Here is a 57,671-nt window from a genome sequence, read left to right on the forward strand (position 1 = left end):
GCCGCCGGCCTTCTCAACCATCACGCGCGCCAACAGGCGACCAATACGACCAAACCCGTAAAGCACCACATCTTGAGGCTCGCCCGTGCTCGCGCCCGGCTGATAACCATCAATAATTTCATGAAGCTCTTTACGCAGGAAAGCTTCAACGTCACCGCCACCCTGGCGCTTAAACATCACCGCCAGCTTACCGACATCGACATGCGCAGGCCCAAGATTGAGCGCAATCATGCCTTTTAGGATGGGATACGTATCGTCGACAAACAGCTCAGTCCCTTCCAGCTTGCGCACGAAGCGATGGTCTTTAAGAATGCGAATGACCGACCGCTTAATCAACGAACGTCCGAACATGGTGGCAACAACATTATTTTGACGATAGAGCTGACCCACCATTGGGATCATCTGTTCCGCCAAAGCCTCGTTACCCTGCCATTCTTGAAAAACGTTTTCGAGAGCTTGCTGACTCACGTGCGGCCTCATTAATGTAGTGAAAAAGTGTAAAAACAATAAGTAAAAAACAATTTTCGTGCTGCATTATCCTAGCCAAGCGCCGTCGTCGCAATGAAAGGATGGTCGCACAGCGTGTAGGCGTATTACAGAATCGTCGATTTGACTACAAGCTTGCCGCGCAAGCCTCCAACGATTAGCAGCTGTCGATCAGCGACAGCACTCTAACTGAAACGGGTGATCGTGTATGATCTGCTTTCCGTTTCAGCGCAAAACGATATCTTGATTATGCCGACTTTTTCTCTGCTCGAACCGCCCCAGCCCGAAGGGACTCGCGATACGCTCTACTGGACATCGCCGCCGGGCAGCGCGACTGCGCTGGCACTTTCCCGCGTTGCAACCCAGGCGCCTTTATTGGTCATCACGCCCAATACGGCCAGCGCGCAGCGCCTTGAGCAAGATCTGTATTTCTACAGCGACGTACCGGTGCTGCCCTTCCCAGATTGGGAAACGCTGCCCTACGACAGCTTTTCACCCCATCAAGACATTGTCTCGGCACGACTACGCACGCTTCGTCAACTGCAAGATGGCGTACGCGGCATTGTACTGGTGCCAATCAACACGCTGATGCAGCGCCTGCCACCGGTTGAATATATTGCCGGGCGAGTGATGACCTTAAAAACCGGCGAGCGATTGGACCGTGAGATCTTTCGCGAATCATTATCGCGAGCGGGCTACCGTGCGGTAGAAACGGTTTATGAACCCGGCGAATACGCCATGCGCGGCGCGCTGATCGATCTGTTTGCCATGGGCATGGATGAACCAATCCGTATCGACTTGTTTGATGATGAAATCGATACGCTGCGCCACTTTGATCCAGGCAGCCAGCGCTCTACGGATAAACTTGAGTCACTCGAGCTATTACCCGCCCATGAGTACTCGCTTAGCCGTAGTGCCATTGCCTGTTTCCGCGAAAAATTTGAAACGCTGTTTGACGTCGACCCACGCCAATGCCCGCTTTATAACGATGCATTAAAAGGTATTCCGTCACCGGGCCTTGAGCACTATTTACCGCTATTTTTTGAACATACCGCCTCGTTATTCGATCACCTGACGAATGACACGCGGGTGGCCTTGCTGCCCGGGGTTTTCCAAGCTGCCGAGCAGCATTGGCAGGCAATAGATGCCCGCTTCGTCAACTTAGGCGTGGACAATACGCGCCCGCTTCTGCCTCCGCACCGGGCATTTTTTCCAGTCAGCGACGTCTTTTCGGCCATCAAATCGTATCCGCGCATTGAGCTGACCGAAGACAGCCATCAGCGCCATGCGCAGCTGCCTGAAGCCGCACCGCTTCCCACGCTGTCGATCAACTCGCGGGCCAAAAAACCGTTGGGCGATCTGTCCGCGTTTTTAAGCTCACACCCTAAAACACGCGCGCTGTTTGTAGCGGAATCCCGCGGCCGGCGCGAGGCATTAGAAGAGATACTGGCACCGCTGAAGCTATCGCTGCCCCACACCGAAAGCTTCCATGCGTTTCTAGCTGGCAGCGAACAGTATGCGATTACCGAAGGTTTAGTCGACAGCGGCCTCTGGCTTAACAGCCCTAGCTTGGCGGTTATCAGCGAAACCGAGTTATTTGGCGAAGTCGTACGGCAAAGTCGACGTCGTGAAAAAGTCACCGATGACAACGAGCTGGCAGTACGCCACCTATCAGAGCTGCGTGAGGGCGCGCCGGTGGTTCACCAGGCCCATGGCGTGGGCCGCTATTTAGGCCTTGAGACCCTTGAGGCAGGCGGTCAGGCAAATGAGTTCCTTGCGCTTTCCTATGCAGATGGCGCCAAGCTGTATGTGCCCGTCGACAGCCTACACATGATCTCCCGCTACAGCGGCGCCGACGACGAACTGGCGCCTCTGCATAAGCTGGGCTCAGATCAATGGGAAAAAGCACGCCGTAAAGCCGCCGAGAAAATTCGTGATACCGCCGCTGAACTGCTGGACGTTTACGCACGCAGGGAAGCTCAGCAGGGCGTGGTCTACGAAGCCCCCGGGGAAGACTACCTACGTTTCTCAGCCAACTTCCCGTTTGAGGAGACACCCGATCAGCATGCGGCCATTGAGGCGGTGATTAGCGACATGACATCGCCACAGCCGATGGACCGTGTGGTATGCGGCGACGTAGGCTTCGGCAAAACAGAAGTCGCCATGCGCGCGGCGTTTCTAGCCGTGCAGTCCGGCCGTCAGGTCGTCGTACTGGTGCCGACCACTCTGCTAGCACGCCAGCATTTTGAGAACTTCCGCGATCGCTTTGCCGATACCGCCGTCAATATTGGCCTGATCTCACGTTTCACCAGCGCCAAAGAAGTTTCACAAACGATGGAAAGCATTAAAAACGGCCAAACAGATATTGTGATCGGTACTCACAAGCTGCTCTCAAAAAGCGTTGAGCTACCTAAAATGGGCCTGCTCATTATCGACGAGGAACATCGCTTTGGGGTTGCCCAGAAAGAGAAGCTGAAAACATTACGCGCTGAGATCGACATATTAACCCTGACCGCCACGCCTATTCCGCGCACGCTAAATATGGCCATGAGCGGCATCCGCGATCTATCGATCATCGCCACCCCGCCGGCGCGCCGTCTTTCGGTCAAAACCTTCGTACAGCAGCATGACGACAGCGTGATTAAAGAAGCCCTGCTGCGTGAAATATTGCGCGGCGGCCAGGTCTACGTGCTGCATAACGAAGTCAAAACGATCGAAAACACTGCAGAAAAAATTCGCGAATTGATACCCGAAGCGCGCGTTGGCGTTGCCCATGGCCAGCTGCCTGAGCGCAGCCTAGAACGCATCATGTCGGACTTCTACCACCGTCGATTTAACGTACTGGTGTGTTCTACCATTATTGAGACGGGCATTGATGTGCCTAGCGCCAACACCATCATCATTGAGCGCGCTGACAAGTTTGGCCTAGCCCAACTACACCAGCTGCGTGGGCGAGTTGGCCGCAGCCACCATCAAGCCTATGCCTATCTTTTGACCCCGACGCCAAAAGCCATGACGCGCGATGCGATAAAACGCCTTGAGGCTATCAGCGCTTCGGATGATTTAGGGGCGGGCTTTACGCTGGCTAGCCACGATATGGAAATTCGCGGGGCAGGCGAACTGCTGGGTGATGAGCAGAGCGGCCAAATGGAAACCATTGGCTATACGCTTTATATGGAAATGCTTGATCGAGCAGTAAAGGCAATTCGTGCCGGCAAAACCCCCAATATCGACACCCCTTTCAATACCGGTGTCGAAATTAGCCTTAACCTGCCCGCCCTCATCCCCAGCGATTACATTCACGATGTGCAGCAGCGGCTAGTGATGTATAAGCGGATTGCCAATACGCAGAGCGATGGCGAGCTTAAAGAACTGCAGGTTGAGCTTATTGACCGCTTTGGCTTGCTGCCCGCGCCTTTGAAAAACCTTATTCGCCAAACCAAGCTACGCCATCGCGCTGAGCAGCTAGGTATCAGCCGAATAGAAGCCGGCGAAAGCCGAGGTCGGGTGCTATTTGAGAGCAGCACCCAGGTCGATCCAATGACGCTGGTGACCCTTATTCAACGCTCACCAAAACACTACCGCTTGGACGGCGCGGACACGTTAAGATTTGAATTACCAATGGAAAGTGTTGATAAGCGCTTTCAGCAGCTAGAAAACTTACTCAGCACGCTTAATCAAAAAGTAGCGGCGGCGTGAACCTTGGGGCAAACTTGTCAGTAGCTATGCCCTACTGGTCACCAAAACGCGCATTAGCAGTAAATTAACATATTAGGAATGACTATGAACATTCGACATACTTTCAATCTCTGGGGCCCCACCAGCTTGGCCGTGCTGTTAGCGGCTAGCCTGGCGACCCCTGCTTTTGCGCAATCTGCTGACGAGCAGGTAGACAGCCAGCAAGCGCAAGAAATCAACCTCGATGCCGTCGACAGCGCATCACAGGTTGCTAGCCGAGACGAGCTGCCCCGCGGCCACTTCCGCCTACCTGAAACCGGCGACATCGTCGGAGAACGTTATACGGTAGTCGTCGAAGACCCTAGCCAGACACTCGTTGATGTTGCTCGACGCCACAATATTGGCTATGAAGAAATTCGCATGGCCAATCCTGACGTCAGCCTATGGGTTCCTGGCGCAGGTACCGAGGTCGTTATTCCGGCGCAGTATATTCTACCCCCAGCCCCCCGCGAAGGCGTTGTGGTTAACCTATCTGAGCTGCGTCTTTACTATTACCCTGCCGACAATCCTGGCATCGTTGAAACCTACCCGATCAGTGTCGGCCGGGATGAGTTTGCAACTCCAATTGGCATCACTCGCACAACCGTTAAGGTTAAAGACCCGGCATGGGCACCGCCGGCTTCAATGCGCCGTGAGGCGGCCGAACGTGGCGATCCAGCGCCTTCGATTGTCCCCGCAGGCCCTGACAACCCCCTTGGCGAGCACGCTATCCTTCTGGCAATGCCTAGCTACTTAATTCACGGCACCAACAAGCCAGACGGCGTAGGCATGCGCGTTAGCCGTGGCTGCATTCGCATGTACCCTGAAGATATCGCGTCCCTGTATGAGCGCTTACCGAGCGGTACTCAGGTCAACCTGATGGATGCGCCCTTTAAAGCAGGCTGGGGAGCCGACGGCACACTGTTCGTGCAGTCCTTCCCTCAGCTTGAAGAAAATGTTGGTGATTTCGAGCCGATGCGCAACGCAATTGACCGTGTTACGGCGCTAACTGAAGATCAAGTCGAGATCGACCCAGAGCAGATAGAGCGTGCCGTTGACGCACCAGACGGCCAATTTATTGCCCTCTTTGGCCCCGGAGCACCTGAAATAAAACCCGAGCCTGTCGAACTTATCGACGAAATTGAGCTCACGGCAGCATCTAGCAGCGAAGAAAAAGCTTGATGCGCTGATAGCACAGCAACAAAAAACCCCGCCGAGGCGGGGTTTTTTTGTGTAGCTGTGTGCAAAGCTTCTTACATTACAATCTACACATACAGCAACCGCTGAAAGAGTCTATTGACTCCCCAACAGCCCAGGCAGAATTACTTCTGCATGGAACGCTGGAACATACGGTTCATTTCTTCACGGTTCTGCTCAGACATCTGCAGAGCAGCCTGCGCATCGCGCTGGGCTTGGTTTGCAGTGTTCATAGCCTGTGAAGCCATGCTGCGTGCTTCTGCAGCGTCAGCTTGTGCAGACTCAGCAGTCATGCGAACTTCTTCCAGAGCGCTGGTAGAAGCACAACCAGCTAGGATTGCCAGAGAAGCGGCAGCAGCAGTCATTTTCAGAGTATTTTTCAGAGTCATAATGTTCTCCTTGAGTCGTCCTTGGGTACTACATTAAGGGTATGACAAAGGTAAGGCTAAGCTCTTAGCTTAAATTTGTCTACCTGCGGTGCAGGTTCTTTTAAATGACTTGTGCTGTTAAGCACGCAAGTCAAACGCTGTTTTATAATAGTCCACAGCGCTTGTCTATAGCCACATATTTAAAAACCTCGAACTTCCTTACAACGGCGCTAGCTTAACGGATCACTACACGGGTGCCAACACCCACTAGCTCTGCGAGGCGATCAATTTGCTCGTTGGTAACGGCAACACACCCCTGAGTCCAGTTATAGCGCCCGTGAATATCGGGATCCGCGCCGCCCAATCCATGAATACCAATAGCGCCACCAAGCGCCGTATTCTGGGATGGATGACCGTAACGGCGGTAGTATTCGAAGTAGTCTTCATAATCAGTTTGGGAGTAAATCCCGCTTTCCAATGCCATGCGTGCATGGGCCGGCGTTGGATAATCAATGGCCATAAAAGTGCGCCATTGGCTTTCGTAATTAAAACGATTGATACGAAACTCGCCCAAAGGGGTCACACTATCGCCACGTACACGCTGCGTTTTTGCCCCGGCCCGCCCTAGCGATATCGGCGCAAAGCGCTCTAATAAGGCATTGCCACGAAATACGCTTAGCGTGGACTCCCGGTCATCTATCAACACCCATAGTTCGTTGCTGTGCCTAGGCACATGAGCACGAGTGAGCATCGTCTCAACAAGATCTGGGACGCCTGATGGGCTAGGCGAATTCACAGCAGCGCTCGCAACGGCGGGAAAACTCAGCGCCATAGCGAGAAAACGACGGCGATTGACAGGCATCATGGTAGCTCTCGAAACACGTTAGCCTGTGGTTGACCCACAAGGCTCATCTGGTGGCTGTTATACATTATTCCCACATTCGCCGTTAGTATTTTCGTCATACGCGCAATACAGCTAACGCACAGTGAATAAACACGCTCATCAAAGCGTTACTGCAATGAGCGCTTTTGGTTATTTTAGTAGACCTACCATTCCAAGCTAGTTTCCCGCAGAGCGCCTATTTCTCGCTTAGCCGCCTGGAGATTATCCAACAGCTGTTCTCGTAACCCCACCGGATTAGCCACTGCAATCATCGCGGGGCTGTGCGTCATACGCCGTGCGGCGCCATCGTCACTGTGCAAGCGCTCAAGCTGGGCCACGAGCCAGTGCAACCAACTCTCAGGATGGGCTTTTAGATCGCGCAGGCGTTGCAGCTCTGCTAAATTCACACCATCTTCTGCTAGCAGAATACGCCAAGCATGCTCTGACAACCGTGCATGCTCAGTGACTTCACGCAACAGCGACTCTAAAGCCAGCTCAAAGAGCGCCAACGCGCCCTCCTCCTGGGCCATCTGTCTCGCCGTGGCATGTTCGTCATCCCCGGCTGATAACGTGGCTAGCAGCTCAGCCTGATAGAGCAGTTGATTGGTTCGGGACTGCGCACTCACTTACGCTTATCCTCCACGTGCCATTTGCCGGCATCAAACGTGGCTTTCCAGCCAGTGGCCTTACCTTCTTCATCCGTCATCACAAACTGCTCTTTACTCTTGCGAGAGTAACGAATCTGAGCCGGGCGGCCGTCAGGATCTTCACTAGGCGCCTTGAGAATAAAGTGATATTTCTCTGGTAGCTCATCAGCATGCGCTTTTAATTCTTTGACTAACGGCGGCCGCGTTTCGCGATTTTTAGGGAATTTGCTGGCCGCTAGAAAGAGACCGCTAGCCCCATCGCGCAGCACGTAATGGTCGTCAACTTTCTGGCAAGCAAGCTCCAGCATCGGAATCGGATCCATCTTGGGCGGCGCCACTTCGCCACTTTTCAATAGCTTGCGCGTATTTTTGCATTCGTCATTGGTACAGCCAAAATACTTACCAAACCGGCCTGATTTGAGCTGCATATCAGAGCCGCATTTATCGCACTCAATCAGCGGGCCATCGTAGCCCTTAATCTTAAATTTGCCGCTCTCGACTTCGTAACCATCGCAGTCTGGGCTATTGCCACAGATGTGCAGCTTGCGCGTCTCATCGATTAGATAACTGTCCATTGCCGTGCCACACTTGTGACAACGATTCTTCGCCCGCAGCGCGTTGGTTTCAGCGTCTTCTCCCGCGTCTTCGGCAACGGCTTCCTCACCCGGAATAAGATCGATGGTCGTTTTGCAGCGCTCCTTAGGCGGCAGATTGTAGCCGCTACAGCCGAGAAAAACCCCCGTTGAGGCGGTACGAATCTGCATGTGGCGGCCACATTTCGGGCAGTCTATGTCTGTCGGCACCGGCTGATTGGGCCGCATACCCTCATCGCTCTCTGCTTTAACAAGCTCTTCACGGAATTCACCGTAGAAGTCATCCAGCAATCCTTGCCAGTTGCGCTCACCTTCGGCAACCTCATCCAAGCCATCTTCCATACGAGCAGTGAACGAGAAATCCATCAAATCCGGAAACGATTCTTTTAGCCGTTCGGTGACAATATCACCCAGCTTTTCGGCATAAAAACGCCGGCTTTCTAATTTCACATAGCCGCGGTCTTGAATCGTAGAAATAATAGAGGCGTAGGTTGAAGGCCGACCAATACCCTGCTTTTCCAGCTCTTTAACCAGGCTTGCTTCGGTGTAGCGTGGTGCGGGCTTAGTAAAGTGCTGCAACGGATCAAGCGCCTCCAACGCCATAGGCGTGGCCTGCGGCAAGTCAGGCAGGGTCTGGTCTTCATTTTTACCGCCGGGCTTCATCACCCGCGTATAGCCATCAAATTTGAGCACGCGGCCTTTGGCACGCAGCTCATAGCCATCGACTTCAACGCTCAGCGTGCTTGAAAGATACTGAGCAGGCGTCATCTGACAAGCCACAAACTGGCGCCAAATCAATTCATAAAGACGCTCTGCATCGCGTTCCATGCTTGCTAAGTCGGTTGCTTTGCGCTCAACGCTTGAAGGACGAATGGCTTCGTGAGCCTCTTGAGCACTTTCTTTACTGCTATAACGATTAGGCGCCTCCGGCAGGTAGCGCTCACCAAACTCTTCACTAATGTACTCACGCACGCTTTCCACTGCGTCTTTCGACAAATTGGTGGAATCAGTACGCATGTAGGTGATGTAGCCAGCTTCGTAAAGACGCTGAGCCATGGTCATGGTTTTCTTAACAGAGAACCCTAACCGCCCGCTCGCCGCTTGCTGCAGCGTGGAGGTAATAAAGGGAGCCGTGGGCTTTGAACTGGTGGGTTTATCCTCACGCGAGGTAATCGCCAGCTTGGCTTTTCTAAGCTGCTCAATACGCGCCAGCGTATCTTTTTCAGACGTAGGCCTAAACGCTTTGCCGTCCTGACGCACCAGCGCGAAGCGCACTAGTTCACCCTCTGGTGAGGCTAAGTCAGCGTGAACATCCCAAAATTCTTCAGGAATAAACGCACGAATTTCACGCTCACGCTCAACAATTAAGCGCACAGCTACCGACTGCACTCGGCCCGCTGATAGCCCACGCGCCACTTTCGCCCATAGCAGCGGCGAGAGCATAAAGCCCACCACGCGATCGAGAAAGCGTCGCGCCTGCTGTGCTTCTACACGGGGTATGTTGAGCACGCCAGGTGATTTGAAGGCGTCTTGAATGGCGTTTTTGGTGATCTCGTTAAACACCACGCGCTTGTAGCGATCGTTATCGCCACCGATGGTCTCGCGCAGATGCCAGGCAATGGCCTCCCCTTCGCGATCCAAATCCGTTGCGAGGTAGACAGCATCAGCCTTCTCAGCCAACTTTTTCAGCTCGGCAACGACTTTTTCTTTTCCGGGCAGCACTTCGTAATGAGCTTCCCAGCCGTTATTAGGATCGATGCCCATACGCCGAATTAGCTGGTCTTGGCTTTTGCGCTTTTTATGCTCAACTTTTTCTTCCGCCGACATCTTGCGTGTCGCTGCGGCCTGGCGAGCGCGCTCCTTAGGGTCGGAGGCTGTCTTGCCTGAGCCGCTGGTCGGCAGGTCTCGGATGTGACCCACGCTCGACTTCACGATGAAATCGCTGCCGAGATATTTGTTTATCGTCTTCGCTTTAGCCGGCGACTCGACGATGACCAGTGACTTGCCCATAGTGCTCCACTTTCCTAATGCACGGGCTGACTCTAGCGCGTGCTCTGAATTCGGTGCCGTATCGCCGGGAAACAGTCCATTAAGAAGATACGGATGAAAAAATGCGCCTACCCTACCCCAGCCCTTAGCTAAGCGCCAGTAGCAACTAGATAGCGATGTGAATCCTTAGATTTTAGATAAAGAGTAGCTAGACACTAGACTGCCCCCGGCGTTACGGCAACCCAAAAAGTGCTGAAACAAACAAAGCGCCCCCACCAAATAGGCGGGGGCGCTTTGAGCTAAACGACTGATTTAGCGCTTGGGCGGTGTCTTTTTACCCGCGCCACTCGCTGGCTTCGTGGTTGATTTGCTCACTGCCTTCTTCTCGGCAGCGGCTGACGGCTTAACCGATTGCAGTTTAGCGGGTGCACGCTCAGCGGCTTTTGGCGCTGGCGTTGCAGCGGCTGATGCCGCCGACTTACTCAACTGATCGCTACCCGCTGCCTCAGCATTCTCCGATGACGGCTTAGTCAGCGCTGGCTTAGTCGGCACTGGCTTTGGCGTAGCGGGCTTTGGCGTGGTGGGCTTAGCAGCGGGCTTGGGCTTAGCAATCGCCTTGGTGGGCGCTTTTGCCGGGGCGGCGGCGGGCTTGGCTGGCCTTGCTTTATCAAATAGCGTTTTAATCTGAGCAAAACGCTCTGCTGCACGCTCTGAAAGCTCGCCGCTGGCGGCGAAAACATGCTCCAGCTGCTTCACATGGCCATCAATATCCGCATTACTTTGTCCATTGAGCAGCTCTGGCAACACGTTTAACGCCTGCTCACGGTCAAGCTTCAATATGAAGAACTGCTCACGCACCAAACGCTTAAACTCACTGAGCTTAATACCCGGCTCAAGCTCAGATCGCGAGGCGCGCAGCCGCTTGAAATTACGCTCATCGGTTGCGGGTGCGCCGCCGAGCACATAAATAAGCGAGCGCATGACCGCTTCATGGGCGCCACCTTGGGCAATTTTTTCACGAATCTCTTCCTGGCGCTGCTTAACAAAGCGACGATGCTCAGGTTCTGCACCCGGACGGCGACGATGTATGTGGGCATCGCCATGAAGACCCACAGCCGCCTGTAAAAACGGCTGACCATAGATGTCCATGAACATTTTTTCAGTATTGGCGTCGCGTAAATCGCGCATGCTGTTTAGGCTCGCCACAAGCTGATCTGAGCCCATGACCTCAAGTGATTTAAACAGGTTGTCTTGAGAGACAGAGTGACGATTTTTGCGCACTGCCTCTGCCATTACCGGCAGCGGCACTGACAATGGATTACGGTCAGAAAGCAGCTTATAGCCTAAACGAATGGGGTGCATGCGGCGTATCCAGCGCGCGGCCTCCGGCGTCATGGTAGCTTTGAGCCAGGGCTGAAGGAACCGGCGATACATGCCCAAATTAATTTCGGAGACACGTGCAACCGTTGCAAAACGGCGGTCGTCCTCCGGCTTATGCATCACGTCTCGATCAAGCTCTGTAAAATTACGAGGCGTGAACTCCAGTAAATAATCGCGCTCAATTAACTCTGGATCATTACGATCATCGACATGCGTCACCGTGGTTTCATACAGCCCCGGTGGCATCACATCGATATAATCCATATTGGCCGTAAATTCGGTATGCTCTTTACGCGAAACGCTGCCTGATACAAAAATCCCTAGATGGCCGGTAGTGTCATGCTGGCAGTAGACAATAGTCTGCTCATTGGCAATAAGATCGTCTTCGTCTTCATAAAGATCGCGAATCCAGCCCAGGGCTTGAGGCGGCGGCGTTATATCATCGCCTTTTGAGCAGAACACGACGACCGGTGAGCGGACATTACGCAGATCAATGCGGCGGCCGTCCTGGGTAACTAGCTGTGCGGTCGAGAGCCGATTACCGACAAAAAGGTTATCGACGATGTATTGAATTTCTTCACCACCCAGCACAACGTGGCCACCCCACCAGCGTTCAAAATCAAGGTAGCGACCCGCTTCGGTGTCGATGTTGTCGTAAAGATGATATTGCTTTTTCCAGTAGGTATTGGCTGGATTGAGGCGCTCAAAATTCTGCACCAGCCAGGCACCGTCAAACAGACCGCCACCGATATCGCTCGTTAACGCAGTAATCCAACTTCCGCCCGACATCCCACCGGTATAACGCATGGGTGCCTTACCGTGCTCGCCAGCCCAGTAGGAAAGCGGCGCGCCGGCGATCAATATAGGGCCAAACACATCAGGCTCTAAGGCAGCCCCCATCATGAGCTGCCAACCCGCCTGGCAGTTGCCAACAACCATGGGTCTTTCGGTGGTTTCTGGATGCAGCTCTATAACGTGACGCAAGAAGGCGATTTCAGCCTCAACCACATCCTCAACGGTCTGACCCGGCTCAGGGAACGGCAAAAAACCAATGAAATAACAAGGGTGGCCAGCTTTAAGCGCGACGCCTAGCTCGCTGTCAGGCTTAAAACCACCGATGCCTGGCCCATGCCCTGCACGCGGGTCTACGACGACAAAAGGACGTTTTTGTAGATCAATCTCGGTACCTTCATGGGGCAATACGCGCAGTAGCTCATAGTTAGTTGGCCGCGGCAGCGTGCGCCCGTCCATTAACACTTCGGTATCAAAGCCCAGCACATTGGGCTTTGTTTGCTCCATATGCTCAAGGTATTGATTGCCGCGTTCGCGCATGACGTCTAAATACAAAACGCTGCGCTCAACGCTATCGCGCCAGTAATCAAAGGCCGCACGCCCAAATCCAAACGGATCAAACAAAGGCGTAAGCGTGGAACTAGAAAGCAAAGGATTTGCCAGAAAATTCATAGGTTCCCCCCATTGGGTAGATGCACAGGCATCAGACCCGAAAGCAATGATGCTGCAACGCAACATAGTTTAGGACACTCCCTGCATAACGTCGATCTTTAGTCCAAAATAAATGCCGGCACTACTTGTTACGGCTATTTTCCCGGTCTCTTTTTCCGAGATTATCCAATACCGTTCCGTGGCCATGGTGACGCGGCACCTGCACCCTTAACACGCTAGACCGGAGGCCGGTTAGACACGCACTTACAGTAGCGCCTATCGGTGTCCTGTTGACGACGAGATATGTTACATTAGTGCCCATTAGGCTAAAGAATTATCCAGCGAGTTACGCATCAACTGGCAGGCTGAGTGAGAGGTGAGCGCCCCCTCCTTTACCATGCCTACCGCACAATAGAGAGGCTCTGTCCCTATGAGCAAGATTCCCTCGCAGCGCGTGTCTAGCGGTGAAAAATTCCGCAATGAGCATGGCATGTCGGTAATCAAGGATGGCATGAAGCAGCGCAAGGAGCAGGCAGAATCCCCGACTCTTGAGCGCAAGCCAAAGTGGCTACGTGCCCAGATTCCGGGTGGCGAGCGCTTTGAAGCAGTTAAGAAAAACGTCGCCACGCACCGGCTCAGCACGGTATGTGCAGAATCACACTGCCCCAATATGGGCGAGTGCTGGAGCAACGGCACGGCCACCATCATGCTAATGGGCTCCGTCTGCACCCGCGCATGCCGCTTCTGCGCAGTAGACACTGGCAACCCACAAGGGTGGCTGGATCTTGAAGAGCCTGACAACACGGCTAAGTCAGTCGAGCTGATGGGGCTGCGCTATATTGTACTCACCTCGGTAGATCGTGATGATCTCGACGATGGCGGTGCAACGCATTACGCCAACTGCGTACGCGCCATTAAAGCGCGTACGCCAGACGTTGTCGTTGAGGCGCTAACACCCGATTTTGATGGCGAACTCACGGCGATTGAGCGGGTCGTTGATTCCGGGCTGCAGGTATTTGCCCAAAACGTTGAAACCGTTGAGCGCCTAACCGGACGCGTACGTGACCGGCGTGCAGGCTATCGTAAAACCCTTGATGTGCTTGCTCATGCCAAGCGCTACCGCCCGGACATCATCACCAAAACCAGCATAATGCTGGGATTAGGTGAAACCGATGAAGAAATCTTACAAACGTTTGACGACTTGCGTGAAATAGGTGTCGACATTGTGACGCTTGGGCAATATCTGCGCCCAACCAAGAACCACTTGCCGGTAGAGCGCTGGGTAACACCAGAAGAATTTGACCGCTACCGTGAGATTGGTCTTGGAAAGGGCTTTATGGAAGTTCCTTCCGGCCCGCTCGTGCGCTCTAGCTATCGCGCTGACCGCGTGTTCGAAAAGAATAATCTAGGCCTTGCCTCACCAGCGGCCATTCCCGGCCAGCATCAAGAGCCCGACCCTAATCGTATTCCTACGTTCAATGTAGGCTAGGCATAAAAAAGCCGCTGTACTGAAAGCTCATCTATAGGCTCTCGGTACGGCGGCAATTTATAGCATTAGGAAATCATGCCCCTAGAAAACAACTGATTTAGAAACTTAGCGTGCTGGCAACGACTCAACGGGCAATAATCGACGCTTTAACTGTGCCGCTAGCGCTTGCGCCAACTGCTCGCCTACACAGTGATCGTCAGGTAATGCCACAAAATCTGCCAATTTCGCCATCGGCATGCCGGCATAACCGCACGGATTAATGCGTAAAAAAGGCGATAAATCGCCGTCCACGTTTAACGCTACGCCATGAAAACTGGCGCCCCGCCGAATACGCAGCCCAAGCGAGGCCATTTTTGCCTCACCTGCTTTCCCGGAAACATAAACACCTGGAGCGTCAGGTTTTGCATAAGCGTTAAGCCCGTAGCTGCCCAGCACCTCGATCACCGCGCGTTCCAGCGCGGTCACCAAGTCACGAACGCCGATTTTACCCCTGCGCACATCTAAAAGCGGATAAAGCACCACTTGGCCAGGCCCATGGTAAGTCACCTGGCCACCGCGATCAGTCTGCACAACAGGAATATCGCCGGGCATTAGCAAATGCTCCGGCTTACCTGCCTGACCCTGAGTAAATACAGGGTCGTGCTCAACTAGCCAGAATTGATCCGGCGTGTTCTCGTCTCGGGTATCCGTCAGCGAGCGCATCGCCTCCCATATCGGAAGATACGGCTGGCGACCTAATCTATGCAGTTCAATCGGCGCCGAGTCGTACACGACTACACCACCATGTGGACGCGACCGGTGGCCTTTAGCGCATCAAACAGTGCTTTAATTTGCTGCTCACCCGTCGCCGTAATTACCACACGCACTGACTGGAAACGACCGTTTCGACTGTCAACCACCTGCATCGTGGTCGCATCGAAATCAGCTGCGTACTGTACAATGACTTGGCAGACGCTGGCCGCAAAATCTTCCGCGGCGTCTCCTACGATTTTTAACGAATAATCACAGGGAAAGGTGATCTTAGGCGGTTCCTGTACCGCCGGCTGGCGCAAATCGCGGACTCCCTGAGGAACACCTTTTTTCATAGCAAACCTTTCATCGTCAATATACGTTTTGGCTAATCAGCGAACATACCAACGTCAGACTAGTCGGTAAAGTTACTGATCAAGCCGCTAAAGAAGCGCTGAACCTGATCAAACAGACGCTTAAACAGCCCACCCTCTTCAACATTTTCCAAAGCGACTAAACGCCGCTCGCCTACGATTTCATCACCCAGGTGCACTTCTAGCGTACCCACCTCGTCACCAATCGCAATCGGCGCTTTCAGGTCAGGATCAAGATTCAGGCGAGCGCGAAGTTCTTCATTACGATTGCGCGGCAGAGTCATGAAAACTTCTTCATCAACGCCGACCCGCAGTTCGTTAATATCACCACCCCAAACGCGCGGAGTAGCAAGCACAGCGCCCCGCTCGTAAAGCTTCATCGTTTCAAAGAAGCGGAAGCCGTAGCTAAGCAGCTTTTGCGTTTCCTGAGCACGCGCCTCGTCAGAATTGGTGCCCATGACAACAGAAATCAAACGCATGTCTTCACGCTTTGCTGAAGATACTAAGCAGAAACCCGCTTCGGTTGTCCAACCGGTCTTAAGACCATCGACCGAGGTATCACGCCACAGCAAGCGATTGCGGTTGGGCTGATCAATGCCGCCAAAGGCAAAGGAACGGTGCGAGTAGATTTCATAATGGTCAGGATAATCATTGATGATATGACGTGATAAGCGCGCCAGATCATGGGCAGTTGAGTAATGATTTTCAGCAGGCAAACCGGTGGCGTTCTGGAAGTTAGTGTCGTTCATACCCAAACGCGTGGCGTGCTGATTCATCAGGTCGGCAAAAGGCGCTTCGCCACCGGCCAAATGCTCGGCCATGGCCACACTAGCATCGTTGCCTGAAACGATAATGATACCGTGGAGCAGGTTATCGACAGAGACTTGGTCGCCTACTTCAATAAACATTTTCGAGCCGCCGGTGCGCCAAGCGTTCTCGCTGACATTCACCATGTCGGTCAGATTAATAGTGCCGCGATTAAGCTCACGCTCAACCAAGTAAGCGGTCATCAGCTTAGTCAGGCTCGCAGGGGGAAGACGTTCATCCGAGTTATGCTCGGCCAATATGCGCCCGCTATTGGCATCCATGAGTATCCACGAACTTGCCGCTAGCTGTGGTGCCGCCGGAATAATTGTTTGCGGCTGAGGAATGACCTGGGCAGCGGCAGGCAAAGTAACAGTCGCCATGGCAGCAAAAAGGCACAGCCGTGCAGAGCGGCCAATGGATGTAAACACGTTCATAACGTCAGTCTCACTTACTTGAAAGCTTACTTGGAAAAAAACAGCGGCGCGTAAGTCGCGCCGCCAGAAATAGATAGGCAATTAATTATCGCACAACAAACACCTGAGGGAAGCCCGCTTGACGTAACGCTTCACGTGCTTGAGATTCTTGCGCAGGTGCAATAGGCCCTACCTGCACACGATACATATCCGCGTCGTTCATTATACGCACTGAGTGCGGTTGTTCACCCTCCAATCGTTGCTGTAACTGCTGTGCACCTTCAGGACTACCTAATGCGGCAATCTGTAGATACATAGCATCACTGCTAGCACCGACGGCCGCAGGTGCTTGAGCAACAGGCGCTTGAGCAACAGTTGCTTGCACAGGAGCGGCTGGCACGGGCGCAGCGTGCTGCATAGCAACGCTAGGTGAAGGACGAGTCGCGGGCACCTGGCTCACGGCTTGAGCACGTACTGGGGCTGAACCACCACGTTCAGCGACCCAGCGCTCGGAATCAATAGCCTCAACTTTTACAGGCCCCGTACCATTATCGAGAAACCCTAGCCGAGCCGCTGCCGCGTAAGAAAGATCGATTTCACGATCACTGTGGAACGGGCCACGGTCGTTGACCCTGACAATAATCGACTGGCCGCTATCGAGGCTTGTTACGCGCGCATAGGTAGGCAATGGCAAAGAACGGTGAGCTGCCGACATTTTATACATGTCGTAGATCTCTCCGTTTGAGGTGGCATAGCCATGAAATTTTTCACCATACCACGACGCCGTACCGCGTCTTTCATAGCCTGTCGCATCGGGCAACACATGGTACGTTTTCCCCCACACTTCATAGGTGGAACGGTTGCCACCCGCTGAGGGCTGCTCAATACGCGGCTCTGCATCAGGTACTTTGGTAACATCCGGCGGTTCAATCGGATAAGCATCGCCCGTTAACGCATAGCGCCCTCCCGCCGTGTTGACAGCCGTTGGCGCTGGCGCCGTAGCAGCAGCTTGATTGGCGGAGCTGGGCGTATCAGTGCGCTGAACGTTGTTACTCGCGCAGCCGCCAACCATTGCCAGTATGGCGAGCAAGCCGCCCGCCCGTAAAGGCACTGTTAGCTGCGTTTTCGCTAATCGTAACGCTGATAAATGAGCCTTCATTCCTCGTCCTCATATCGCTCAGCAATCGCTTCTGATAGCTCAGCCACGGCCATTGCATACAGGTGACTATGGTTATAGCGGGTAATAACATAAAAATTATACTCGCCAAGCCGGTAGTGCGTTTCACCATCAGCGAACTCAAGGGCCAGCGGTATCACCGGCAAGTCGCTGTCTAACGGCGCGTTAGGCTCGATGCCGTGAGCGGAGAGCTCTGCAACACTCACCGTAGGCGCTGAGGTTTGGTTGAACGAGAGTTCATCCAGTAGCTCGACGGGCAATACGTCGGGGCCACTGGCCAAGTGATAGATAGGCGCGTCCTGCTTCCAGCCATGTACGGCGAAGTAGTTAGCGACGCTGCCTATAGCATCGACCGGATTCTCCCAAAGATCACGGATTCCATCACCATCAAAATCAACGGCGTAGGCTTGATAACTAGTAGGAATAAACTGCGGATAGCCCATAGCCCCCGCGTAAGACCCCTGTAACTCAGCGGGATCAACATGCTGCTCATACGCTATGCGTAAGAAGGCGGCCAGCTCTCCACGAAAAAATGCCCCCCTTGTGGGGTGATAAAACGCCAGCGTCGTAAGCGAATCTAGCACGCGGTGCTGACCTTTATGGCGCCCGTAATAAGTTTCAACGCCGATAATGGCGGTGATAACTTCAGCGGGAACGCCGTAGGTGCTTTCGGCACGCGCTAAGGTATCAGCATGGGCTTCAATAAATTCAGCGCCCTCTTGAATCCGCTGCTCGGTCATAAAAATATTGCGGTACTCGTACCAGCGCAGGCGACGCTCCGCCGCCCCTTCCATGGCATCTAGCACGCTTTGCGTGTAGCTCGCTTGGCCGAGCGCTTCCGTCACCCACGCTTCTGGCATGCCGTCTGCGACGAGTTCATCGACCAGCGCTTGACTATCGGCATTGTACTGCGGAGCAACCTGCTGTTGAGAAGCCTGCGTAAGCTCATCGGCTAACGCCGCGGGCGTCACCCAGCACATCAGTGCTGCTAAAAAATAGCGGCTCGTCTTGCCGTGAATTCCGTTCATTTTTCTACTCCTGAACCTTTCATTCCTGAGGCCTCCATTCCCGAGCAAAGCGCGCGCGAACAGCACAAGTGGAGACCTGCACATTATCTTTAGCGCGACAGCAGCCGACGGTGGGCATGTATAGACATGAGAATACCGAAACCCGCTAACAAGGTCACGCTTGAGGTACCACCATAACTCACCAGCGGTAGCGGCACGCCTACCACGGGCAGAATTCCGCTCACCATGCCCATGTTGACAAACACATAGATAAAAAACGTCAGTATGATGCTGCCTGCGACCAGGCGACCAAAGGTGTCCTGAGCCGAAGTTGCCATCCATAAACCGCGGCTCACGATCAGCAGATACAGACACAGCAGCACTAACATTCCCACCAAACCAAACTCTTCGCCTAGTACGGCAATGATGAAATCCGTATGCCGCTCGGGTAAAAACTCTAGCTGCGACTGAGTGCCTTGAAGCCACCCCTTGCCCCATACCCCACCGCTGCCAATGGCAGTCGTGGATTGAATAATATTCCAACCAGAGCCTAGCGGGTCGCTTTCAGGGTTTAAGAATGTCAGCACCCGCTGACGCTGGTAATTATGCATATTCGCCCACAGCACCGGAACGCCTGCAGCGCCCAGCGCCGTAATAAATCCTATTAACCGCCATGACAGACCTGCTAGCAGCACCACAATAAGCGCCGCGCTGGCGACTAATAGCGAGGTTCCCAGGTCTGGCTGGATTGCCGTAAGCACTACCGGCACCCCAATAATCACACCACATACGATGATATCGCGAAGGCGCGGCGGTAGCTCACAGCGATTCAGGTAGGCTGCCACCATCAAGGGGGCCGCTAGCTTCATCATCTCTGAGGGCTGAAAACGAATCACGCCGGGAATTTCCAGCCAACGTTTGGCCCCCATCCCCACATCGCCAACTAAATCAACCGCCAATAGCATTGCCACACCGACCCCGTAGCCAAGCGGCGCCCAGCGTAGAAAGGTCGACGGAGAGAACTGCGCAATAATCACCATCACCGTCAGCGCTAGGCAAAAACGCACGCCTTGCGCAATGACTGAATCAATAGACTGGCCAGAAGCGCTGTAAAGAACCACTAAACCACCGCCCATCAGGACGAGCAGCAGCCCCAGCAGCCAGGGGTCGAGATGGATTCGTTCCCAGATACTTTTACGCCGTGAAATCCCGCTATCCGGCGGACGGACGGGGTAGCCACGCATTGATCGAGTTATAAAATGCCACGGCATGGCTTAGTTTCCCTCCACATTGGCATTATCGTCCGCTAGCGCTTCGCGTACTTCTTCCACGTCAGGTGCGTCGTCCTCTAGCAGCCAAGCATCGGTCATTGCCCGCGCCAGGTGGGCAGCATGCGTACTACCGCCGCCGGCATTCTCAACAATAACGGAAACTGCAATTTGCGGATCATCTAGCGGTGCAAACCCCACAAATAGCGCGTGGTCACGTAGCCGCTCTGCTAACTCATCTGCGTTGTAGCGCTGGTCCTGGCCTAGCGAAAATACTTGCGCGGTACCTGACTTACCGCCCATGCGATACTCAAGCCCCACCCCGGTGCGGCGAGCGGTTCCTTCGCTACCGCTTAACACTTTTTCCATACCGCTGAAAACGCGATCCCACCAGCTATCATTAGCCAACGTAATATCATCCAAGGTACCCGGAAGATCTTGGGGAACAGGCGTATCGCCAATTTTGCGCGCTAGCCGTGGTCGCACCCAGTGGCCACGGTTGGCCAGCGTCGCGGTGGCGCTGGCAAGCTGCAAAGGCGTCACCTGCCAGTACCCCTGACCGATACCGACCGACAGCGTTTCACCCGGGTACCAGGGCTGGTTAAAGCGCCCACGCTTCCAATCCCGTGAGGGCATCAAAGCGCCGCTTTCGCCCTGAACGTCGTACGCTACGCGCTGACCGAAGCCAAAGTTACTCATTCGGTCATGCAGGCTATCGATACCCAGGTCATGGGCAAGAGTATAGAAGTAAGTGTTATTCGATACCGCTAACGCTCGCTCTAAATCTACCCGCCCGTGCCCCCAGCGCAGCCAGTTACGGTAGCGGCGCGTATCGTTTGGCAATTGATAGTAACCAGGGTCGTTAATCGTACTGTCGGGCGTAATGACACCCTCGGAAAGCCCGGCCAGCGCTAAAAAGGGCTTAATCGTAGAGCCGGGTGGATAGTGGCCGCGTATGGCGCGGTTAAACAAAGGCAGATCCAGATCTTCCTGCAGGGCGCGATAAGAAGCCACATCGATGCCAGTAACAAATTGGTTACTATCAAACCCCGGCGTGGACACCATCGCCAGAATCTCGCCCGTTGCAGGCGCGATGGCGACGATGGAGCCGCGGCGGCCATCAAGCAGCTCGTAGGCGAGCATTTGAAGCGATTTATCCAACGTTAAGGTCAGATTTTCGCCTGGCACAGGGTCGGTTCGCCCCAGCTCCCTTAAGACTCGACCGCGCGCGTTGGTTTCTACTTTACGCAAGCCCGCTTGGCCGTGAAGCTCTTCTTCGTAAAAGCGTTCAATGCCCGTTTTGCCGATAAAATGCGTGCCCGCGTAGCGGCCGGCATCCAGCGTCTCCATTTCTTCAGCGTTAATACGCCCGACATAGCCCAATGCATGGGCCATGATTTCAGCGTTGGGATAAAAACGCAGCGGCTGAGCTTCCACTTCCACGCCAGGCAATCGATGGCGATTAACCGCCAAGCGCGCAATTTGCTCTTCGCTAAGATCGCTGGTCAATAGCGCGGGCTGATAAGGTCGCTGGCGCTGGCGTGAGCGAACATTAAATGCCTCAATCTCTTCTTCAGGCAATTCAAGTAAGTCGACTAAAAGCGCCAGCGTTTCATCTAAATTATCGACCCGCTCACGCACCAACGTTAAATTATAGGTTGGACGATTTTCTGCCAGCAGAACGCCATTACGGTCGTAAATCAACCCTCGGTTAGGCGGCAATGGCTCCACGCGTACACGGTTATTTTCAGAGCGCGTGCTGTACAAATCATGTTGAACGATTTGTAAGTAGACCAATCGGCTCGTTAATAGGCAGGCAAGTAACAGTACGACTAAAATAGCGATCAGCGCCCTGACTCGAAAAATACGCAGCTCTTGCTCGGAGTTTTTAAGCGTGTTGGGGCGCTTGAGCATGGCAAAAATGACTCTCAAATCGAATAATGAGCGCCGCCAGTCGAGAACAGAGGTTACCCACCATTCAATCCTTAGCGGTGATAGGGATGGCCCACTAGCAGTGTCCAAGCGCGATAGAGCTGCTCAGCCAGCATAATACGAACCAAAGGATGAGGTAGCGTTAAAGGAGAAAGCGACCAGGCTTTTTCCGCCATCGCCGAAAGCGAAGGCTCAAGGCCATCGGGCCCACCGACCAGCAGAACAATATCGCGCCCGGTCATGCGCCAATCGCCGGCTTCTTGGGCTAATTGCTCGGTGGTCCATGGCTTTCCCTTCACTTCCAAAGCCACAACGTACTCATCACCGCGCAGCTTATCGCGAATCCGCTGCGCCTCTTGAGCACGCGCTTTGGCAATATCAGCATTTTTGCCTCGCTGACCAAGAGCAATTTCTTCAATTTCGAGATAAAAATCTCGCGGCAGCCGTTTGCGGTAGGTTTCCACGCCTTCTTCTACCCAGGCGGGCATTTTGTTACCTACGGCTAACAGCCGAATCTTCATGACATATTGGCCCGCTCGCGGAAGCGCTCAAGCGTTTCGTCAATGGCGCCAGAGTCACTCGGCAAATCAGCCCACAGGCGCTCTAAGTCATATAAAAGACGCGCTTCGGGCATCATGACGTGCACCACGATGTCGCCTAGGTCGACAAGCACCCAGTCAGCGTTATCGCCACCCTCAACACCCAGAGGCCTAAGTCCGGCCGCTTTGGCTTTTTCAACCACGTTTTGGGCAATAGCCGCCACATGCCGAGTAGATGTACCACTGGCAATCAGCATGAGGTCAGTAACCTCGGTTAATTTGGAAACATCCAAGTGCGTAATGTCACGTGCTTTCAGCTCTTCTAGCGCGTCAACCGCTAGGCTTTTCAATGTATCGATGTGCATGACTCCTAAAGACAACCTCGTTCAGTAACCGGTCAATAAAGCCGGCCATTGTAACGGCTTCTTTGCTGACTGCCAGCGCTATATCTCACTGCTGATAAAGTCCGTGGTGCTTAATGGCTTGTTCAACGGGCTCCGGCACCAAATAACGCACGCTTTTACCCTGATATAAACACTCGCGAATGCGCGTGGCGGAAATTGCCAACAATGAAGGCAACTCCAGGCCTAAATATCCCCCACAGGGGCGGTGCATTAATTCTTCTACGCTATCGACTCCGCGCTGCTCGACCAGTTCCGTTAATGCTGCAGGCAGCGCATCACTGTAGCCCGGCCGCGCGATGACCACTAAGTGAGCTAGCGCAAATATGCGCTCAGGCTGATGCCACTGCCCAAGTCGCAGGAAGGCATCATAGCCAATGGCCATCACTAAGCGGGCCTGCTCGCCATAATGGCTGCGCAGCTCGGCCAGCGTATCGACACTGTAGGAAGGTCCGTCACGCTGCAGCTCACGGTCATCGGCGACAATCCCTGGGGTGTCGTCGATACCTGCCTGTAACAGCGCCAAACGCTGCTGGGCAGACACCTGCGGCCGCCCGCGCAGCGGGGGCTGCTGCGCTGGAATCATATGCAATTGATCAAGCGCCAGCGCCTCGTGCAGCTCCACCGCACTGCGCAAATGGCCCAGATGAACAGGGTCAAACGTACCGCCCAGCATGCCGACACGAAGCTCATGACTGCTCATTTCATTCCCTTATTCTTCCACTCAATCACTGCCGCACCTGGCCGTCACCAAACACCACATACTTACGCGTTGTGAGCCCTTCTAATCCTACTGGGCCGCGGGCATGAAGCTTATCGGTTGAAATACCAATCTCAGCGCCTAAGCCGTACTCAAAACCGTCGGCGAAACGCGTAGATGCATTGACGATCACGGAGCTAGAATCAACTTCCGCCATAAAACGTCGTGCGAGCGAGTAATCTTGAGTGACAATTGCATCGGTATGATGGGAGCCGTAAAACTCAATGTGCGCAATGGCTTCATCAATGCCGTCCACGATTTTGATAGCCAGAATGGGCGCTAAATACTCCGCCGACCAGTCGGCATCTGTCGCGGCAATGGCTTGGGGAAGTAACGCCAGCGTGCGCTGGCAGCCACGCAGTTCAACGCTATGCTCGCCATAAGCGCGCGCTAGCTCAGGCAACAGCAGGTCTGCAATCGGCGCATCCACCAGCAGTGTTTCCATCGTGTTACAGGTGCCATAACGATGTGTTTTGGCATTGACGGCAATCGCTAGCGCCTTAGCGGGATCCGCCGTTGTATCAATGTACACATGGCATACGCCGTCCAAATGTTTGATCACCGGCACACGCGCCTCACGGGAAATACGCTCAATAAGTGATTTCCCTCCCCGCGGAATAATGACATCTACATACTCGGGCATGCTGATCATTTCACCGACGGCCGCGCGATCAGTGGTTGCCACCACCTGCACGCTTCCGGCGGGCAATCCAACATCCGCAAGCCCTGCTTGAATACAGGCACTGATGGCAGCATTGGATTCACTAGCCTCAGACCCGCCGCGTAAGATGCAGGCATTGCCCGATTTCAAGCACAGGCTTGCAGCTTCCAGCGTCACGTTAGGACGTGACTCATAAATAATACCGATAACGCCTAGCGGCACGCGCATTTTACCCACCTGAATACCGCTGGGGCGGTACCGCATATCGTCAATTTCACCCACTGGGTCAGGTAACGCGGCCACATGATGAAGGCCTTCAATCATGCTACTTACACGCACATCATCCAGCGCTAAACGATCCAGCAGCGCGCTCTCTAAGCCGTTTTCGCGACCGTGCTGTAAATCCGCCGCATTGGCGTCTAAAATGCGTTCGCGCGCGGCCTTTAAGCGCTCGGCAATGGCGCATAAAGCACGATTTTTCAAGCCAGTATCCGCTCGTCGCAGCTCACTGGCAGCGTGCCGAGCCGCCTGCCCCAGTGCCTGCATGTAGGCGGGCACATCACCGCTAGAAAGGTATTGAAGGGCCCCGCTTTGGAACGGTGTTGAAACGCTCATGCTGTCTCCGCGCGTCGTCGCGCATACTCGGTTATAAGTGCCCTAAACACTGGCTAGGGCCGTCAACTAATACTGCTGCTTCAAGGCCGGCAAGGATGCTCGCATTGCCGTTTGTCACGCTGATAAAGATGTTACGCCTTTTGGACGTTATGCTAAGGGTGACTAAGGCGCTAATGTATACAGCGTACGCTTACCATCCTGCGCTCACCCATTTGCCTAAGCGCGCCAGGTTATTCAGGACGACAGCTTACTCAGGACGAATAATAAGCCACCATGCAAAGCAAGTACAAAATCGGTCTATTAAGAGCCAATCTATTCGCCGCCGCCGCCGCATTAGCGCTGTGGACACCCGCCCCATTCAACGTTGCTAGCATAGTACTTTGGCTTTCCATTGGCTGGCTGTGTATCACTGCGCTAATGCTCGACTTTAGCCACCGCCGCTCACGAAGGTTGCCATGGCAAATAGTGCCAGGGATGCTTTTAATGGGGTTAATAGTCACAGCACCAGAGCAGCACAGCATTTTAATTTGGGCATGGGCTGCCATGCTGATGTTACCGCAACGTATGTGGATCGCCGCCTTTAATCTAAGCGCCGCGCTGATCAGCACCGCAATGGTGGCACCTCAGTTGGGCACCCCCACATTTATATTTTTATTAGCTAGCCTGCTAACACTCAGCTTGATCGCCCTGTCGCGAGCACAGCAGCTTATCGATATGAACGGGGCCATCCGCCAACGCTTACGCTTGATTCCAGGTCTAAACCTATGGGCTGAGGAACAGCTGCTTCGTGATATACCGCGCGAGCAACGGCGCTGTAAACGCGAGGGGACGCACGCCGAAATATTTATCTTGCACGTGAAACGCCACCAGCTTTGGCCCACTGCACAAAAACTGTGCCAGCTGACTCACGTGTTCGAAAACGTCTACTACATTAACAGCACTACGCTTGTCACGTTACTGCTTGCGCGCTCTGAGCAAGAGACAGCCCACCGGCGCCGCACACTGCTAACTGCGTTACCAGATATCACCACAAGCGAACATTTTGTATTAGCAGATATCGATGCCGCGACTCTCACGCTATCGCAAATGAGCAAGCCATCGATAGCGCGGGAGGCAACATGACACGGCACCGCATCCCAAGGCGCTTAATGACGCAAGCCTACGGTTTAAGCATTGTGCTGATGGCGGGATATGCGCTATGGCTTTATGCCATGGGAGAATATCGTGATCTATTGATTCCTACCTTTACATCATTGCTGCTCATATCGGCACTTTTGATGCACATGGGGCAAAAGCTAACGGCCCACCTACCCCGCATGATTTTATTCTGCAGTGTCTACGCCGTGGTGCTTGGCGCATTTTACTATCAGCCGCAGGTGTCGCCTATTTGGCTAGGCCTGCCTGTGATCGCCGCATATTTGCTATTGCCGTTGTCGGCTGCGATCCTTATCAATATCGTTTTAGGGCCGCTATGGTGGCTATTGCCCGCCGTGGCTAATGGGTCATCTTCGACCGTGGTGGGCTACGTCGCATTAACGCTGCTTCTCGCTTTACCGCGCTGGGAGCATGCCCGCCGTCGAGCTCTTCTACGCGCCACTGACCCCAACGACAGCGACTGTAACGCTTATCATATTGATACGCTTAAAGAGCGCCTGAATAGTGAATACCAGCGCGCAGAGATGCTCAATAAGCCGTTAGCCCTGTTAGTATTGCATCTTCCCCAGCTAGACATGGCCGAGGAGCAGTTTGGCCATCGCGCCAAAACAGCACTGCTAGGCGCCCTGTGCAGTGAGGTTAACAGCCGCTGTCGCGACCATGATGTGCTGGGACGTACCAGCAATGCTACTTTCTGGCTTGTGCTGCCCGATACCAGCGAAAGCGGTGCGTTATTGGTGCGCGAACGCTTGCAGCGGGCACTTTCACAGTGTGTCTTGGTCGAAACGGGTCAACTTGAAGTGCGTATTGCCGCCTGTATGCCTGCTCGTACAGAAAGTTTTGAACGCTACTTAAACCGCCTAGATGCACGCGGCGCTGCCCTCGCGCACGCTTAGCCTCCATTGACTTATTATTCATAAATTTAGCTGGAGAGGCTTGTGTCCTTCGCTGATACGCTACAGTCATTAACGCTATCCCCACCGCTGTTACTTTGCTTAGTAGTGGTTATTGCGCTTGTCGAGTCTCTGGCGCTAGTGGGCCTGCTCGTACCCGGCGTTATGTTAATAACCACGATGGCTTCATTAGCAGGCCATCAGGATATTGCTCTTGCATGGTTGATAGGTGCAGCCTTTATCGGCGCCATTTTAGGCGATGGCATTAGCTTTTCACTGGGCTTTAGGCATCGCGAGCAGGTGATCCAGCGCTGGCCACTGTCACAGCATCCTGAATGGCTAGACCGGGGGACGCGTTTTTTTGAGCGCTATGGCGTGTCTTCCGTTTTTATTGGCCGTTTTGTGGGGCCAGTAAGGCCTATTATCCCACTAGTAGCGGGCATGATGCGTATGCCGCCGCGCACGTTCATATGGGCTAACATAACCTCGGCAGCGCTTTGGGCGCCCGCCTATATACTGCCCGGCTACTTGCTTGGCCGCACTTGGCAGCACCATCTAAATCTACCGCCCGGCTTAGAAGCAGGCTTATTGATACTTGCGTTTATTATTATTGTATTAGCGATTATTTTCTCCTGGGGCCGGCACCAGGCGTCGCGCCACGGTCGGCTTTATCGCACCATTGCCGGAAGCATTCGTCGTATCCCACTCTTACGACGCCCGTGGCTCGCGATGAGCCAAACGGGCGATGTCCCGTTAGCGTCATTACTGTTACTAGTGATCGCGCTAGGTAGTTTGTCTGGCTGGACGTTGCTGGTTATCAATCATCACGGCCCGCTGGAAATGGATTTACTCGTTCAGCGCATGTTCGTTTGGCTGCATAGCGATCCTACCTACATGATCGCGAATATTTTTGCTCGAATCGGCGATACCTACGGCATTATCGCATTAACGCTGCCCTGGGCAATTTGGATGCTGGTACGCCACAGATGGGATGCTCTGTTACATTGGTGTGGCGCATTAGGTGGCGTAGCACTCCTTAACACATTGATTAAGGAGCTGTTTGCTCGCCCTCGCCCAGGCACGCCTGACTACCTCATTGGCTCGTTTTCTTACCCCAGTGCCCACACGTCAACGACCGTGGTGCTATTAGGCCTGGCGGCCGCTTTCATTGCTGCCGAACTGCCGCGACAAAAGCGTTTTTGGGCTTACTGGGTAGCGCTTTCTTTTGCGCTGCCAATGGCGCTTTCACGGCTGGTGATTGGCGTACACTGGTTTAGCGATCTTGTTGGCGGGGCATTATTAGGCTTAGTGGTGTGTGCACTGACGTTGCTTCACTGGCAGCAGCAGCCGCGAGCTAGTTTACGTCCCTGCCCATGGCTGCTGCTATGCATCGCATCATTAGTGCTTATCAGCGCCCGCGTAGGACTGCTGCCGCCGGTTTAGCGGCTAACTATTAGCTAACCTAACGCCAGCCATAGTCCCACGCCAATCATCAGCGTACCGGCTATGCGATTTAGCAAACGCACGTTGCCGCTTTTTCCCAGCACATTGCGCAACGTTTTGCCGCCGGTGGCATAGACCAGCATGCTCGCAAACTCGATAGTCAAAATCACTGCGATCAGAAGACTGAGCTGACCTAAAAGGGGGCGCTCACCGTCCAGAAATGGCGGCAGTAACACCATAAAAAAGGCCCAGCCTTTGGGATTGGCGACGGCCGTGACAAAGCCTTGCATAGCCAACTGAAGACGGCTGGCCGGTGGCCCAGCATTTAGCTCGCTAGGGATCGCCATACGCCCGCGCGAGCGCCACATCATGATGCCTAAATAAACGAGATAAGCGCCACCCACCCATTTAAACAGCACAAATAATTCAGGCTGACGCAGCATGAGCGCGGCAACGCCCGCACCGGCGGCGGCGGCAACTAAGCCCACGCCCACCAGCTCCCCGATCATCATCCATAGCGTCCGCTTAACGCCCTGGGTCATCCCAAGCACCATGGCGAGCGTCATGCACATCCCTGGCGTTAGTGAAACAAATAGAAACGTTGGCACAAAAACTGAAAGTGTCGCCCAAGACATCATCTATCAATCTTCCTGTGCAGAAGGAGGAGTCGCCGCACTGCCCGCTTCGCCCCAGCGAGGGACCAGCGTATGTTCAATGCCCAGCTGGTTAAGAATACGCGCTACGATAAAATCAATAAGATCATCAATGCTTTGAGGGCGATGATAAAATCCTGGCGCAGCAGGCAAAATGACCACCCCCAGGCGGCTCAACGCCAGCATGTGCTCAAGATGAATAGGCGACAGCGGGCTTTCGCGCGGCACCAGCACCAGCGTGCGACGCTCTTTAATGGCGACATCCGCCGCTCGCTCAATCAGGTTATTGCTGGCCCCGGTTGCGATAGCTGACAGCGACCCAGTAGAGCACGGGCAAACGACCATGGCCGAGGGCGCGCCTGACCCTGATGCCACGGGTGCCATCCAGTCTTCACGCCCAAAGCAGCGAATTTGCCCAGCCTGCGCGCCACTGCGTTCAGTTAGCGCTTCCACTAACCGCTGTGGCTGCGCGGGGAGTGAAAAAGACGTTTCAGTTGCGATCACCATGTGGGCTGCTTTTGACACCATGACCCACACTTCATGCCCGGCGGCGACCAATACATCAATCAGGCGTAAACCGTATTGCGCTCCCGAAGCCCCCGTCAGCGCCACAGTGATAGGCTTTTTGAACGATATACTGCTTGTGTTTGTCACGCTTGACTCTCCTTGGCGACTGTTAGCGCGGCAAGCAGGCGCTCATGAACACCTTCAAAACCACCGTTGGACATAACCACAACGCGATCTAGCGGTGACGCCTGACTAATCACGGCCTCTACTAGCGCCGTAATCTGGCTAAATAGCTGCCCACGGCCATCTTGTTCGGCGACAAGCTTCTCCATCGACCAGTCCAGCCCGCTCGGTTGAAACCAAAACACAGCATCAGCGTCAGCAACGCTTTCAAGCAAACGCTCGCGTAGCGCGCCTAGGCGCATGGTGTTTGAGCGTGGCTCAATAACCGCCAGTAAGCGTCCTTTGGTAGTGGCGGCGCGTAGCCCTTTGAGCGTCGCGGCAATCGCCGTAGGGTGATGGGCAAAGTCGTCAATCACCTGAATGCCATTGATTTCACCGCGCACTTCCTGGCGCCGCTTGGGCGTTTCAAAGCGCGCCAACGCGGCGCAACCCCGGGCTAAATCAACCCCGCACAGGTGCGCAGCTGCTAGCGCGGCAAGCGCATTACGCGCGTTATGTTCTCCCGTTAGCGGCCACTCAACGACAGCGTCTTCATCCTGGCCATGCTCATCCGCACAATGGATGACCTGAAAGCGGCTGGCATCAGCACGTTCCAGGCGCAGCTGCCACTGGCTATTATCTTGATCGCCAAAGCGCTCGACCGGCGTCCAGACACCCTGCTCCAAAACGCGGTCAAGGGCGGGCTGCTCGTCGGCAACCAGCAAATGGCCCTGACTGGGCACGGTACGAATCAAGTGATGGAACTGGCGCTCAATGGCAGCCAAATCGGGAAAGATATCGGCATGATCAAATTCAAGATTATTGAGAATTGCGATGTTCGGGCGATAGTGAACAAACTTGGATCGCTTATCGAAGAAGGCCGTGTCATATTCATCGGCCTCGACCACAAACGGCGCCCGTGGATCGCCTAGCCGTGCCGATACGCCAAAGTTGCGCGGCACGCCGCCAATTAAGAAGCCCGGCGCTAAACCGGCACTTTCTAACAGCCACGCAACAATGCTCGCCGTCGTGGTCTTGCCATGGGTGCCGGCAACGGCAATAACGCGCCGTCCTGGCAGAACGTGCTCCGCTAACCATTGCGCACCCGAGGTATACGGCAAGCCGCTATTGAGTAGTGCTTCGACCTCTGTATTACCGCGTGATAGCGCATTACCTACGATGACAAGATCGGGAGCTGGCGATAAATGCTCTGCTGCATAGCCCTCCATCAAGGTAATCCCAGCATCAGTCAACTGAGTACTCATGGGCGGATAAACATTCTTATCAGAGCCGCTAACTTGATGACCCAACTCGCGCGCCAGTAGCGCTAGGCTGCCCATAAAGGTGCCGCAGATACCAATAATATGAAGGTGCATGCCTCTCGCCCCGTTAATCGCCAATAAATGATTCCAACTAGTTAACTGCCCATAAATGCATTACAAAACAGTCAAAATAGGCGTAAAAATAGCTAAATAGCCTAGCATGCTGGTGCAATTTGCTCATCACCTCATCGCTATAAACCGCGATTAACGCCAGGCAAACCTCTTCAAGTGACAAATCTCTTCAGTTGTTGCAGGATGCGGCCACTCTTTATGCGTTTTATCGCCAATTTATTGACCCACTTGCCACGCTGTTATCAGCCAAGGAGCCCTATATGCGCATTCTTATTCGCTACTTTTTCCGTGGTCTTCGCGTCGTACTCGCCCCCGTCATGATCATGTCGGAAAAGCTCACTACGCCGACGTCAATTGAGCGCACCCCTGAAGATCAGGCTCGCGTTGATCTAGCGTGCCAGGGCCTTGCACTGTATCAATTTCGCACCTGCCCTTTTTGCATAAAAGTACGTAAAGAGATTGCGCGCCTGGGATTGAATATCGAGCTACGCGACACTCAGCTTGACCCCGCTCACAAGCAGGCGCTCTTCGAAGGCGGCGGCCAAAGTAAAGTGCCGTGTTTAAAGATCACTCATGACGATGGGCGTGAGGAATGGATGTACGAGTCAGATACTATTAATAGCTGGCTGCATCAGCAGTTCGGCTAAGCGACACAAGTAGGCCCGGCGACGCTGGGCCTTAGATTTAAAACTCTATTTTCTGCGCCTCGATATCAAACGTTACATCAATATCAATGCTTTCGTTCGGATCAGGCGGATCACCTAACTGAACTTGAAGCGCCAGCATCCCTTGGATGGTGCCCGCTACATGCAAGGCTTGGCCATCGCGCTCGTAGTGCGTCAGAGAGACCGTCACGTCACCGCCGTCAGAAGTATATAAAGGCGGAGACGTCGATGTGCCAATAAGCTGAAGAACGTCGGCTCTCATCAGCTGACCATCACGCACGGTTAGGCTAATAGACAGCGCCTCTTGCGCATCCCAGCGCTCAGGGTCGATAAAACCGGTGATCTCGATGTTAATGTCGTCACCAAATTCGACGAACGAGGCATTTGAGTCATCACCTTGGCTTAATACAAACCATTCTTGTGAATCGCCCTCAAGCGTTCCTGCAATGTCCGGTGACTGATGCGGCGATTGATCAGAGGCCAAGCTACCGACGGGTAACCACCCGGCTATTACGGCGATGCCAATTTGTTTCCACATGGAGAGTCCCTCCCTGATGTATGCGCTATTTTACGTACAATACTTTTGCCAAGTCAGTAGGCGATTGTACGCTGTTCTTAGCGCTGTCATTTAGTAGACGAATGATGCGTGTCATTATTTCGATTGTATGAGGCTATGGGTATTCACTATGTTGTTAGCATAGCTTACGAGCTGACCGTGTCTGTTTTACTGGTGTTTTCTGAACTTAGCGTATCGATTGATACAAGAAAACATCAGTAAGATTAATAATAAACAATGAATAAAGGGAACGAATATGACGTTCAAGAAGACTCTGCTAGCCTCTGTTATCGGTGCAGTGGTTGCCGGTACGACGCTGCTGCCGATGACGGCTAGCGCTGAAACGCTGCGTATTGGCTACTCTGCTGATCCTGAAACCCTCGATATCCATGAGCAATTGTCTGGCGGCATGCTGCGCCTCTCACATCTGACTTTTGATCCACTTGTACGCTGGACGAAAGACTTTCAATTCGAGCCTCGCCTAGCCAGTGAGTGGGAACAGGTTGACGACACCACCATGCGCATGACGTTGCGTGAAGGCGTCACCTTCCACTCGGGGAACCCCTTCACTGCTAAAGACGTGGTTTGGACCATTGAGCGTTTAAAAGAAAGCCCGGACTACCGCGCCATTTTTGAGCCGGTAGCGAGCGCCGAAGCCATTGACGACTATACCGTTGAGATCGTTACTACCGAGCCTTACCCGCTGCTGCTTAACCTTGCCACCTATATATTCCCAATGGATAGCGAGTACTACAGCGGTGAAACCGACGATGGCAAAGACAAAGCTGAAATAGTTAAAGCCGGTAACTCCTTCGCGTCACGCAACATATCCGGCACAGGCCCGTTCATTGTTACCGATCGCCGCCAGGGCGTACGGGTTGATTTTGAGCGCTTTGACGACTACTGGGACACTGAAAGCGAAGGCAACGTTTCAAGCATCGTGTTAACCCCTATTGCTGAAAATGCCTCGCGCGTTGCTGCCCTGCTTTCAGGCGGTGTCGACTTCATTGATGCCGTACCGCCCAACGACTTAGATCGCGTGCGGGAAGCTAACGGCGTTGATTTGGTTGAGATTGACGGTACACGCATTATTGGTTTCCAAATGAACGAAGAGCGTGTGGAAGCCTTCCAGGACGTTCGTGTCCGTCAAGCCGTTGATTTAGCTATTAATCAGGAAGGTATTGCCGATCGTTTGATGCGCGGCTTCGCCACCCCGGCCGGCCAGTTCTCACCGATGGGCTACTCAGGTCACAATCCGGATTTAGTGCCGCGCTATGACATTGAACGTGCCAAAGAGCTAATGGCCGAAGCGGGCTATGAAGATGGCTTCAGCGTTGAAATGATCGCGCCTAACAACCGCTATGTGAACGATGCTCAGATCGCTCAAGCGGTATCCAACATGCTGGCGCAAATTAATATTAACGTTAACCTGCGCACCATGCCGCTTGCCCAGTATTGGCCGGAGTACGATACGCGCGAATCAGATATGGCGATGCTTGGCTGGCACTCGGATACCGAAGACACCGCTAACTTCTTCCAGTACCTCTCCTTCTGCATTGATGATGAATCTGGCGTTGGCCAATACAACTACGGCAACTATTGCAACGAAGAAATCGATGCATTGGTCACCGCGGCTGACAGCGAAATCGACCTAGAAAAACGCAATGAAATGCTCCGCGAAGCTGAGGCCATGCTGTATGAAGATGCCGGTTTCATCATGCTGCATTGGCAGGATCTTGCCTACGCCGCCGCAGAAGGCATCGACATTGAGCCAGTGGTCAACGCCATTGACTTCCCTTACCTAGGTGACCTGGTCATTAATCGCAGCGATGATTAATCAATCAATCGCGAGTTAGTGACACTGCGTTAAGCAAGTCACTGCAGCGTTAATTGCAAAAAAGCTAATCGCGAGAATGCTTCGCTCCTTAAGCGTTTAAGGAGCGAAGCCTCTTAATTGGCGGTCAATAATGTTGCATAACGTGTCCCAACCCCCTTTGTTGAACCCATTATATAGGTGGCGTACGCCATGATTGCCTTTCTAATCAAGCGGCTGATGCACGCGGTTTTGGTGATGTTTGTCATCAGCGTGCTGGCCTTCGCCATTCAGGACAACCTGGGTGACCCCGTACAACAAATGGTGGGCCAGTCGGTACCTGAAAGCGAGCGAGAGGCTATTCGCGAGCGCTTAGGCCTAAACGACTCCTTCCTGGTGCAGTACGTGCGATTCGCCAAAAACGCAGTGCAAGGCGATTTTGGCGATTCGTACTTTTACCGTGAGCCTGCACTGCAGGTCATTGGCCGCCACTTACCGGCCACGTTAGAGCTGGTGTTTGCAGCCACGCTAATTATCATGCTGTTCTCGGTGCCCATTGGCGTTTACAGCGCGATAAAGCCCCGCTCACCGATTTCACGTCTGTTCATGGGCGTCTCGATTATCGGCATTTCGATACCGGTGTTTCTTACCGCGATCGTCCTTATTCAGATTTTTGCCATTGGCGTTACCGTCACCCTGTTTCCAGAAAGCACGGGCTGGGGCGCATGGCTTAACAACTTCTTTTCCACTGAAGGCAACATGCCCTCCTTTGGCCGCGGCTATGACTTGGTCAATGTCGTAGGCAATTGGGACACCAACTTAGCCACCTGGAATGGCCTGCAGCATTTGGTACTCCCCGCCGTTTCACTGGCCTCTATCATGCTGCCGCTGTTCATTCGTTTGATCCGCGCTGAAATGATGGAAGTACTCCAGTCAGAGTACGTTAAGTATGCGCGCGCTAAGGGCATTTCTATGCGCCGCGTCTACTTCGTTCACGCGTTAAAGAACACCATGCTGCCCGTTATTACCGTTGGCGGCGTGCAAATCGGCACCATGGTGGCTTATACCATTCTGACAGAGACCGTTTTCCAATGGCCGGGCATGGGTCTGATGTTTTTAGACGCTATTAATCGTGCCGATATTCCGCTGATTGTGACCTACCTGATGATTGTCGGCGTCATATTTGTGATCACCAACACCATCGTGGATTTGATTTACGGCTTCGTGAATCCCACTGTTAAACTGACAGGGAAGCCCGCATGACAATGACCACTAAATCATCACCGGCCCAGTCTTCATCGACTAAGTCCTCCCCCCCCGGCCGCTGGGAGCGTCTACGCGACTCTTATTTATGGTACAGCTTTAAACGCGACCGCACGGCGCAGCTATGCCTAGCCGTGTTTATCTGCATGGTAGTTGCCGCTTTTGCCGCGCCGCTATTGGCGCCGACTGATCCTTATAACCTGGCTCAGATCGACATCATGGCTTCAGAAATGCCGCCCTTCTGGATTGACGGCGCAGACGACCGTTTTGCCCTGGGCACCGATGCCCAGGGTCGCGACCTTTGGTCGATTGTACTTTATGGCACACGCGTCTCTTTACTGATCGGTTTTGGCGCCGTGATTCTGCAAGCCCTGATTGGTATCACCTTTGGCTTGATGGCGGGCTACCTTGGCGGCCGAGTCGATACTCTGCTGATGCGCCTTGCCGACATTCAACTATCGTTTTCGACCTTAATGGTCGCCATCGTGGTCGGTGCCGTGGTCAAGGCGACGATGGGCAGCGCGTTCTATAGCCAATACGCGGTGATGATGCTGATTTTAATTATCGGCCTAGCCGAGTGGCCACAGTATGCCCGCACAGTAAGGGCCTCTGTACTAGCAGAGAAAAACAAAGAGTATGTGGACGCCGCTCGCGTCATGGGCCTGCGCAGCAAGCGAATTATGTTTCGCCATGTACTGCCCAACACTATGTCGCCTATCTTTGTTATCTCAACAGTCCAGATTGCCAACGCGATTATCTCTGAAGCGGCGCTGTCGTTTTTGGGGCTGGGAATGCCGGAAACGCACCCATCGCTAGGATCACTGATCAAATCTGGCTTTGACTACATTCAGTCGGGCTCCTGGTGGATCACCCTGATTCCGGGCCTGGTGCTCGTTGTACTGGTGCTGTCGATCAATCTACTCGGCGATTGGCTGCGTGATGTCATGAACCCACGACTCTATAAAGGCTGAGGACACCATGGCACTACTTGAAGTCAACAACCTCGATGTTCGCTTCGCGCTTCGCCAGGGCGACGTACATGCCTTGCGGGATATTAATTTCAGCCTTGAGCGCGGCGAGCGCCTGGGCATTGTCGGTGAATCCGGCGCGGGCAAGTCGGTCGCTGCGTTTTCGCTGCTCAACTTAATTGCTAAACCGGGCTTTATTGCGGGCGGCACCGTTAATTTTGACGGCCAGGTGCTTAATGGCATGTCGGAACGCGGCCTGCGCAAAGTACGCGGCAACCGCATCTCGATGATTTTCCAAGATCCAATGATGACGCTCAACCCCGTGCTGTCTATTGGCGAGCAGATGATCGAGTGTTTAAAAGCCCACCGCCGTATTTCTTCCAAAGATGCCCGCGCGATTGCACTCGACAAACTGCGCCAGGTGCAAATCCCCTCACCGGATACACGCTTGGATCAGTATCCGCATGAGCTTTCAGGCGGCATGCGCCAGCGTATTATTATTGCGATTGCCCTGCTGCTTGATCCAGACATTATCATCGCCGATGAGCCGACCACGGCGCTTGATGTGACGATACAAGCTGAGATCATGGCCCTGCTGCTGGAACTCTGCGAACAGCATAACGTGGGGCTTATCCTGATCACCCACGACCTTGGCGTGGTCAGCCAGGTCACCCAGCGCATGCTGGTCATGTACGCTGGTCGCGTGATAGAGCAAGGGCCAACGCGGGAAATTATTAACGATCCGCAGCATCCCTATACGCAAGGCTTAATCAACGCCCTGCCGCAGATGGCAACGCCCGGCGAAAGGCTCAATCAGATTCGCGGCAGCATGCCGTCACTTTCTAATCTTCCCAGCGGCTGCGCGTTTCATCCGCGCTGCGATTTTATCAATCGCGCGGATGGCCAGCCTCGCCCGGCCTGCACGCAGCAAGTGCCCGAATTTGTCGAATCAGGCAACTGCCGTGTTGCGTGTCATATGGTGGCTGAAATGCTTGAAGACCGCCGCTTGAAGGAGGAAACCTCATGAGTTCACAGCCTGAGGCTATAGCGGATAATCCGACCACGATTCCTACCCCACGTCAGAACGAACAGAGCGCTGATTCGCTGCTGCAGATTCGCGATCTCAAAAAGCGCTTTTCGCTCTCGGGTGACTTTCTAGAGCAGCTGCGCTTCAAAGGCGGCAAGCTGATTCGCCACCAAGAATACGTGCATGCGATCAACGGCGTGAATCTAGATATCAAACGCGGCGAAGCGCTCTGTGTCGTGGGCGAGTCAGGCTGCGGCAAGTCCACCGTCGCGCGTACGGTCATGGGGCTATTGGCACCGTCAGAAGGTGAAATTTGCTACGACGGCAAGCGTATTGACAATCTAAGCTCGCGCCAGCTGTTGCCGTACCGCAAGCGTATGCAAATGATTTTCCAGAACCCCTACGCGTCGCTGAACCCGCGCATGACCATTCAGCAAACGTTGGAAGAGCCGCTGCGCCTGCATCATCCTGATTGGAAACGTCCGCAGGTTCTCGATAAGGTTGAGCAGGTAATGCGCTCAGTGGGCATTGACCCAGACTGGGGCAAACGTTTTGGGCACGAGTTCTCCGGTGGTCAGCGCCAACGTATCGCTATCGCGCGCGCCTTGGCCGTTGACCCTGAGTTTATCGTGGCTGATGAGCCTATTTCCGCACTCGATGTTTCCATCCAGGCCCAGGTGCTTAACCTGCTGATGGAAGCTCAGCAAGAGCGCAATCTCACCTATCTCTTCATTACCCACGACCTTGCGGTCGTCGAACACTTTGGCACCCGTGTGGCGGTGATGTACCTAGGCACGGTCTGCGAGATAGCCACCACGGCGACGCTGTTTGAAAAACCACGGCATCCCTACACCCAGGCGCTACTCTCAGCCATTCCGCGCCTGAAAGATGATCGCCCGCAGCACATTCGCTTAACCGGTGAAGTGCCCACCCCGGTGAACTTACCCAGCGGATGCGTATTTCATGGCCGCTGCCCGTATGTTAACGCGCGCTGTAAGCAAGAAATCCCCCTGTTGCAAACCCAGGATGACGGAACGCGCGTAGCGTGCCACGCTGTTGAAGAGGGGCGCCTATGAAATGGGCGGCATACATCCAGCGAAGAAAGGCATGGAGAGGTAAAGCATGGAAATTCGCTGGCTAGAAGATTTTATTGCCCTGGCCAGAACTCGGCACTTCTCACGCGCAGCAGATGATCAGCACGTTACGCAGCCCACCTTCTCCCGCCGTATTAAATTACTTGAGGAGGAGATGGGCGTAACGCTGATTAACCGTCAAACGCTGCCGCTTTCGCTCACCCCCGCCGGGGAGGAGTTTTTAACCCTGTGTGAGCAGGTAACCGAGCGCGTGCGGCTAACCCGTGTGCGTGTACGCGAAATCAATGCCGGCCAGCAGCGGCGTATTATGGTCGCGGCACCACAGAGCCTGCTGCCCCATTTTCTGCCTGAATGGCTAGCGTCTACGGGGTGGCAGGATCGCGTGCAGCCCTATCTGCGCGCGACGGGCTGGGCGGCCAGCGACTACTTTCAAGCCTTAGCACGCGCCGAGTGTGACCTTGCTATTTGCTACTGGCCGATTGGGCGCTGCGACCTTGATATTGATACTAGCGCCTGCAACTACCGAGTCATCGGCCACGAAAGGCTGATTCCAGTGACGGGGTTAAATGCCGAAGGAGCCCCCTGCGCGCTGCTGCCTGGCTCACGTGACCAGCCGGCGCCCTGGCTGGCTTACCCTAAGCGCGGGCTGCTTGGGTCTGCGGTTAAAGCACATTTGGCCAGGTTGCCACAGAGCACCTATTTAACCGCGCAGAGTGAAAACCTTTACGCCGCGGGCATAAAAGAGCTGGTGCTATTGGGCTACGGCATGAGCTGGCTACCTGAGCGCAACGTAGCGTTAGAGCTTACTCAAGGGACCCTGGTGCGAGCGAGCGACAGTCGCTGGGATGTGCCTATGGAACTGCGCCTATATCGGCATAAAAGCCATCACCACGCTGAACTTGACGGGTTCTGGAGCGAGCTCGCACCGCCCCGCGCGTAATGATGCCGTCTTTGAGAAAACTTACTTGAGAAAGGGCACTGCTTGCATGTCAACGACTCTATTTAATCTGCAGCGCGAACATTTAATACATCTGCAAAATGCTTACGCGACAATACTGGCCGAGCATCAATTGGATAGCCTGGCCATTTACAGCGGTCACGCTAGCGACCATTTTGCAGATGACCACGCTGCCTCGTTTCAAACCTACGGCCATTTTATGCACTGGGTGGGCCTAGCTGACGTTCAGCATAGCTGGCTGATTATTCAACCCGAAAAACGACCCCAGCTTTATCTTTATGCCCCGGCTGACTTTTGGCACCTGCCCACGCATCTGCCTGAAGAGCCCTGGGTTGCCGAATTCGATATTCATTTATGCGGCGATAAAGTTGCCCCGCCACTGGCTGGCAAAGCTGCCATTATTGGTGATATTGAACGCCTCCCCGCTAGCACCCTGCAATCGTTAAACGCCGAACGCCAGCCAACAAAAATCGTCCAGGCCCTGGATGAGCTGCGACTATTCAAAACGCGGTATGAAATTGCCTGTCTGCGCGAAGCAAACCGTGTAGCCATAGCGGGGCATCAAGCCGCACAGGCCGCCTTTATTGGCGCCTCAGGTGAGTTGGATATTCAGTTGGCTTACTTAGCGGCGAGTCGTCAGCGGGAATCAAGCGTCCCTTACCAGAACATTATTGGTTTAAATCAACATGCCGGTGTTCTGCACTACCAGCATTACGATCTCAAAGCACCTAAACAACGCTATAGTTTATTGGTGGATGCAGGCAGACGCTTTCGTGGCTACTGCGCGGATATTACCCGTGCATACGCCGGCCCCGATGCACCCGCGGCCTTTGGCGAGCTAGTCACGGCAATGCATGGCTTAAAAGATGAGTTAGTCAAAGGCGTAGCGCCCGGCGTTAGCTTTGTGGCGCTCCACGAGCAAATGCATCATCACTTAGCTGAAATACTCATCGCCCACGAACTCTTCAAGGGCACTGCCGAGCAAGCCGTTGCTGAAGGCGTCACACGAGCATTCTGCCCTCACGGGCTAGGCCATTCGCTGGGTCTTCAGGTGCACGATGTAGCCGGATTACGCCACCCCGACGGAACACCAGCGCCAGCGCCCGAAAACCACCCGGCTCTGCGCTTAACGCGCACGCTGCGCCCCGGCATGGTGGTTACCATCGAGCCAGGCCTGTATTTTATCGACATGCTGCTTGACCCGCTGCGTAACTCTTCACTACCCATTAACTGGCCACTGGTAGACCAACTCTCGCCCTGTGGCGGTATTCGCATTGAGGATAATGTGGCGGTGACGGAAAGCGGTTTTGACAATCTAACGCTCTGAAAGCGTGTTGCCAACATTTATAACATCTTATTAACGTTTAGAAAGTCTTATCAATGTATAGAATGCACATCGCCCGGCACAAGGCCGGGCGATGATTTACTAACACTTTATATGACACGTGGTGCCACATAGAGCCTAAGTCACATAAAATTTATGTCTATATAAAATCAGGCTATATAGAACTTAGAAGCGGTAAGTCACACCGCCGCCAATAGTGACAGGCTCGATATCAATTTCGCCAACTTGGCCAGCGCCATTTGCGTTGATATCAGCACTAACGTCAGCATAGCTAACATAGCCGTTAAGCAGAATATTCTGAGTGATCGCAAGGTCAACGCCTGCTTGGCCAATCACACCATAGCTTTCATCAACGTTGAAGCCGCTCGGCTCGCCAGAGAAGCGCGTGTAGTTGAGACCAGCACCTACATAAGGCTGAACGCGTGAATCTAAGCCACCCATCGGGTAGTAATTCACAAGCAGGTTAATAGGCAGGCGGTCAATGCTACCAACGCCACCGGCAGATGCCGTATTAAGCTCGTGCTCAAATTTCTCAGAGCTGTTTAGCTCCAGGCCTACTTTATCGGTAAGGAGATAACCAGCACCGAAAGTAAAGCCGCTTTCGCTCTGCACATTAAGTGAATCACCCGCTACGTTACCATTACCTGAACCTGTATTGGTCTTGGCAACACCGCCACGAACGAATACGTCGCCAGCGTTATAAGCGAGAGCCGCTTGGCTTGCCAGTGCGAAACTAGCAGTGATTACAGCGGCGGAAATCAGTTTCATATTGCTCATCAGATTTATCCTCTCTATGCAGCGCTAGTTCCCTTGCGCCTTGGTATTACGGTGCCGATTATCCGGCTTTCCTGTACAGTATATAGTATACGAACAGTGTTTCCAAATTGCATGTAAAATATTGTTATAAGAAATCAAAGTCTGATAGTTTTTCCCACGCATAAAAAAAGTCCCCCGAAGGGGACTAGGTGGAGCACGCCAGCTCACTCTGTGTATCGCTAGGTTGTCTAGCGATGTAGATGATGAAGGGAGAGCAACACATTAATCGCCACGTCACTCTGTTCAATCATCCTTTGCCATATATATTGCGATTCGCATGCCAAATAAAATAAAATCATTATATTTTAGATGCTTATACAAAAATAAGGCGCGACCTAATACTTGAAGCAAAAAAAACCGCACCAGGCCAAAGCATTAATCGGGTGCGGTGCATCATCGTAGCGCAGAGTAGTCAGTTGGCCTTGGGGTTTGCCCTCACGTACACTTGTTTGAATATTTCCCAACACGTTTTCGATAAGCCGAGGCCCTTCCCATGGCGTTTGAATCCACTTCTTCCTATATCGCAACCGACGCGCTTAAGCAGGCGGTAAATGCTGCCGTTGTGTTGGAACGCCCGCTTTTAATCAAAGGCGAGCCAGGTACTGGTAAAACTCTGCTGGCCGAAGAGCTGGCCGAGTCGCTCGGCACCAAGCTGATCACTTGGCACATTAAGTCCAGCACCAAAGCCGCCCAAGGGCTTTACGAGTACGATGCGGTTAGCCGCTTGAGAGATTCCCAGCTGGGCGTCAAAGGCGTAGAAAATGTGGCTAACTACATCAAGCCCGGCAAGCTTTGGGATGCCTTCACGGCGAATGAGCGCGTTGTGCTGCTGATCGACGAAATCGACAAAGCGGATATTGAGTTCCCCAACGATTTACTTCAAGAGCTGGATCGTATGGAGTTTCACGTTTATGAAACCGGTGAAACTATCCGCGCCGAGAAGCGCCCAATTATCATCATTACGTCAAATAATGAAAAAGAGCTGCCCGATGCTTTTCTACGCCGCTGCTTTTTCCATTACATTGAATTCCCCGACCGAGAGACCATGCAGGCGATTGTCGATGTTCACTTTCCAGATATCGCTCCCCGAATGTTCAGCGAGGCGTTAGAGGTATTCTTCGATTTGCGCAACGCCCCTGGTTTGAAGAAAAAACCGTCAACCTCGGAACTGGTGGATTGGCTAAAACTGCTCATGGCGGATGAGCTTGCTCAGGAAGCGCTGTATAACCGCGATCCGGCCAAAGCACTGCCACCGATGGCCGGTGCGCTGGTTAAAAATGAACAGGACACCCATCTGCTTGAGCGCTTAGCCTTTATGATGCGTCGCCAAAAAGGCGCGGGCCGCTAAGCCATGTTTATTGGTCTCTTTGAAACCCTCAAACGTGCGGGCGTTCCAGTGTCGCTACGTGAGCTGCTGGACCTTAACACGGTAGTAGAACGCGGCGTTGTATTTGCTGATATCAACGCGTTCTATCAAGTAGCGCGCACCGTTATGGTTAAAGACGAGCGCCACTTTGACCGCTTTGATCGCGCATTCGGCGCGTGGTTTAAAGGCCTGGAAGATATGGATGCCGCCATTGAGGCATTGATTCCTGATGATTGGCTAAGGCGCGAATTTGAGAAGCAATTAACCGACGAAGAGAAAGCCAACATCGAATCTCTAGGCGGCCTTGAAGCGCTTATTGAAACGTTCAAAAAGCGCCTGGAGGAGCAAAAAGAGCGTCATGCTGGGGGGAATAAGTGGATAGGCACTGGTGGCACCAGCCCGTTTGGTGCCTATGGCTATAATCCGGAAGGTATCCGGATTGGCCAGGAAGGCTCGCGCCATCGCCGCGCCATTAAAGTATGGGATGAGCGCCGCTTTCGTGACTACGATGACCCCCTTGAACTCGGCACACGTAATATCAAGATGGCACTACGCCGTCTGCGCAAGTTTGCCCGCCAAGGCGCGCTTGAAGAGTTCGACGTTGACAACACTATACGCGCCACCGCGCGCGATGCCGGGCTACTTAACGTCCAGATGCGCCCAGAGCGCCACAACACGGTAAAAGTGCTGCTGTTTTTAGACGTTGGCGGTTCAATGGACGACCACATTCGCGTTTGCGAAGAACTGTTTTCAGCGGCGCGCTCCGAGTTCAAGCACCTGGAGTACTACTACTTCCATAACTGCTTGTACGAAGGAGTGTGGCGGCGTAACTCCCAGCACTCGTCTCGCCGCAACAATGAGCGAATTCCGACGATGGACGTGCTGCACACTTACGGCGCTGACTATCAGGTCGTCGTCGTGGGTGACGCTGCCATGTCACCTTATGAGATCACTCATCGCGGCGGCAGCGTTGAGCATTTTAACGACGAACCGGGCGGCGTTTGGCTTCAACGTTTATACGCCACCTTTCCACGCTTGGCGTGGCTCAATCCAATGCCGCCACGCGCCTGGGAAAGCACTTACTCCACTCAGCTTATTCGCGAGCTTATCAACGACCGAATGTACCCGATGACCATGGAAGGCTTGGAAACGGCCATGCGCGAACTGGCGAAGAAGTAAATCTGCCCAACGTGACGAGTCGTCATTAAAGCGCCGCGGGAAAGTCATTCAAGCCGCTCAAGAACGCCTGTTTCGCTGCCTCGAAAGCCTTGGGATCATGTTTAAAACGACGCAAAATAAGCGCTTCGTCTAACCCTAAAGTGGGTGCCAGCTCGCGAACATTTTGCGCCGGGTGACGCGCCCCCAAGCCAATACGTTTGCCATCCACTCCGCCGAACCAGCGCTTGATACCACTCTCGCGGTAAAACGCTTCTTGTTCGCCAGTATCTACCTCAACACGCAGCGGCGCTTTTAAGCTAAGTTCACTAATCAAGCGCTGCTTGGCATCTAACTGGTCCAGCGTGCAGGCGTGGGTAATCGTCATCCCCTCACCCTCTTTATCTAATACCAGCAGCGCCAGCGCCTGCGGTTTTCCTTTTGCATCAACGGCAGCAAATAAGCGTGCGGCCTGTTGAGCAAACAAAACGGTGCGAGTGCCGGCAAACACGACGAGCGGCGTTAAACCAGCTTCTTGGCCGTAAACTTCAGCGCATAGCCGCGCTAAACAGGCATCGCGCTGGGCCTCTTCATTGACGTGTATGACCTTCATTTATCCCCCATTGCCGACATAAAAGCCGCAAGCCTAGAGTAATCACCGCTATTTTGACAGTGCATAATGCCTACCCTTGTTCTATTCATGATGACTGATATTGAACACTAGCACTATTGCCCTGTCGTAGAGGATGTATGTGCGATCAGCAACTTAGAAGGAATTAGCATGCCGACCTATACCAACGATCCGACACTGCCCACACCGAGCTTTCCCGGTAGCCACATGGTAATCGACGACCACTATGTGTTCATTTCAGGGCTAACCGTCGCAGATTTATCTAATGGCCACGCGGCGCGGGGCGACGTAAAAGAAGAAACTCGCCTAGTGATGCGGGCCATCTCTCGCATGCTTGAAATGGAAGGCGGCAGTTTTGCTGATGTAGTGCGCGTAGATATCCACCTTACTGACCTGCACACGCTTCAAGAACTAGAGGGTGTGTATGCCGAGCACTTCGAACCCGACCGCTATCCTGCCCGCACCTGCACTGAATCGGCAAACATCTGTGGCGGGTGCAGTGTTGAGATCACCGTGATGGCGCAGCGCGCTAATCATTAATTTTTTTAAAGACAAAAAGCCAACTTAATGGCTTTTTGTCTTACGTCCCCAGCGTAAATCTGCTTTAGAACCCGGTTAACATACCTGAAGGATATGTAAGCGTCAGCAGGTTCGCCATTCCCACTAGGAAAATAGTGACGCCTGCCGCCATTACTACTGCAGTCATAGCTTTCACGCGGGCCACCAGCAGTAGGAAACCTAGGCAAAATACAGGGGCGGTCAGCATTAAACCGAACACCATCACGCATACAATCAAGGCGAAGAAGCCGGCCACCCAAGCTAGCTGCGGGAGGAATGTTTGAACCTGCCACTTTATCGGTTTGATGATCGTTCTGATAATTTCCAGCAGGCACGCGACCACGATAATGGCAATCGCCAGCCTGGGCATGATGCCGCCTAACATAGAAAGATCAGCAAAGCTCAGCCATATGTAGCCGGCACCTACTAACAGGCTACCTAGCAGTGCTATATCAAGCGCGCCCAGCGACAGCGAATCCACCTCTTCCTGAGCAGTCAAATGGGCCATAGAATCATTGGCTTGACGGCGCTTTTGCAGATAGCTGCGCAAAGGAGGAAGTAATAGTGATGCCGCAATCATTGCGCCAATGATCAGCACACCAGGCCTCGTAAAGGCTGCAGCACCTTGAAACTGGGCGGCTTGATAAAAGTATGTTTCAGCTCCGGGCGCGAGCACAAAGCCAATCAAAAAGGCGGGGCGAGACCAGTTCGCCTGTTTAAATAGCACGCCAAACGCTCCGACAATGCCGAGTGCAAAAAAATCACCCAGCGAGCGCGTCGCTTGATAGGCCGCAAAGAGTATTAAAACAGTAATTAGTGGCGCTAAAATCACGAACGGCACCCGCGTTAAGCTGGAAACCGGACGGGCCAACCCCAAGCAGAGAGCGGCACCTAAAATATTAGCAAGCGCTAATGACCAGATAATGGTGTAAGTCAGGTCAAGATTCGTCTCTAGCATGCTGACCCCTGGCTGAAGACCAAGGAGCAATAAACCGCCTAGAAAAACCGCTGCGGTGCCTGAGCCGGGAATACCAAAAAGCAGAGTGGGCACCATCGCCCCGCAGGCGCACGCATTGTTAGCAGACTCTGGCGCAATGACGCCACGAATATCTCCTTTACCAAACTGCGATTTATCCTTAGCCGTCTGGACTGCATGCCCATAAGTAAGCCAATCCACCACCGAACCCGCCAAGCCAGGAATCGTTCCAATTAAGCTGCCGATGCCTGCGCAGCGGGCCACTAGTCCAGGGCGTCTAACAACATCCTTCATTCCCTCTTTCCAGCCCTGGCCTAATTGACAGGGCTCCTCCGCAATCGCGCCGCGCTTGCCCAATAAGTCAATGATCTCAGGTAATGCGAAAATACCTAAACCCACCACTACCAGCGGCAACCCATCATAAAGATAGTCAAATTCGAACGGCAGCCTGAACTCACCAGTGGCAGGAGCCATACCGATCGTCCCCACTAATAGCCCTAGGCCACAGGCAGCAATGCCTTTAAAGACATCCTTGCCAGAAAGAATCGCCACCATCGATAGCCCTAGCAACGTCAACATAAATAGCTCAGACGAAGAGAAAGACAGCACAATCGGTCGCGCGATGAGAATAAAGGCAGTGAGAACAACCGCACCGATGAGACCGCCAATCATTGAAGACAAAAATGCACTGGAAAGCGCTCTTGCAGCCTGTCCTTTTTTAGCCAGCGCAAAGCCGTCCAGCACGGTCGCTTGTGAAGCACTTGAGCCAGGAATGCCCAGTAGCACGGAGGAGAAAGTATCGCCTGTGGGTATCACTGCCACTAACCCCATCAGCATACCTAGAGCAACCGAAGGCTCCATACCATAGAGGAACGGTAACAGTAGTGACATGCCAGCAATGCCGCCAAGCCCAGGAATGATGCCCACAACAAGCCCAATGAGAACACCAATAACCATGTACATCATATGCGGAACAGTAAACAACTGCCCCAAACTAGAGAATAAGACGTCAGACATTGTCATGGCTCTTATGTTGTTTAGTGTAAGGATGCCCAAAAGCACCACTTAAGCAGTGCTTTGTTGGTGTTAATCTCTTGTTAAATACGAGCACCGTGCTGCTCTAACAGCCACTCGGATAGCCACTCCCGCGTAGCATCATCAAGCGACATGGCATCCTTCAGATGTTGCTCGACGACTTCACCGACAACCGGCGTGTAGGGGCCAAGCTGAGCCATTGCTGCGTCTTTAAACGCTTCTGTATCCACAAAACGACGTGCCGCATCGCGATACTCCTGAATCAATTCCTCTGGTGCGTCACTGGGCAGCAGTATTAGCTTTTGCAGCGTGAACCCGGATGCAAAGAACTTGCGATACGCTTCAGCTGCTAGGCCGCTGGGCGCTTCGCCATGAAGTGTTTCGTAAACCTCATTAAACGTCGGCAAATCAGGGAAGGCAGGATCACGAACAATCTCACCACTGTCGCTGAGCACACCCAAGGAAAAGAGCGGAACCGCTCGGTCAGTCTCCACCAACCCTTCCACACTGGTGAAATAAGCAGAGGTAGTTTGGAAGTCGATATCCGCCTCTCCTCGTTCGAAGGCCAACCGGCCTTCCCCGCGGCTACTCATACCCGAGACCGCCTTCACATCAACTCCGAGCAGATCAAGCGCAATCAATACTGGCAGCTCTAGCCCTGTATGGCTTTGCACAGCAAATGTAACTTGCTGGCTGGTCATCGCATTCAGCACCTCCTCTGCGGTGCTTCCTAGGCTAGGCTGTGCATATACCACCCCTCCTGTCGGCGTCGCTAAAATCGGTGTCCAATCGTCGTAACTATAACGTACACGCCGATCTTTCAGCATGGCCGGATACTGAGTAGAAGCTGAGGTACCTATCCACTGACTGCCATCCGAGTCAGCCCGCATGGAGAACAAGTTAGCGCCATTAATAGAGCCGCCACCAGGCACGTTATCGATCACCAGCGTAGGGTTACCTTGAATATTGTCGCTCATCCAAGTAGTAAAGAAGCGTGCCCAGACGTCGGTTCCACCGCCTACACCAAACGGAATGGTCCAATGAATGGTATCGGGCACGTTCACATCGTTAGCCTGAACATTCACGCTGATAGCACCCAGCGTTGAACAAGCAACGACAAGTAGCGCTTTTTTGTAAGTAGTGCGCAATGCAGGCAACCTCAGAGCGTTAAGTGGTTTTTTATTCAAAGTGGTCATGGCGATACTCCTGTTATTAATTATTGTCATTTAGTGATTTTTTAAAGTGGCTTAATCGACAGCCTCAACAGCATGGTTGTCCACTTTCTTTGGAGGGAGTGCGTAGAAAATTTGCCCACTCATAATTTTACGAGCCGTTCGGATAAGCGATACACGCGCCAAATCAAACGCATTCTCTTGGCGGTACTCAGCCGTCAGCTCAATAGAGCCTGAAGGATGTTCTAAGACAACCTGAGATAAAAGCTGTCCAGCGGAAAGCTTCTGTGTGCTACTGGCCATGTGATTGGCAACCGAACCAGGTACATTAATCGCAGCTACAACGGCCATCGCCCCCGTTACGGCAATGGCTTTATGGCAGCGATGAGGCATAAAGTAGCGAACATTAAGCGTGTTCAATTCCGCTTCAGCCGCGGAAATCAGCACGACCTTTGGCAGAACGCTTTGGCTAACATCACCCATTCCCATTCTCAGCCCCGCTTCACGGCGCAGAGTTTCTAAGCGTTTTAGCAAGGCCTCATTCTTATCTAATTCAGCAGGCGACTCATAGCCAGTTAGTCCAACCGACTCAGCCCGCAGTAACATAATCGGGGTGGCCGCATCGATGCAGCTCACCTCGACACCATCAATCTCATCACATGCTTTTCCCGTGGGTAATAGTTGGCCTGTTTTACTTCCCATGATGTCTAAAAAGCTGAGTTGAATCCCTGCAGCACTACCTGGAACGCCGCTAATGGTGACACTGCCTTCGTACTGCACCTGCTTCCCCGGCGTAGGTACATGGCACTCGATCAGCCGCTGGGTATTTAAATTATGCACCCTTACTACGGTGATATCGTCTTGCGGCTCTACCAGCCCCGTCTCTATTGCGTACGGCCCGACGGCAGAGAGCATGTTTCCGCAGTTAGGGTTAAAGTCGACGCGCTTATTCACCACATCAACTTGAGCGAATAAGTAATCAACATCGGCATCAGGGTGCGATGAGCGTTCTACAATAGCCACTTTGCTGGTGAGTGGGTCTCCACCACCAATGCCATCAATTTGTAGTGCATGGCCAGACCCCATTAAACTAAGCAGTATTTCAGTCTGCTGTTCTTGGTCGCTGGGCAGATCTTTCATGCGTAAAAAAGGGCCTCTAGAGGTCCCTCCACGCATTACCACACAAGGAATACTGTTCATTTTGCTCCGCCATAGTTAGCAATGACTGTATGGACGAAGAGTGTCAGTCAATCTTTAATGTCTCAAATGCAAATATAGATTGCTATAAATCCGATTTATGCATTAATGTGTTTTAGTTATTAAGCCACCTTTTTTGCGCAACAATCCTATGCTGCATAGACTCGAATTTCTTGATCTACAAGCCTTCATCCTGGTCGCTGAATTGGGCACTTTTCATGAGGCGGCTCAGCGCTTGCATTTGTCTCAACCAGCCCTTACCAGGCGCATTCAAAAATTAGAAGAACTCCTTGAAGTTGAGCTGCTTGAAAGAACAACACGACGCACTCGTCTAAGTCCTATCGGAGCCGATTTCTTGCCCCGAGCCAGACGTATGATAGAAGAGTACGAGTCCTCCATATTGGGGATTCGTGAACTGGTCACCCACCAAAAGGGCACGGTGACGATAGCCTGCTTACCCACGGCGGCATTCTACTTTTTGCCTAGTGTCATTCGAGTGTTCAGCGAAGCTTGGCCTGGCATTCGCATTCGTATCTTGGATGTCAGTGCCAACGAAGGCTTGGAGAAAGTGATTAACGGCGAAGCAGACTTTGGAATCAATATGATCAGTGCGCAAAGCTCCGAAGTACGCTTTACACCACTACTCCGAGACCCCTTTGTACTGGCACTTCGCTCCGACCATCCGCTTGCTAGTAAACAGCAGGTTGAGTGGAGCGACTTGGAAGAAGTGCGGCTTATCACAGTTAGCCGTGATAGTGGGAATCGAACGCTGCTAGATAACGCTCTGTCAGCAGAGGGCATTCATCTCAATAGTTTTTACGAAGTCCAACACTTATCCACGTCGTTAGGGCTTGTCGAGTCAGGGCTGGGAGTGGCTATTTTGCCGCGCATGACCATGCCAGGCCCTGATCACGACACGCTCTGTTCTAGAGATCTGCCCGAGCCACGCATTCAGCGCTCTATTGGTCTTGTGCGAAGTAATTCACACAGTCTATCCAGCACGGCACAGTTATTTATTGATTTACTGCTAGAGCACTGGGTTAAAGAGCCCAGCTAACAGCTTTTATCGACGCCAGCATCAATCAGCGCAATAACTTGCTCTATATCAATACTCGCCTCTAGCATATCGGCCAAGCGATCAAGCTCACGCTCCCGGTGAGCTTGATAATCGCTTTGCTCAGCCTGGATAAGGCCCAGTTTTGTTAATAAAGCTTGGCAAGCATCGGAGTGGTCAAATAACCCATGCAGGTAAGTGCCCATTATTTGGCCATCGTCACTAACGGCCCCTTCAGGCTTCCCCTGTATATGAAAAAGCGGCGAGTTAAGCGCTACGCCTTGGCTGACGCCGTTATGAATTTCATATCCCTCTACTGGGATCGGGACTGGGGCAGGTTGATCTGCCAATACGCCACTCACATTACGCAGCTGCTTGCCTGCGACCATTTGCGTTGTGAGGGGCAGCAGCCCTAGCCCGGCCATTTTTCCAGGCCTTCCTTCCAAGCCGTCAGGATCGTCCACCCATTCGCCCAACATTTGAAAGCCACCGCAAATACCCAACACCGTCCCACCGTAACGCAGATGCCGCTGAAGCGCCTTATCCCAGCCTTGACGTTTTAACCACGCAAGATCGCTGGCAGTGCTTTTACTGCCGGGCAAAATGATCGCATCGGCAGCGGGAATTGGCTGGCCAGGCCCAATAAAACTCAACGAAACCTGGGGGTGTAAGCGCAGCGGATCAAAGTCGGTATGATTGCTGATGCGTGGAAGCGCGGGAACAATAATATTGATCACAGCGCTGCGCTTTTCTGCCTGGACGACACCAATGCTGTCTTCGGAGTCCAGCACTAGCCCCTGAAGATAAGGGAGTGTTCCCAATACCGGCTTTTGTGTGCGTTTTTCCAGCCACTCAAGGCCGGGATTTAATAATGTAATATCGCCACGGAAGCGATTAACAATAAAGCCTTTGGTGCGCGCCTGCTCACTCTCACTAAGCAGCGCCAGCGTGCCGACTAACTGAGCAAATACGCCGCCACGGTCAATATCACCCACCAGCAGCACGGGACAATTAGCCGCTTCGGCAAAGCCCATATTGGCAATATCGCCTTCGCGTAAATTGATTTCCGCCGGGCTACCTGCGCCCTCGGCAATAATCACATCAAAGCGGCTTTCCAGCGCCTGCCAAGCGGCCATCACGCTCTCTTTCGCGGTGCGCTTATAGGCGTGGTAATCCAATGCATCCATATGGCCATGCACCTTGCCGCGCAAAATCACCTGGGCGCCGCGGTCTGTTTCAGGCTTTAGCAACACAGGGTTCATATCGCTGTGCGGCGCCAAATAGCATGCCTGCGCCTGTAGGGCTGTAGAGCGACCTATCTCACCACCATCTTCCGTCACGGCACTGTTAAGTGCCATGTTCTGAGGCTTAAACGGCGCGACCGATATACCACGCCGCGCCAGAGCGCGACATAGCGCAGCCACCACCGTGCTTTTACCGGCATCAGAGGTCGTACCTTGAATCATTAGTGTGGCCATAAGAAAGCCTTGCCCAGGTGAACTAACGCGAGACTTTAGCGGGAGGTGCACCGCTTCGCAATGTAGCCACATAAAACAGACCGCGTTATCAGTGCATTAAAGCCACGCTGTCACATGAATAACCCCAAAAATACTTTTTACCGCCATCAGTTCGTCACATGCGCTCGTTAGGCTGACATCCAACAAATGAGATCGATCTCATTACGCGAACGAAAGGTGTTGGCATGGCAGATTTACTCAGTGTGGCAAAGCGAGCGGGGGTTTCTCGCGCTACCGCTGCGCGGGCCTTTTCAAGCCCCGACTTAGTGCGCCCCGCAACCCGCGAAAAAGTATTCAATGCAGCCCAAGAACTGGCATTCAGGCCCAACAAAGTCGCGCAGCAGCTGCGCTCACAAGCCACACAAATGATTGGCGTGATGGTGCCCAGCCTCGACAACCCCGTTTTTGCTGAGCAGTTGCAAGCCATGGAAGTGGCGGCCCGCGACTCAGGCTACTCCTTAATCGTTACTACCAGCGAGTACTCGCCCAGCCGTGAAGGCAACATTGTTGAAGAGATGCTGCGCCAGCGCGTGGACGGCTTAGTGCTTACCGTCGCCGATGCTAGTAACAGTGACATACTGGATAAGCTGCGTATGGAAAGCATCCCTTGCCTGCTGGTCTACAACCCACCTGGGACTAGCGGCTTTGCCTCCATTGGCGTCGATAACCTTGCCGCTGGTGCTGATGCTACTCGCCACTTAATCGCCCTGGGGCATGAGCGCATCGGCATGGTCGCCGGCCCATTGCTGCAATCAGATCGTGCTCAACAGCGTTACGAAGGTTATTGCCAAGCAATGAAGAGTGCCGGTTTCTTGCCTCATCAGCTTGTCGAAATGGCTCGTCATACCCAAGCCGACCTCGCCAGTCTCAAGCCAGCGCTACAAGGTTTTCAATCCTTTAGCGCTGTTATTTGTACCAATGATCTGCTTGCTATCAGCCTAATCGGAGAGCTGCAACGCGCAGGCTTTGCCGTGCCCGGCGACCTTTCGGTGATGGGGTTTGATGGCATCGCTTTAGGTCAGTACCTCTATCCATCGCTATGCACTATCGAACAACCGCGTGCCGATATAGGACGCGCGGCGGTTCACGCCTTATTAGCCATGATTCGGGGAGAAAGCTGCACGACGGCTCCCCTGCCCCACGCATTGCGTAAGGGCGAAAGTACCGGAATACCGGCATCACGCAAGTCCAACGCAGGCACTACTCAGAGGAGCACGTTATGAACCTTAAGCGCAGGCATATGAAGCGTATCTATCAAGCATTACTGACCACGGCGGCTATCGGTGCATCAGCAGGAGTGCTGGCTCAACCCGGCGATAACGCGATTTGCTACAACTGCCCACCTGAATGGGCAGACTGGGGCACACAGCTACGCCTGATCGAGCAGGAAACCGGCATTCACGTACCGCAAGACAATAAAAACTCCGGCCAGTCTTTAGCCCAGCTGGTCGCCGAAGCAGGTAGTCCAGTGGCCGATGTTGTCTACTATGGCGTCACCTTTGGTATCCAAGCCATGGCGGAGGACGTGGTCACGCCCTACCAGCCAGAATACTGGGAAGAGATCCCTGAAGGGCTTAAAGACCCCGAGGGCAACTGGTTCGCCATTCATTCCGGCACCCTCGGTTTTATGATCAACGTTGATGCGCTCGATGGCGCGCCGGTACCCACCTCTTGGGAAGATCTGCTTAAACCCGAATACCGTGGCATGGTGGGCTATCTTGATCCCGCAAGCGCCTTTGTAGGCTACGTGGGCGCTGTGGCGGTCAACTTAGCGATGGGTGGCGACCTTGATGATTTCACACCCGCCATCAACTACTTCAATGAGCTGGCCGATAACGCCCCCATTGTGCCCAAGCAAACTAGCTATGCACGCGTGCTTTCCGGTGAGATCCCCATTCTGCTTGATTATGACTTCAACGCTTATCGCGCTCGCCACAATGACGGCGCCAACGTAGAGTTTGTCATTCCCCAAGAAGGCAGCGTGGTTGTGCCTTATGTTATGAGCCTAGTGAAGGATGGCCCTAACCCCGACAACGGTCAGCAAGTGCTTGATTTCGTGCTTTCTGACCAGGGACAGGCTGTCTGGGCCGATGCGTATCTACGCCCGGTGCGTGAGAGCGCTATCTCAGCAAAAGCACGTGAGGTTTTTCTGCCTGATAGCGACTACGCCCGCGCCGCAACCGTTGACTACTCTGCGATGGCGGCTGCTCAGCGCAGCTTCTCTGAGCGGTATTTGTCGGAGGTTCGTTAATCATGAAAGCAGCATCCAAGCAGCCCTTGGGGGCTGCTTCTTTTTCAACTCGATGGATGGTGTTAACAGTACCCGTGCGGCATAAAAGCCTCGTGGCCGTACTCGCCTTAATGCCTGCGCTCATTGTGTTCTGCGCTTTTTGGCTACTGCCTTTTTCACGCTTGATATTGATGGGCGCCGAAGCAGACCGAAGTAGCGGCGTAAGCGCTTATCTCACTATTCTCACCCATCGTCAGTACTTAATCAGCATAGTGACAACCGTTGGTATCTCACTCGTTGTCTCACTAACGGCGGTCGCTATTGCTGGCTTTGTGGGCTTTTTTCTAGCCCGTCAGCATTTTTGGGGTAAGGCCGTGCTGGTCGCTATTTTGACCTTCCCTCTTGCTTTTCCAGGCGTCGTGGTCGGCTTTTTAGTCATCATGCTAGGGGGGCGCCAGGGCGCGCTGGCACAGTCAAGCCTATGGCTTTTCGGCGAACGTTGGATGTTCGCCTACTCATTAGCTGGGCTATTCATTGGCTATCTCTACTTCTCCATTCCTCGAGTCATAACCACGGTGATGGCTGCTTGTGACAACTTGGATAAAAGCCTAGAAGAGGCTGCCCGCTCGTTAGGAGCCAATACCTGGCAGGTAACGAAAGATGTGATTGTGCCAGGCATTGCGCCAGCGCTGCTCTCAACCGGCGCGATCTGCTTTGCTACCAGTATGGGCGCCTTCGGAACCGCCTTTACGCTGGGGACGCGGCTTAACATTTTGCCCCTCAATATTTACGGCGAATTCACCAACTACGCCAACTTTGCGATGGCGGCCGCCCTTTCCGTGGTGCTGGGCGCTATCACCTGGATAGCGTTAAGCATCGCCCGCCGATTAGCAGGCGGAAATCTAGGAGCTTCCGCATGAAATCGCGCCTACGTTTCACACTGCAGCTGAGCTTCACGCTGATCGTATGTTTATTCATGATTGTGCCTGTAGCGATGTCGGTGCTGGCAGGGCTGACCGAGAATTATTTTGTTGGCTTACAGAGCGGCTTGACCCTGCGCTGGGTAAATGAAGTTTGGGAGCTTTATTCAGATACGATTTGGCTGTCTATTAGACTGGCGCTCGCCTGTTTGCTGATCACTACCCTTATTGGCGTACCCGCTGCTTATGGCCTGCTACGTAGCCGGCGCCGCTGGGCCAATGCGATTGAAGAATTGCTCCTACTTCCCGTTGCCGTACCCGGATTGGCGACTGCACTAGCGCTGCTGCTCGCCTATGGTAGCTATCGTGAATTTAGAGGCAGCTGGCTATTTATTCTGATTGGCCATGTCCTTTTCACACTGCCTTTTATGGTGCGCGCAGTACTTTCCGTGATGCAGACGGCAAAGCTTCCCCAGCTTGAAGAGGCGGCCGCAAGTTTAGGAGCAAGCTTCAGGCAACGCTTTTTCTCAGTGGTCATCCCTAACTGTATGAGCGGCATTTTGGCAGGCGCGCTAATGGTGATCACGCTGTCCATTGGCGAGTTCAACATTACCTGGATGCTCCACACTCCGCTGACTAAAACGCTGCCGGTTGGCTTAGCCGATAGCTACGCGTCTATGCGCCTGGAAATCGGCTCAGCCTACACGCTGATATTTTTGGTGATGGTGGTGCCATTGCTGGTGGCTATCCAATGGGCTGGGCGATTAACCGAGCAACGCCGTTAAGCCTCACGCCGTTAAGACCTATGAGATTCAGCTCCACATTCAAAGACACCTGATTGCTTTATATGAGAGTTCGCTATGAGTTCATCTGTCAGTATTACCCTAACCCACTGTAGCCGCACGTTCGCTGGCGGCCACATGGCCTTACAGCCACTTGATCTAAAGGTGAATGCGGGTGAAACGCTGGTGCTGCTAGGGCCTTCTGGCTGCGGAAAAACAACCACGCTGCGCATAATTAGTGGCCTTGAAAGCCCAGATAAAGGCGGACAAGTACAGTTTGACCAGCGTGATGTCACTGCTTTGCCAATTGAAAAGCGCGACGTCGGGATGGTCTTTCAAAACTATGCATTATTTCCCAATATGAGCGTTGCCGACAACATTGCTTACGGCCTAAAATTACAGCGCATGCCCCGTTTCGAGATCGCCCAACGGCGCGATGAAGCTATGCGGATGGTCGACTTGCAAGGTTTTGGAGAACGAAGAATCGATGCGTTATCCGGCGGCCAGAAACAGCGTGTCGCACTCGCCCGCGCCATTGCGGTGCGTCCCAAGGTGCTGCTATTTGATGAACCTTTGGCCGCATTGGATGCAAAACTACGTGACCGCTTACGCATTGAAATTGGTCAACTACTGCGTGAGCTAGGTACAACGGCGGTATACGTTACCCACGATCAAGATGAAGCGATGGCGTTAGGTGATCGTATTGCGGTGATGCAAGCAGGACGCATCGCCCAGCTGGGCACGCCACAAGAAATCTATCACCAGCCGGCCAATGCTTTTGTGGCCGATTTTATCGGCGCGGTTAACTGTTTAAGCGTCATTGCAACAAAACCGGATGGCCGATTAGCGGTACATGGTGGTGAGCTGTCCGCGCCTCATTTACTGGGGGCTATAGAGATTTACTGCCGACCAGAAGATATTCAGGTGGTACCGCTTAATCAAGCCGACATTAAGGGGCAGGTGGTACAAAGCGTTTTTTTAGGCCAGACACAGCGCCTGCTCGTGGATACCGGGGGAACAGTGCCGCTTCAAATAGAGGCACCTTCGCGCCAGCGTTGGCCTAACGGCACAGCGATCGGCCTAGCTTTGCATTGCAACGTGCTATTTCATCCCGATAAGCCGACTACGACGATTAACACCAAGGAAATGGCGAATGGCTGATCAAGTTTTTAGTGTTGAGCAATGCCCCTCTTCTAAGCAATGTCTTATCGCGCAAATTAGTGATCCACATATCAAGGCAGGCGGTAAGCTCTCTTATCGTCAGGTAGACACTGCCAATGCACTGCGCGAGGCGATTACTACGCTCAACCAGTTAGTGCCTCGGCCCGACTTGGTACTGATCAGCGGTGACTTGGTCGATTTTGGCCACCCTGAAGAGTACGCCACGTTTAAGCACATTCTGTCTGACTTAACGCTGCCGGTGTATTTGATTCCCGGCAACCACGATGATCGCCAAAGCTTGCGCGCAGCCTTCCCAGAACATCGCTATCT

At 53.4% G+C, this 57,671-nt stretch carries 51 protein-coding genes and 1 pseudogene (2 of these 52 cut by a window edge); 25 read left to right on the forward strand and 27 right to left on the reverse strand.

The features are described from left to right. Positions 1–468 carry the beginning of a glyceraldehyde-3-phosphate dehydrogenase gene (locus KUO20_RS08965; RefSeq protein ID WP_235039541.1) on the reverse strand. Its footprint begins 987 nt before the window's first position, so the window shows 468 of its 1,455 coding nt (coding positions 1–468); it begins with the start codon at positions 466–468; its stop codon lies beyond the left edge, outside the window. Between the two features lie 267 nt (positions 469–735). Here KUO20_RS08965 and mfd point away from each other — a divergent pair, with 267 nt between their 5' ends. Beyond that, on the forward strand, positions 736–4,185 hold the full coding sequence (gene mfd, locus KUO20_RS08970) for a transcription-repair coupling factor (protein ID WP_235039542.1): 3,450 nt from the start codon (positions 736–738) through the stop codon (positions 4,183–4,185). 84 nt (positions 4,186–4,269) lie between these two features. Further along, entirely contained in the window at positions 4,270–5,385 is a 1,116-nt protein-coding gene (locus tag KUO20_RS08975) for a L,D-transpeptidase family protein (RefSeq protein ID WP_235039543.1), read from the forward strand. 140 nt (positions 5,386–5,525) lie between these two features. Here the strand turns inward: KUO20_RS08975 and KUO20_RS08980 are convergent, their stop codons facing one another. From KUO20_RS08980 to KUO20_RS09000, 5 genes are all read right to left on the reverse strand, one after another. Continuing rightward, on the reverse strand, positions 5,526–5,789 hold the full coding sequence (locus tag KUO20_RS08980) for an Lpp/OprI family alanine-zipper lipoprotein (protein WP_096279604.1): 264 nt from the start codon (positions 5,787–5,789) through the stop codon (positions 5,526–5,528). Between the two features lie 214 nt (positions 5,790–6,003). After that, positions 6,004–6,633: a L,D-transpeptidase family protein gene (locus KUO20_RS08985; RefSeq protein ID WP_235039544.1), complete on the reverse strand. Its 630-nt coding sequence runs from the start codon at positions 6,631–6,633 to the stop codon at positions 6,004–6,006. Between the two features lie 182 nt (positions 6,634–6,815). Further along, a complete protein-coding gene (locus tag KUO20_RS08990) occupies positions 6,816–7,277 on the reverse strand; it encodes a DUF6586 family protein (RefSeq protein WP_235039545.1) in 462 nt (153 codons plus the stop codon). Next, complete coding sequence (gene topA, locus KUO20_RS08995; RefSeq protein WP_235039546.1) at positions 7,274–9,901, reverse strand: type I DNA topoisomerase; 2,628 nt, start codon at positions 9,899–9,901, stop codon at positions 7,274–7,276. Before topA ends, KUO20_RS08990 begins: the two co-directional genes overlap by 4 nt. 291 nt (positions 9,902–10,192) lie before the next feature. Further along, complete coding sequence (locus KUO20_RS09000; protein ID WP_235039547.1) at positions 10,193–12,724, reverse strand: DUF3141 domain-containing protein; 2,532 nt, start codon at positions 12,722–12,724, stop codon at positions 10,193–10,195. Between the two features lie 409 nt (positions 12,725–13,133). Between KUO20_RS09000 and lipA the strand changes: the two genes are divergently transcribed. Then, positions 13,134–14,192: a lipoyl synthase gene (gene lipA, locus KUO20_RS09005; RefSeq protein WP_235039548.1), complete on the forward strand. Its 1,059-nt coding sequence runs from the start codon at positions 13,134–13,136 to the stop codon at positions 14,190–14,192. Between the two features lie 105 nt (positions 14,193–14,297). On the opposite strand, the gene lipB is transcribed toward lipA, so the two are convergent. The 11 genes from lipB to KUO20_RS09060 form a co-directional block, all read right to left on the reverse strand. Further along, positions 14,298–14,894 (reverse strand): lipoyl(octanoyl) transferase LipB, encoded by a 597-nt coding sequence (gene lipB / locus KUO20_RS09010; RefSeq protein WP_422823140.1) that lies wholly within the window; start codon positions 14,892–14,894, stop codon positions 14,298–14,300. 71 nt (positions 14,895–14,965) lie between these two features. Continuing rightward, positions 14,966–15,277, reverse strand: coding sequence for an HP0495 family protein (locus KUO20_RS09015; protein WP_235039550.1), 312 nt, complete (start codon positions 15,275–15,277; stop codon positions 14,966–14,968). A gap of 59 nt (positions 15,278–15,336) precedes the next feature. Continuing rightward, positions 15,337–16,536: a D-alanyl-D-alanine carboxypeptidase family protein gene (locus tag KUO20_RS09020; protein WP_235039551.1), complete on the reverse strand. Its 1,200-nt coding sequence runs from the start codon at positions 16,534–16,536 to the stop codon at positions 15,337–15,339. Positions 16,537–16,621: 85 nt separating this feature from the next. Next, entirely contained in the window at positions 16,622–17,674 is a 1,053-nt protein-coding gene (locus tag KUO20_RS09025) for a septal ring lytic transglycosylase RlpA family protein (RefSeq protein ID WP_235039552.1), read from the reverse strand. Next, on the reverse strand, positions 17,671–18,720 hold the full coding sequence (gene mltB, locus KUO20_RS09030) for a lytic murein transglycosylase B (protein WP_235039553.1): 1,050 nt from the start codon (positions 18,718–18,720) through the stop codon (positions 17,671–17,673). Before mltB ends, KUO20_RS09025 begins: the two co-directional genes overlap by 4 nt. Positions 18,721–18,809: 89 nt before the next feature. After that, on the reverse strand, positions 18,810–19,970 hold the full coding sequence (gene rodA, locus KUO20_RS09035; protein ID WP_235039554.1) for a rod shape-determining protein RodA: 1,161 nt from the start codon (positions 19,968–19,970) through the stop codon (positions 18,810–18,812). 3 nt (positions 19,971–19,973) lie between these two features. Beyond that, complete coding sequence (mrdA, locus tag KUO20_RS09040) at positions 19,974–21,881, reverse strand: penicillin-binding protein 2 (protein WP_235039555.1); 1,908 nt, start codon at positions 21,879–21,881, stop codon at positions 19,974–19,976. A gap of 71 nt (positions 21,882–21,952) precedes the next feature. Further along, complete coding sequence (gene rlmH, locus KUO20_RS09045) at positions 21,953–22,420, reverse strand: 23S rRNA (pseudouridine(1915)-N(3))-methyltransferase RlmH (protein WP_235039556.1); 468 nt, start codon at positions 22,418–22,420, stop codon at positions 21,953–21,955. Continuing rightward, entirely contained in the window at positions 22,417–22,803 is a 387-nt protein-coding gene (rsfS, locus tag KUO20_RS09050) for a ribosome silencing factor (protein WP_235039557.1), read from the reverse strand. The genes rlmH and rsfS overlap by 4 nt, the downstream gene beginning before the upstream one ends. Before the next feature lie 85 nt (positions 22,804–22,888). Further along, a complete protein-coding gene (gene nadD / locus KUO20_RS09055) occupies positions 22,889–23,542 on the reverse strand; it encodes a nicotinate-nucleotide adenylyltransferase (RefSeq protein ID WP_235039558.1) in 654 nt (217 codons plus the stop codon). A gap of 25 nt (positions 23,543–23,567) precedes the next feature. Next, entirely contained in the window at positions 23,568–24,875 is a 1,308-nt protein-coding gene (locus KUO20_RS09060) for a glutamate-5-semialdehyde dehydrogenase (RefSeq protein WP_235039559.1), read from the reverse strand. A 273-nt stretch (positions 24,876–25,148) separates the two neighbouring features. Here KUO20_RS09060 and KUO20_RS09065 point away from each other — a divergent pair, with 273 nt between their 5' ends. The 3 genes from KUO20_RS09065 to KUO20_RS09075 are packed head-to-tail and all read left to right on the forward strand — an operon-like array spanning position 25,149 to position 28,366. Next, positions 25,149–25,997, forward strand: coding sequence for a hypothetical protein (locus KUO20_RS09065; protein WP_235039560.1), 849 nt, complete (start codon positions 25,149–25,151; stop codon positions 25,995–25,997). After that, complete coding sequence (locus KUO20_RS09070) at positions 25,994–26,926, forward strand: diguanylate cyclase domain-containing protein (RefSeq protein ID WP_235039561.1); 933 nt, start codon at positions 25,994–25,996, stop codon at positions 26,924–26,926. Before KUO20_RS09065 ends, KUO20_RS09070 begins: the two co-directional genes overlap by 4 nt. Before the next feature lie 42 nt (positions 26,927–26,968). Further along, entirely contained in the window at positions 26,969–28,366 is a 1,398-nt protein-coding gene (locus KUO20_RS09075; RefSeq protein ID WP_235039562.1) for a bifunctional DedA family/phosphatase PAP2 family protein, read from the forward strand. 14 nt (positions 28,367–28,380) lie between these two features. On the opposite strand, the gene KUO20_RS09080 is transcribed toward KUO20_RS09075, so the two are convergent. From KUO20_RS09080 to mpl, 3 genes are read right to left on the reverse strand one after another with little or no spacing between them, the layout of a single operon-like run. After that, a complete protein-coding gene (locus KUO20_RS09080; protein ID WP_235039563.1) occupies positions 28,381–29,004 on the reverse strand; it encodes a LysE family translocator in 624 nt (207 codons plus the stop codon). A gap of 3 nt (positions 29,005–29,007) precedes the next feature. Next, positions 29,008–29,673, reverse strand: a complete 666-nt coding sequence (locus KUO20_RS09085) for a flavin prenyltransferase UbiX (protein ID WP_275415630.1) — start codon at positions 29,671–29,673, stop codon at positions 29,008–29,010. Next, complete coding sequence (gene mpl, locus KUO20_RS09090) at positions 29,670–31,064, reverse strand: UDP-N-acetylmuramate:L-alanyl-gamma-D-glutamyl-meso-diaminopimelate ligase (RefSeq protein ID WP_235039564.1); 1,395 nt, start codon at positions 31,062–31,064, stop codon at positions 29,670–29,672. The genes KUO20_RS09085 and mpl overlap by 4 nt, the downstream gene beginning before the upstream one ends. Positions 31,065–31,342: 278 nt before the next feature. Here mpl and KUO20_RS09095 point away from each other — a divergent pair, with 278 nt between their 5' ends. Further along, a complete protein-coding gene (locus KUO20_RS09095; RefSeq protein ID WP_235039565.1) occupies positions 31,343–31,729 on the forward strand; it encodes a glutaredoxin family protein in 387 nt (128 codons plus the stop codon). Between the two features lie 37 nt (positions 31,730–31,766). Here the strand turns inward: KUO20_RS09095 and KUO20_RS09100 are convergent, their stop codons facing one another. After that, complete coding sequence (locus KUO20_RS09100; protein WP_235039566.1) at positions 31,767–32,285, reverse strand: hypothetical protein; 519 nt, start codon at positions 32,283–32,285, stop codon at positions 31,767–31,769. A 274-nt stretch (positions 32,286–32,559) separates the two neighbouring features. Between KUO20_RS09100 and KUO20_RS09105 the strand changes: the two genes are divergently transcribed. The 7 genes from KUO20_RS09105 to pepQ all read left to right on the forward strand — a co-directional run bounded on the left by KUO20_RS09105 (position 32,560) and on the right by pepQ (position 40,753). Continuing rightward, entirely contained in the window at positions 32,560–34,140 is a 1,581-nt protein-coding gene (locus KUO20_RS09105; protein WP_235039567.1) for an ABC transporter substrate-binding protein, read from the forward strand. Between the two features lie 189 nt (positions 34,141–34,329). Continuing rightward, positions 34,330–35,379 carry an ABC transporter permease gene (locus KUO20_RS09110; RefSeq protein WP_235039568.1) on the forward strand — a complete coding sequence of 350 codons (1,050 nt, stop codon included), beginning with the start codon at positions 34,330–34,332 and terminating at the stop codon, positions 35,377–35,379. Beyond that, positions 35,376–36,350 carry an ABC transporter permease gene (locus KUO20_RS09115; RefSeq protein WP_235039569.1) on the forward strand — a complete coding sequence of 325 codons (975 nt, stop codon included), beginning with the start codon at positions 35,376–35,378 and terminating at the stop codon, positions 36,348–36,350. The genes KUO20_RS09110 and KUO20_RS09115 overlap by 4 nt, the downstream gene beginning before the upstream one ends. Positions 36,351–36,357: 7 nt before the next feature. Continuing rightward, complete coding sequence (locus KUO20_RS09120) at positions 36,358–37,374, forward strand: ABC transporter ATP-binding protein (RefSeq protein WP_235039570.1); 1,017 nt, start codon at positions 36,358–36,360, stop codon at positions 37,372–37,374. After that, positions 37,371–38,450 carry an ABC transporter ATP-binding protein gene (locus tag KUO20_RS09125; protein WP_235039571.1) on the forward strand — a complete coding sequence of 360 codons (1,080 nt, stop codon included), beginning with the start codon at positions 37,371–37,373 and terminating at the stop codon, positions 38,448–38,450. Before KUO20_RS09120 ends, KUO20_RS09125 begins: the two co-directional genes overlap by 4 nt. Positions 38,451–38,496: 46 nt before the next feature. Further along, positions 38,497–39,408, forward strand: a complete 912-nt coding sequence (locus KUO20_RS09130) for a LysR family transcriptional regulator (RefSeq protein ID WP_235039572.1) — start codon at positions 38,497–38,499, stop codon at positions 39,406–39,408. Positions 39,409–39,454: 46 nt separating this feature from the next. Then, positions 39,455–40,753: a Xaa-Pro dipeptidase gene (pepQ, locus tag KUO20_RS09135; protein ID WP_235039573.1), complete on the forward strand. Its 1,299-nt coding sequence runs from the start codon at positions 39,455–39,457 to the stop codon at positions 40,751–40,753. A gap of 183 nt (positions 40,754–40,936) precedes the next feature. Here the strand turns inward: pepQ and KUO20_RS09140 are convergent, their stop codons facing one another. Further along, complete coding sequence (locus KUO20_RS09140) at positions 40,937–41,548, reverse strand: OmpW/AlkL family protein (RefSeq protein WP_235039574.1); 612 nt, start codon at positions 41,546–41,548, stop codon at positions 40,937–40,939. A 532-nt stretch (positions 41,549–42,080) separates the two neighbouring features. Here KUO20_RS09140 and KUO20_RS09145 point away from each other — a divergent pair. After that, complete coding sequence (locus KUO20_RS09145; protein ID WP_235039575.1) at positions 42,081–42,935, forward strand: AAA family ATPase; 855 nt, start codon at positions 42,081–42,083, stop codon at positions 42,933–42,935. A 3-nt stretch (positions 42,936–42,938) separates the two neighbouring features. After that, positions 42,939–44,132: a vWA domain-containing protein gene (locus tag KUO20_RS09150; RefSeq protein ID WP_235039576.1), complete on the forward strand. Its 1,194-nt coding sequence runs from the start codon at positions 42,939–42,941 to the stop codon at positions 44,130–44,132. 25 nt (positions 44,133–44,157) lie between these two features. Here the strand turns inward: KUO20_RS09150 and KUO20_RS09155 are convergent, their stop codons facing one another. Continuing rightward, positions 44,158–44,721, reverse strand: a complete 564-nt coding sequence (locus KUO20_RS09155; RefSeq protein ID WP_235039577.1) for a hypothetical protein — start codon at positions 44,719–44,721, stop codon at positions 44,158–44,160. Positions 44,722–44,889: 168 nt separating this feature from the next. On the opposite strand from KUO20_RS09155, the gene KUO20_RS09160 reads away from it, so the two are divergent. Continuing rightward, on the forward strand, positions 44,890–45,279 hold the full coding sequence (locus KUO20_RS09160; RefSeq protein WP_235039578.1) for a RidA family protein: 390 nt from the start codon (positions 44,890–44,892) through the stop codon (positions 45,277–45,279). A gap of 64 nt (positions 45,280–45,343) precedes the next feature. Here the strand turns inward: KUO20_RS09160 and KUO20_RS09165 are convergent, their stop codons facing one another. The 3 genes from KUO20_RS09165 to KUO20_RS09175 form a co-directional block, all read right to left on the reverse strand. Continuing rightward, on the reverse strand, positions 45,344–47,290 hold the full coding sequence (locus KUO20_RS09165; protein WP_235039579.1) for a tripartite tricarboxylate transporter permease: 1,947 nt from the start codon (positions 47,288–47,290) through the stop codon (positions 45,344–45,346). Positions 47,291–47,370: 80 nt separating this feature from the next. Beyond that, the gene (locus KUO20_RS09170; protein WP_235039580.1) at positions 47,371–48,504 is read right to left on the reverse strand and encodes a type 2 periplasmic-binding domain-containing protein; all 1,134 of its coding nucleotides are present in this window, start codon (positions 48,502–48,504) and stop codon (positions 47,371–47,373) included. Positions 48,505–48,555: 51 nt separating this feature from the next. Beyond that, positions 48,556–49,680: a 4-oxalomesaconate tautomerase gene (locus KUO20_RS09175; RefSeq protein WP_235039581.1), complete on the reverse strand. Its 1,125-nt coding sequence runs from the start codon at positions 49,678–49,680 to the stop codon at positions 48,556–48,558. 148 nt (positions 49,681–49,828) lie between these two features. Between KUO20_RS09175 and KUO20_RS16855 the strand changes: the two are divergent. Both KUO20_RS16855 and KUO20_RS09185 read left to right on the forward strand, forming a co-directional pair. After that, positions 49,829–49,963: pseudogene (locus KUO20_RS16855) on the forward strand (helix-turn-helix domain-containing protein); the annotation flags it as partial. Between the two features lie 87 nt (positions 49,964–50,050). Then, entirely contained in the window at positions 50,051–50,734 is a 684-nt protein-coding gene (locus KUO20_RS09185; RefSeq protein ID WP_235042456.1) for a LysR substrate-binding domain-containing protein, read from the forward strand. On the opposite strand, the gene KUO20_RS09190 is transcribed toward KUO20_RS09185, so the two are convergent. Then, positions 50,731–52,209 (reverse strand): cobyric acid synthase, encoded by a 1,479-nt coding sequence (locus tag KUO20_RS09190; protein WP_235039582.1) that lies wholly within the window; start codon positions 52,207–52,209, stop codon positions 50,731–50,733. The genes KUO20_RS09185 and KUO20_RS09190 overlap by 4 nt on opposite strands. 224 nt (positions 52,210–52,433) lie before the next feature. On the opposite strand from KUO20_RS09190, the gene KUO20_RS09195 reads away from it, so the two are divergent. The 6 genes from KUO20_RS09195 to KUO20_RS09220 all read left to right on the forward strand — a co-directional run. Further along, entirely contained in the window at positions 52,434–53,471 is a 1,038-nt protein-coding gene (locus KUO20_RS09195) for a LacI family DNA-binding transcriptional regulator (RefSeq protein ID WP_235039583.1), read from the forward strand. Next, positions 53,468–54,499: an ABC transporter substrate-binding protein gene (locus KUO20_RS09200; RefSeq protein ID WP_235039584.1), complete on the forward strand. Its 1,032-nt coding sequence runs from the start codon at positions 53,468–53,470 to the stop codon at positions 54,497–54,499. Before KUO20_RS09195 ends, KUO20_RS09200 begins: the two co-directional genes overlap by 4 nt. 2 nt (positions 54,500–54,501) lie before the next feature. After that, positions 54,502–55,398 (forward strand): ABC transporter permease, encoded by an 897-nt coding sequence (locus KUO20_RS09205; RefSeq protein WP_096279528.1) that lies wholly within the window; start codon positions 54,502–54,504, stop codon positions 55,396–55,398. Further along, positions 55,395–56,183, forward strand: a complete 789-nt coding sequence (locus tag KUO20_RS09210; RefSeq protein ID WP_235039585.1) for an ABC transporter permease — start codon at positions 55,395–55,397, stop codon at positions 56,181–56,183. The genes KUO20_RS09205 and KUO20_RS09210 overlap by 4 nt, the downstream gene beginning before the upstream one ends. 75 nt (positions 56,184–56,258) lie before the next feature. Next, the gene (locus KUO20_RS09215; RefSeq protein ID WP_235039586.1) at positions 56,259–57,341 is read left to right on the forward strand and encodes an ABC transporter ATP-binding protein; all 1,083 of its coding nucleotides are present in this window, start codon (positions 56,259–56,261) and stop codon (positions 57,339–57,341) included. Further along, positions 57,334–57,671, forward strand: the start of a protein-coding gene (locus KUO20_RS09220) for a phosphodiesterase (protein ID WP_235039587.1). 529 nt of this gene lie beyond the right edge of the window; the window shows 338 of its 867 coding nt (coding positions 1–338); its start codon is at positions 57,334–57,336; its stop codon lies off the right edge, out of view. The genes KUO20_RS09215 and KUO20_RS09220 overlap by 8 nt, the downstream gene beginning before the upstream one ends.

The sequence above is a fragment of the Vreelandella profundi genome, assembly GCF_019722725.1.
In the GTDB taxonomy this organism is placed as follows: Bacteria; Pseudomonadota; Gammaproteobacteria; order Pseudomonadales; family Halomonadaceae; genus Vreelandella; species Vreelandella profundi.

Bases quoted from the DNA above. Each gene is read 5' to 3' on its own strand.
- mfd (WP_235039542.1), top strand. From the start codon at position 736: ATGCCGACTTTTTCTCTGCTCGAACCGCCCCAGCCCGAAGGGACTCGC.
- KUO20_RS08975 (WP_235039543.1), top strand. From the start codon at position 4,270: ATGAACATTCGACATACTTTCAATCTCTGGGGCCCCACCAGCTTGGCC.
- KUO20_RS08980 (WP_096279604.1), bottom strand. From the start codon at position 5,789: ATGACTCTGAAAAATACTCTGAAAATGACTGCTGCTGCCGCTTCTCTG.
- KUO20_RS08985 (WP_235039544.1), bottom strand. From the start codon at position 6,633: ATGATGCCTGTCAATCGCCGTCGTTTTCTCGCTATGGCGCTGAGTTTT.
- topA (WP_235039546.1), bottom strand. From the start codon at position 9,901: ATGGGCAAGTCACTGGTCATCGTCGAGTCGCCGGCTAAAGCGAAGACG.
- KUO20_RS09000 (WP_235039547.1), bottom strand. From the start codon at position 12,724: ATGAATTTTCTGGCAAATCCTTTGCTTTCTAGTTCCACGCTTACGCCT.
- lipA (WP_235039548.1), top strand. From the start codon at position 13,134: ATGAGCAAGATTCCCTCGCAGCGCGTGTCTAGCGGTGAAAAATTCCGC.
- lipB (WP_422823140.1), bottom strand. From the start codon at position 14,894: ATGCGCTCGCTGACGGATACCCGAGACGAGAACACGCCGGATCAATTC.
- KUO20_RS09015 (WP_235039550.1), bottom strand. From the start codon at position 15,277: ATGAAAAAAGGTGTTCCTCAGGGAGTCCGCGATTTGCGCCAGCCGGCG.
- KUO20_RS09020 (WP_235039551.1), bottom strand. From the start codon at position 16,536: ATGAACGTGTTTACATCCATTGGCCGCTCTGCACGGCTGTGCCTTTTT.
- KUO20_RS09025 (WP_235039552.1), bottom strand. From the start codon at position 17,674: ATGAAGGCTCATTTATCAGCGTTACGATTAGCGAAAACGCAGCTAACA.
- mltB (WP_235039553.1), bottom strand. From the start codon at position 18,720: ATGAACGGAATTCACGGCAAGACGAGCCGCTATTTTTTAGCAGCACTG.
- rodA (WP_235039554.1), bottom strand. From the start codon at position 19,970: ATGCCGTGGCATTTTATAACTCGATCAATGCGTGGCTACCCCGTCCGT.
- mrdA (WP_235039555.1), bottom strand. From the start codon at position 21,881: ATGCTCAAGCGCCCCAACACGCTTAAAAACTCCGAGCAAGAGCTGCGT.
- rlmH (WP_235039556.1), bottom strand. From the start codon at position 22,420: ATGAAGATTCGGCTGTTAGCCGTAGGTAACAAAATGCCCGCCTGGGTA.
- rsfS (WP_235039557.1), bottom strand. From the start codon at position 22,803: ATGCACATCGATACATTGAAAAGCCTAGCGGTTGACGCGCTAGAAGAG.
- nadD (WP_235039558.1), bottom strand. From the start codon at position 23,542: ATGAGCAGTCATGAGCTTCGTGTCGGCATGCTGGGCGGTACGTTTGAC.
- KUO20_RS09060 (WP_235039559.1), bottom strand. From the start codon at position 24,875: ATGAGCGTTTCAACACCGTTCCAAAGCGGGGCCCTTCAATACCTTTCT.
- KUO20_RS09065 (WP_235039560.1), top strand. From the start codon at position 25,149: ATGCAAAGCAAGTACAAAATCGGTCTATTAAGAGCCAATCTATTCGCC.
- KUO20_RS09070 (WP_235039561.1), top strand. From the start codon at position 25,994: ATGACACGGCACCGCATCCCAAGGCGCTTAATGACGCAAGCCTACGGT.
- KUO20_RS09080 (WP_235039563.1), bottom strand. From the start codon at position 29,004: ATGATGTCTTGGGCGACACTTTCAGTTTTTGTGCCAACGTTTCTATTT.
- mpl (WP_235039564.1), bottom strand. From the start codon at position 31,064: ATGCACCTTCATATTATTGGTATCTGCGGCACCTTTATGGGCAGCCTA.
- KUO20_RS09095 (WP_235039565.1), top strand. From the start codon at position 31,343: ATGCGCATTCTTATTCGCTACTTTTTCCGTGGTCTTCGCGTCGTACTC.
- KUO20_RS09100 (WP_235039566.1), bottom strand. From the start codon at position 32,285: ATGTGGAAACAAATTGGCATCGCCGTAATAGCCGGGTGGTTACCCGTC.
- KUO20_RS09105 (WP_235039567.1), top strand. From the start codon at position 32,560: ATGACGTTCAAGAAGACTCTGCTAGCCTCTGTTATCGGTGCAGTGGTT.
- KUO20_RS09110 (WP_235039568.1), top strand. From the start codon at position 34,330: ATGATTGCCTTTCTAATCAAGCGGCTGATGCACGCGGTTTTGGTGATG.
- KUO20_RS09115 (WP_235039569.1), top strand. From the start codon at position 35,376: ATGACAATGACCACTAAATCATCACCGGCCCAGTCTTCATCGACTAAG.
- KUO20_RS09120 (WP_235039570.1), top strand. From the start codon at position 36,358: ATGGCACTACTTGAAGTCAACAACCTCGATGTTCGCTTCGCGCTTCGC.
- KUO20_RS09125 (WP_235039571.1), top strand. From the start codon at position 37,371: ATGAGTTCACAGCCTGAGGCTATAGCGGATAATCCGACCACGATTCCT.
- KUO20_RS09130 (WP_235039572.1), top strand. From the start codon at position 38,497: ATGGAAATTCGCTGGCTAGAAGATTTTATTGCCCTGGCCAGAACTCGG.
- pepQ (WP_235039573.1), top strand. From the start codon at position 39,455: ATGTCAACGACTCTATTTAATCTGCAGCGCGAACATTTAATACATCTG.
- KUO20_RS09140 (WP_235039574.1), bottom strand. From the start codon at position 41,548: ATGAGCAATATGAAACTGATTTCCGCCGCTGTAATCACTGCTAGTTTC.
- KUO20_RS09145 (WP_235039575.1), top strand. From the start codon at position 42,081: ATGGCGTTTGAATCCACTTCTTCCTATATCGCAACCGACGCGCTTAAG.
- KUO20_RS09150 (WP_235039576.1), top strand. From the start codon at position 42,939: ATGTTTATTGGTCTCTTTGAAACCCTCAAACGTGCGGGCGTTCCAGTG.
- KUO20_RS09155 (WP_235039577.1), bottom strand. From the start codon at position 44,721: ATGAAGGTCATACACGTCAATGAAGAGGCCCAGCGCGATGCCTGTTTA.
- KUO20_RS09160 (WP_235039578.1), top strand. From the start codon at position 44,890: ATGCCGACCTATACCAACGATCCGACACTGCCCACACCGAGCTTTCCC.
- KUO20_RS09165 (WP_235039579.1), bottom strand. From the start codon at position 47,290: ATGTCTGACGTCTTATTCTCTAGTTTGGGGCAGTTGTTTACTGTTCCG.
- KUO20_RS09170 (WP_235039580.1), bottom strand. From the start codon at position 48,504: ATGACCACTTTGAATAAAAAACCACTTAACGCTCTGAGGTTGCCTGCA.
- KUO20_RS09175 (WP_235039581.1), bottom strand. From the start codon at position 49,680: ATGAACAGTATTCCTTGTGTGGTAATGCGTGGAGGGACCTCTAGAGGC.
- KUO20_RS09185 (WP_235042456.1), top strand. From the start codon at position 50,051: ATGATAGAAGAGTACGAGTCCTCCATATTGGGGATTCGTGAACTGGTC.
- KUO20_RS09190 (WP_235039582.1), bottom strand. From the start codon at position 52,209: ATGGCCACACTAATGATTCAAGGTACGACCTCTGATGCCGGTAAAAGC.
- KUO20_RS09195 (WP_235039583.1), top strand. From the start codon at position 52,434: ATGGCAGATTTACTCAGTGTGGCAAAGCGAGCGGGGGTTTCTCGCGCT.
- KUO20_RS09200 (WP_235039584.1), top strand. From the start codon at position 53,468: ATGAACCTTAAGCGCAGGCATATGAAGCGTATCTATCAAGCATTACTG.
- KUO20_RS09205 (WP_096279528.1), top strand. From the start codon at position 54,502: ATGAAAGCAGCATCCAAGCAGCCCTTGGGGGCTGCTTCTTTTTCAACT.
- KUO20_RS09210 (WP_235039585.1), top strand. From the start codon at position 55,395: ATGAAATCGCGCCTACGTTTCACACTGCAGCTGAGCTTCACGCTGATC.
- KUO20_RS09215 (WP_235039586.1), top strand. From the start codon at position 56,259: ATGAGTTCATCTGTCAGTATTACCCTAACCCACTGTAGCCGCACGTTC.